The 50855-nt window shown below is 47.8% G+C and carries 50 protein-coding genes (1 of these 50 cut by a window edge); 20 read left to right on the forward strand and 30 right to left on the reverse strand.

The window, feature by feature from the left end:
• Window positions 1-1194: the 5' portion of a sodium-dependent transporter gene (locus ACT3R7_RS03125; RefSeq protein ID WP_496198808.1), read on the reverse strand. 150 nt of this gene lie to the left of the window's left edge; only the first 1194 of its 1344 coding nucleotides appear in the window; it begins with the start codon at window positions 1192-1194; its stop codon lies beyond the left edge, outside the window.
• A gap of 149 nt (window positions 1195-1343) precedes the next feature.
• On the reverse strand, window positions 1344-2168 hold the full coding sequence (locus ACT3R7_RS03130) for a DUF72 domain-containing protein (protein WP_496198809.1): 825 nt from the start codon (window positions 2166-2168) through the stop codon (window positions 1344-1346).
• A 393-nt stretch (window positions 2169-2561) separates the two neighbouring features.
• On the opposite strand from ACT3R7_RS03130, the gene ACT3R7_RS03135 reads away from it, so the two are divergent.
• The 5 genes from ACT3R7_RS03135 (at window position 2562) to ACT3R7_RS03155 (ending at window position 8696) form a co-directional block, all read left to right on the forward strand.
• On the forward strand, window positions 2562-3251 hold the full coding sequence (locus ACT3R7_RS03135) for a TnsA endonuclease N-terminal domain-containing protein (RefSeq protein WP_217990263.1): 690 nt from the start codon (window positions 2562-2564) through the stop codon (window positions 3249-3251).
• 50 nt (window positions 3252-3301) lie between these two features.
• Entirely contained in the window at window positions 3302-5137 is a 1836-nt protein-coding gene (locus tag ACT3R7_RS03140) for a TnsB C-terminal domain-containing protein (protein ID WP_192526910.1), read from the forward strand.
• Window positions 5138-5146: 9 nt separating this feature from the next.
• Window positions 5147-6037, forward strand: coding sequence for a TniB family NTP-binding protein (locus tag ACT3R7_RS03145; protein WP_176483352.1), 891 nt, complete (start codon window positions 5147-5149; stop codon window positions 6035-6037).
• A gap of 20 nt (window positions 6038-6057) precedes the next feature.
• Window positions 6058-7119 carry a TniQ family protein gene (locus ACT3R7_RS03150; RefSeq protein WP_192524527.1) on the forward strand — a complete coding sequence of 354 codons (1062 nt, stop codon included), beginning with the start codon at window positions 6058-6060 and terminating at the stop codon, window positions 7117-7119.
• A gap of 689 nt (window positions 7120-7808) precedes the next feature.
• Window positions 7809-8696 carry a hypothetical protein gene (locus tag ACT3R7_RS03155; RefSeq protein WP_096277095.1) on the forward strand — a complete coding sequence of 296 codons (888 nt, stop codon included), beginning with the start codon at window positions 7809-7811 and terminating at the stop codon, window positions 8694-8696.
• A gap of 146 nt (window positions 8697-8842) precedes the next feature.
• Here ACT3R7_RS03155 and ACT3R7_RS03160 read toward each other — a convergent pair whose 3' ends face one another.
• Complete coding sequence (locus ACT3R7_RS03160) at window positions 8843-9175, reverse strand: hypothetical protein (protein WP_496198810.1); 333 nt, start codon at window positions 9173-9175, stop codon at window positions 8843-8845.
• Here ACT3R7_RS03160 and ACT3R7_RS03165 point away from each other — a divergent pair.
• Window positions 9176-10263 (forward strand): IS3 family transposase gene (locus ACT3R7_RS03165; protein WP_443606242.1). Its coding sequence is split into 2 segments (ribosomal slippage): window positions 9176-9431 and window positions 9431-10263, totalling 1089 coding nucleotides; the frame shifts between segments, so codons are not numbered across the junction.
• Here the strand turns inward: ACT3R7_RS03165 and ACT3R7_RS03170 are convergent.
• The 12 genes from ACT3R7_RS03170 to ACT3R7_RS03225 form a co-directional block, all read right to left on the reverse strand.
• A complete protein-coding gene (locus ACT3R7_RS03170) occupies window positions 10260-10943 on the reverse strand; it encodes a hypothetical protein (RefSeq protein ID WP_496198811.1) in 684 nt (227 codons plus the stop codon). The two genes, ACT3R7_RS03165 and ACT3R7_RS03170, sit on opposite strands and share 4 nt — an antisense overlap.
• Before the next feature lie 132 nt (window positions 10944-11075).
• Window positions 11076-12038 (reverse strand): porin, encoded by a 963-nt coding sequence (locus ACT3R7_RS03175; RefSeq protein WP_086961201.1) that lies wholly within the window; start codon window positions 12036-12038, stop codon window positions 11076-11078.
• 320 nt (window positions 12039-12358) lie between these two features.
• On the reverse strand, window positions 12359-12973 hold the full coding sequence (locus ACT3R7_RS03180) for an ATP-binding cassette domain-containing protein (RefSeq protein ID WP_016239123.1): 615 nt from the start codon (window positions 12971-12973) through the stop codon (window positions 12359-12361).
• The gene (locus tag ACT3R7_RS03185) at window positions 12973-13737 is read right to left on the reverse strand and encodes an ATP-binding cassette domain-containing protein (protein ID WP_016239122.1); all 765 of its coding nucleotides are present in this window, start codon (window positions 13735-13737) and stop codon (window positions 12973-12975) included. Before ACT3R7_RS03185 ends, ACT3R7_RS03180 begins: the two co-directional genes overlap by 1 nt.
• Window positions 13730-14542, reverse strand: coding sequence for an alpha-D-ribose 1-methylphosphonate 5-phosphate C-P-lyase PhnJ (locus tag ACT3R7_RS03190; RefSeq protein ID WP_048766754.1), 813 nt, complete (start codon window positions 14540-14542; stop codon window positions 13730-13732). The genes ACT3R7_RS03185 and ACT3R7_RS03190 overlap by 8 nt, the downstream gene beginning before the upstream one ends.
• Window positions 14539-15552: a carbon-phosphorus lyase complex subunit PhnI gene (locus ACT3R7_RS03195; protein WP_016239120.1), complete on the reverse strand. Its 1014-nt coding sequence runs from the start codon at window positions 15550-15552 to the stop codon at window positions 14539-14541. Before ACT3R7_RS03195 ends, ACT3R7_RS03190 begins: the two co-directional genes overlap by 4 nt.
• Complete coding sequence (gene phnH, locus ACT3R7_RS03200) at window positions 15552-16109, reverse strand: phosphonate C-P lyase system protein PhnH (RefSeq protein ID WP_048766753.1); 558 nt, start codon at window positions 16107-16109, stop codon at window positions 15552-15554. Before phnH ends, ACT3R7_RS03195 begins: the two co-directional genes overlap by 1 nt.
• A gap of 4 nt (window positions 16110-16113) precedes the next feature.
• On the reverse strand, window positions 16114-16539 hold the full coding sequence (phnG, locus tag ACT3R7_RS03205) for a phosphonate C-P lyase system protein PhnG (protein WP_081194694.1): 426 nt from the start codon (window positions 16537-16539) through the stop codon (window positions 16114-16116).
• A gap of 12 nt (window positions 16540-16551) precedes the next feature.
• Window positions 16552-17067, reverse strand: a complete 516-nt coding sequence (locus ACT3R7_RS03210; protein ID WP_019282989.1) for a hypothetical protein — start codon at window positions 17065-17067, stop codon at window positions 16552-16554.
• Window positions 17060-17884 carry an ABC transporter ATP-binding protein gene (locus ACT3R7_RS03215; protein WP_016239116.1) on the reverse strand — a complete coding sequence of 275 codons (825 nt, stop codon included), beginning with the start codon at window positions 17882-17884 and terminating at the stop codon, window positions 17060-17062. The genes ACT3R7_RS03210 and ACT3R7_RS03215 overlap by 8 nt, the downstream gene beginning before the upstream one ends.
• A 2-nt stretch (window positions 17885-17886) precedes the next feature.
• Entirely contained in the window at window positions 17887-18945 is a 1059-nt protein-coding gene (locus ACT3R7_RS03220) for a FecCD family ABC transporter permease (protein WP_096277100.1), read from the reverse strand.
• Complete coding sequence (locus ACT3R7_RS03225) at window positions 18942-20036, reverse strand: ABC transporter substrate-binding protein (RefSeq protein WP_096277102.1); 1095 nt, start codon at window positions 20034-20036, stop codon at window positions 18942-18944. Before ACT3R7_RS03225 ends, ACT3R7_RS03220 begins: the two co-directional genes overlap by 4 nt.
• A gap of 23 nt (window positions 20037-20059) precedes the next feature.
• Between ACT3R7_RS03225 and ACT3R7_RS03230 the strand changes: the two genes are divergently transcribed.
• On the forward strand, window positions 20060-21046 hold the full coding sequence (locus ACT3R7_RS03230; RefSeq protein WP_225734538.1) for a LysR family transcriptional regulator: 987 nt from the start codon (window positions 20060-20062) through the stop codon (window positions 21044-21046).
• A gap of 291 nt (window positions 21047-21337) precedes the next feature.
• On the opposite strand, the gene ACT3R7_RS03235 is transcribed toward ACT3R7_RS03230, so the two are convergent.
• Together ACT3R7_RS03235 and ACT3R7_RS03240 are read right to left on the reverse strand one after the other, a co-directional pair.
• Complete coding sequence (locus tag ACT3R7_RS03235; protein WP_443605972.1) at window positions 21338-21763, reverse strand: hypothetical protein; 426 nt, start codon at window positions 21761-21763, stop codon at window positions 21338-21340.
• A 277-nt stretch (window positions 21764-22040) separates the two neighbouring features.
• The gene (locus tag ACT3R7_RS03240) at window positions 22041-22697 is read right to left on the reverse strand and encodes an SOS response-associated peptidase (protein ID WP_096277108.1); all 657 of its coding nucleotides are present in this window, start codon (window positions 22695-22697) and stop codon (window positions 22041-22043) included.
• Between the two features lie 427 nt (window positions 22698-23124).
• Here ACT3R7_RS03240 and ACT3R7_RS03245 point away from each other — a divergent pair, with 427 nt between their 5' ends.
• Together ACT3R7_RS03245 and ACT3R7_RS03250 are read left to right on the forward strand one after the other, a co-directional pair.
• Window positions 23125-23574 (forward strand): LexA family protein, encoded by a 450-nt coding sequence (locus ACT3R7_RS03245; protein ID WP_225734540.1) that lies wholly within the window; start codon window positions 23125-23127, stop codon window positions 23572-23574.
• Window positions 23571-24845 (forward strand): Y-family DNA polymerase, encoded by a 1275-nt coding sequence (locus ACT3R7_RS03250; protein ID WP_096277112.1) that lies wholly within the window; start codon window positions 23571-23573, stop codon window positions 24843-24845. The genes ACT3R7_RS03245 and ACT3R7_RS03250 overlap by 4 nt, the downstream gene beginning before the upstream one ends.
• A gap of 467 nt (window positions 24846-25312) precedes the next feature.
• On the opposite strand, the gene ACT3R7_RS03255 is transcribed toward ACT3R7_RS03250, so the two are convergent.
• The 3 genes from ACT3R7_RS03255 to ACT3R7_RS03265 are packed head-to-tail and all read right to left on the reverse strand — an operon-like array spanning window position 25313 to window position 27725.
• On the reverse strand, window positions 25313-25756 hold the full coding sequence (locus ACT3R7_RS03255) for a TIR domain-containing protein (RefSeq protein ID WP_096277114.1): 444 nt from the start codon (window positions 25754-25756) through the stop codon (window positions 25313-25315).
• A gap of 9 nt (window positions 25757-25765) precedes the next feature.
• A complete protein-coding gene (locus tag ACT3R7_RS03260) occupies window positions 25766-27196 on the reverse strand; it encodes an SIR2 family protein (RefSeq protein ID WP_192526915.1) in 1431 nt (476 codons plus the stop codon).
• A gap of 34 nt (window positions 27197-27230) precedes the next feature.
• Window positions 27231-27725, reverse strand: a complete 495-nt coding sequence (locus tag ACT3R7_RS03265; RefSeq protein ID WP_096277120.1) for a toll/interleukin-1 receptor domain-containing protein — start codon at window positions 27723-27725, stop codon at window positions 27231-27233.
• A gap of 295 nt (window positions 27726-28020) precedes the next feature.
• Between ACT3R7_RS03265 and ACT3R7_RS03270 the strand changes: the two genes are divergently transcribed.
• Window positions 28021-28350 (forward strand): hypothetical protein, encoded by a 330-nt coding sequence (locus ACT3R7_RS03270; RefSeq protein WP_086961195.1) that lies wholly within the window; start codon window positions 28021-28023, stop codon window positions 28348-28350.
• A gap of 313 nt (window positions 28351-28663) precedes the next feature.
• Here ACT3R7_RS03270 and ACT3R7_RS03275 read toward each other — a convergent pair whose 3' ends face one another.
• Window positions 28664-29656 (reverse strand): IS30 family transposase, encoded by a 993-nt coding sequence (locus tag ACT3R7_RS03275; protein ID WP_096277122.1) that lies wholly within the window; start codon window positions 29654-29656, stop codon window positions 28664-28666.
• Between the two features lie 231 nt (window positions 29657-29887).
• On the opposite strand from ACT3R7_RS03275, the gene ACT3R7_RS03280 reads away from it, so the two are divergent.
• A complete protein-coding gene (locus ACT3R7_RS03280; protein WP_086961193.1) occupies window positions 29888-30886 on the forward strand; it encodes a DNA-processing protein DprA in 999 nt (332 codons plus the stop codon).
• Window positions 30887-30924: 38 nt separating this feature from the next.
• Window positions 30925-32061 carry a hypothetical protein gene (locus tag ACT3R7_RS03285; RefSeq protein ID WP_192526916.1) on the forward strand — a complete coding sequence of 379 codons (1137 nt, stop codon included), beginning with the start codon at window positions 30925-30927 and terminating at the stop codon, window positions 32059-32061.
• Window positions 32062-32164: 103 nt separating this feature from the next.
• Here the strand turns inward: ACT3R7_RS03285 and ACT3R7_RS03290 are convergent, their stop codons facing one another.
• Window positions 32165-32452, reverse strand: a complete 288-nt coding sequence (locus ACT3R7_RS03290) for a hypothetical protein (protein ID WP_096277124.1) — start codon at window positions 32450-32452, stop codon at window positions 32165-32167.
• Window positions 32453-32564: 112 nt separating this feature from the next.
• Window positions 32565-34349, reverse strand: coding sequence for a hypothetical protein (locus ACT3R7_RS03295; protein WP_096277126.1), 1785 nt, complete (start codon window positions 34347-34349; stop codon window positions 32565-32567).
• Window positions 34350-34634: 285 nt separating this feature from the next.
• On the opposite strand from ACT3R7_RS03295, the gene ACT3R7_RS03300 reads away from it, so the two are divergent.
• On the forward strand, window positions 34635-34940 hold the full coding sequence (locus tag ACT3R7_RS03300; protein ID WP_496198812.1) for a hypothetical protein: 306 nt from the start codon (window positions 34635-34637) through the stop codon (window positions 34938-34940).
• A 597-nt stretch (window positions 34941-35537) separates the two neighbouring features.
• Here the strand turns inward: ACT3R7_RS03300 and ACT3R7_RS03305 are convergent.
• The 7 genes from ACT3R7_RS03305 to ACT3R7_RS03335 all read right to left on the reverse strand — a co-directional run bounded on the left by ACT3R7_RS03305 (window position 35538) and on the right by ACT3R7_RS03335 (window position 44493).
• Entirely contained in the window at window positions 35538-36554 is a 1017-nt protein-coding gene (locus tag ACT3R7_RS03305) for an IS30 family transposase (protein ID WP_496198813.1), read from the reverse strand.
• Window positions 36555-36813: 259 nt separating this feature from the next.
• A complete protein-coding gene (locus tag ACT3R7_RS03310; protein ID WP_496198814.1) occupies window positions 36814-37584 on the reverse strand; it encodes a M48 family metallopeptidase in 771 nt (256 codons plus the stop codon).
• The gene (locus ACT3R7_RS03315) at window positions 37584-40862 is read right to left on the reverse strand and encodes a type I restriction endonuclease subunit R (RefSeq protein ID WP_496198815.1); all 3279 of its coding nucleotides are present in this window, start codon (window positions 40860-40862) and stop codon (window positions 37584-37586) included. The genes ACT3R7_RS03310 and ACT3R7_RS03315 overlap by 1 nt, the downstream gene beginning before the upstream one ends.
• Window positions 40859-42094, reverse strand: coding sequence for a restriction endonuclease subunit S (locus ACT3R7_RS03320; RefSeq protein WP_496198816.1), 1236 nt, complete (start codon window positions 42092-42094; stop codon window positions 40859-40861). The genes ACT3R7_RS03315 and ACT3R7_RS03320 overlap by 4 nt, the downstream gene beginning before the upstream one ends.
• Entirely contained in the window at window positions 42084-43598 is a 1515-nt protein-coding gene (locus ACT3R7_RS03325; RefSeq protein WP_496198817.1) for a type I restriction-modification system subunit M, read from the reverse strand. Before ACT3R7_RS03325 ends, ACT3R7_RS03320 begins: the two co-directional genes overlap by 11 nt.
• A gap of 1 nt (window position 43599) precedes the next feature.
• Window positions 43600-44181 (reverse strand): restriction endonuclease subunit S, encoded by a 582-nt coding sequence (locus tag ACT3R7_RS03330; protein ID WP_496198818.1) that lies wholly within the window; start codon window positions 44179-44181, stop codon window positions 43600-43602.
• Window positions 44182-44223: 42 nt separating this feature from the next.
• Window positions 44224-44493: a hypothetical protein gene (locus ACT3R7_RS03335; RefSeq protein ID WP_496198819.1), complete on the reverse strand. Its 270-nt coding sequence runs from the start codon at window positions 44491-44493 to the stop codon at window positions 44224-44226.
• Between the two features lie 272 nt (window positions 44494-44765).
• Here ACT3R7_RS03335 and ACT3R7_RS03340 point away from each other — a divergent pair, with 272 nt between their 5' ends.
• The 7 genes from ACT3R7_RS03340 to ACT3R7_RS03370 all read left to right on the forward strand — a co-directional run bounded on the left by ACT3R7_RS03340 (window position 44766) and on the right by ACT3R7_RS03370 (window position 50804).
• Entirely contained in the window at window positions 44766-44918 is a 153-nt protein-coding gene (locus ACT3R7_RS03340) for a hypothetical protein (protein WP_496198820.1), read from the forward strand.
• A gap of 64 nt (window positions 44919-44982) precedes the next feature.
• A complete protein-coding gene (locus tag ACT3R7_RS03345; protein ID WP_496198821.1) occupies window positions 44983-45543 on the forward strand; it encodes a DinB/UmuC family translesion DNA polymerase in 561 nt (186 codons plus the stop codon).
• A gap of 399 nt (window positions 45544-45942) precedes the next feature.
• Window positions 45943-46581: a hypothetical protein gene (locus tag ACT3R7_RS03350; protein WP_496198822.1), complete on the forward strand. Its 639-nt coding sequence runs from the start codon at window positions 45943-45945 to the stop codon at window positions 46579-46581.
• Window positions 46582-46688: 107 nt separating this feature from the next.
• Window positions 46689-47048 carry a 4-fold beta flower protein gene (locus ACT3R7_RS03355; RefSeq protein WP_496198823.1) on the forward strand — a complete coding sequence of 120 codons (360 nt, stop codon included), beginning with the start codon at window positions 46689-46691 and terminating at the stop codon, window positions 47046-47048.
• 98 nt (window positions 47049-47146) lie between these two features.
• The gene (locus tag ACT3R7_RS03360) at window positions 47147-48616 is read left to right on the forward strand and encodes a hypothetical protein (protein WP_496198824.1); all 1470 of its coding nucleotides are present in this window, start codon (window positions 47147-47149) and stop codon (window positions 48614-48616) included.
• A gap of 95 nt (window positions 48617-48711) precedes the next feature.
• Window positions 48712-49479, forward strand: a complete 768-nt coding sequence (locus ACT3R7_RS03365) for a DUF1883 domain-containing protein (protein ID WP_496198825.1) — start codon at window positions 48712-48714, stop codon at window positions 49477-49479.
• A 110-nt stretch (window positions 49480-49589) separates the two neighbouring features.
• Window positions 49590-50804 (forward strand): hypothetical protein, encoded by a 1215-nt coding sequence (locus tag ACT3R7_RS03370; protein ID WP_496198826.1) that lies wholly within the window; start codon window positions 49590-49592, stop codon window positions 50802-50804.
• Window positions 50805-50855 lie beyond the last annotated feature (51 nt).

The following is a 50855-nucleotide window of genomic DNA, read 5'->3' on the forward strand; positions in this document are numbered from 1 at the left end:
GCCCAGACCCGTCAACGGCAGCAAGATTTTGCTGGTGAAGGTGTCGAGGAAGTCGAAGATATTGAGGCCGAAGAGCAGTACATCGGACCATACGTTAAACGACAGCAGCGCCGCCACGCCCAATACCCACACCGCAATACCGCTTACCAACGTTGATCCTGTACGGCTTAAGGGCGTGCGCTCTTCCAGCGTTTCAACCACCGGCTCAAGCAGCGAAATAGCCGATGTCAGCGCGGCAAATGTCAGCAGCAGGAAGAACATCAAGCCTAAAATCGTGCCGCCCGACATATTGCCGAAGGCAAGGGGGAGCGTTACGAAAATCAGCCCTGGACCTTCACTGGCGCTTAAGCCATTGGCGAATACGATCGGGAAGATCGCCAGACCCGCGAGCAGGGCGATAGCCGTATCCAGGATAATAACGGTACGGGCAGTGCTGATCAGGTTGACGTCTTCACCAAGGTAAGAGCCATACGCCATCATGATGCCCATACCCAGCGAGAGCGTGAAGAAAGCCTGGCCCATCGCCGCAAGTACAACTCCGCCATCTAGCGCGTCCCAGTCAGGGCTGAACATAAAGCTCAGCGCTTCACCGAAGTAGCCGCTCGCCACGCCGTAGCCGACCAGAATTAACAACAGCACCACCAGCGCAGGCATCAGAATACGTGACGCCGCTTCAAGCCCCTTAGTCACGCCGCGTGCTACGATACCGACGACCAGCACCATGAACGCGCTATGCCAGAGCAGTAGCGTTGTAGGACTGCCCAACAAATTAGTAAAGATAGCGCCAACCGCGTCGGCGTCCTGGCCGTTAAACGTGCCAATCACCGAGCTTAGCGTATAGTTCAGCGACCAGCCGCCGATGACGCTGTAGAAGGACAGAATCAGAAACGCGGCCAGAACGCCGCTGATACCGATAGTTGCCCAGGCCCGAGAGCGCCCGTGGCTGCTTGCCAGGTCGGCCATGGTGTTAATTGGATTCTTCTGGCCGCGACGGCCAATCATCCATTCCGCTACCAGAATCGGCAGGCCGACCAGCGTGACACACGCCAGATAGACAAGCACGAAGGCGGCACCGCCGCTTTCGCCTGTCATATAAGAGAAGCGCCAGATGTTCCCCAAGCCTACTGCCGATCCAGCGGCAGCCAGCACAAAGCCCATACGAGATGACCATTGTGCATGTGCAAGCTTTGCCATACATCACCTACTAGTTAGTTAAATTGTAATAAGCCGCTATGCGTCCCATTTACGCATGTTCGATAAGCCCAACCCCCTCGCTTATCGAAAGTATGCGCAATTTATCCGATCAGGAGGGCCCGTGCCAGTTAGGTTAAATTAATATTAGGTTAAAACAGTTGGTTTTGCGTCTCGCCGGGAAAGGCATTAAGCGGTGGCAGGCAGGTGAGTTCGTCAAGCGCATTGTAGAGCGTTCGGGCCATGTCCGGGGACTTGAGGTTGTCGGCAGTATGCACAAATAAGAAAGGGGTTTTCCCCTGACTTATCCACAGCTTTAGCTGTGCTTTCCAAGGTGCGAAGTAGCCCGTATTAATCGTTTTGTCAATATGGCCAATAAAGCGAATGACCGGAAAATTACCTGTGGAAAGCACGTGTAGCGGGAGTTTCGGCTTTTCCTGTTGGGCATGAGCAAGGCCCAAGTGGCCATTAGCCGGTGTAGAAAAGACCGGACGCACGTCCAGCATCACTCGGTTGGCACAATAAGTTATCAACAATTGGTTAAGAGCTTTTTCAGCCGCGCCTTTGTGGAAAAAGTCGGGGTGACGGACCTCGACGGCACATGGTAAATGCCCGGGCCAGCCCTTTAATAACACTTCTAGCTGAGGAAGTTCGTTAGGGCCAAAGTCACGCGGTAATTGAACCATGGTAGGACCCAACCGGTCATGAAGCGGCGTCAACGCGGTTAGAAAAGCCCACACGTCGTCGAGATTGGTCAACCGCTGATCGTGAGTAACGCTTGCCGGTAGTTTAAAGCAGAAGCGAAAGTGAGCCGGTGCCTGGCGAGCCCAGGCGGCAATCGTCTCCGTTTTCGGCGCGCCGCTATAAAACGTCGTATTGCCCTCTACGCTTGAGAACACGCTGGCATAGTCGCTAAGCAAATCACTTTTTGCGTGGCGAGCATAAAGGCTGCCCTGCCAGTCCTGGTTCGCCCACATGGAAACGAAAGTCCAGAATTTTTTCCCTGTAAATGAGTGAGTGAGTGAGTGAAACTTCGTCATTACAACATTCGAGAAGAACTCAATTAGCAATTAACAGTGATACAGCATTTATTTACGCTGTATGAATAGTACAAGACGCGGGAAAAAAATCGCAAAAAATTTTCCTGTAGTTTTATACCTGAAACCTAAAGTACTCTTTACAGGAAAAAGTTGAACAGAGGGTGGGGAGGTTCTGTCAAGATTAATGGTTAGTGTGAATTCCACTAAAAACAGCTACTAATGCTATACTGGAACAATATCTTACGTTATTTTCGACAAGTAAATACGCTACTAATTGACACCAATATAAGCGACTGGGTGTTAAAATCACAAATATATAGGCGACTGAATATGAATCGGCCTGTTAGAGTTATTGGAACTAACCGAAGGAGCCTTACTGGGCAGGTTTCTTTCTTACGAGGAAGCACTTGCAATTTTGAGTCATCATTAGAGCGCGATTTCCTGATGATCCTCGATTTTGATCCGTTGGTCGCTACGGTTTGTGAGCAGCCGCTAACCCTTAAGTATCAAGATGATGATCGAAAAAGGCGTCAGTACACGCCCGATATGCTCGTGACTTACTCGGATGAAGCGGCGCCGATTCTGTATGAGGTTAAGTATCGCGAAGATTTGAGAGAAAATTGGCACATTATGAAGCCTAAATTTCAGGCAGCTATACGCTATTGCAAGCAGCAAGGTTGGGGCTTTCGCATTGTGACTGAGCGAGAGATTAGAGGCACTGGCCTATTGAACAATGCACGATTTCTAAGGGCCTATAGGGACTTGGCAGAGGACTCGGCTACCGCTACTCACTTGGCTAGAACCCTTGCCGTGCTCGGTGAAACAACACCTGAAATTCTACTTACAGCTGCTTATGCGAATGAGGAAAAGCGTATGTGTGCGCTTAGTTGTTTATGGCAAATGATCGCTATAGGCCGTGTTCATGCTGACCTCATACGCCCATTAAACATGTCCAGCCCCATATGGATTACTAACGGAGAAGGTTTCTTATGGCTACAGAGCCCGCTTTTCTATCGGTAACTACTGGGTCTGTGATAACAGCCAATGGTCGTACCTATAGAGTTTCGCACTTGTTGGATACAGCAACCCTCCTTGCTAAAGATACCGACACTGGAGAGGTGCACCGTCTGTCTGCGCATCAGCTTCGTCCCGTAACGGATATAGAGCTTGGAGAAGGTGGTGTTGCTGAAGGAAAGGATTTATCCGAGATCGAAGACGAAGACTGGCAAGTTGCTCAGCAGCGGTTTGCAGCAATCCGTCCTCTACTTGACGATCCATTTCGTACTCGTGCAAAGGCAGAGCAGTTAGCAGAAGAAGCCGGTGTTCACGTTGCCACTTTATACCAATGGGTTAAGGACTATCACGAGGCTGGCCATATTTCAGCATTGATACCAGCCCCGCGAGGCCGCAAGCCAGGTACGAAAAAGCTCGATAAGAAAGTCGAGGCAATAATCGAAGGGGCGATCAATGACTTATATCTAAGTCGTCAACGATATAAGCCCAGTGACGTAATTATCACTGTCAAAGCTCATTGCAAACAGGCCGGTTTACTTCCTCCTCACTCCAATACAATCCGTAACCGCATAAAACAGATTTCGACACGTGAAACGATGAGACGCCGCGGGCTACGAGATAAGGCGCGTGACACCTTTGCTCCTATCAGGGGAGAGTTTCCAAATGCGGATTTCCCTCTTGCTGTTGTTCAAATAGATCATACGCCTGCTGACGTCATCTTAGTTGATGAAGAGCATCGTCTGGCGCTTGGCCGACCGTGGATAACTCTGGCTATTGATGTCTTTTCACGAATGGTGGTGGGGATTGCGGTTAGCATGGAAAAGCCCAGTGCTATCTCAGTGGGTTTGTGTGTCTCCAATGCCATGTTGCCTAAGCATGAATATCTTGCAAACCTGGGGGTGGGGCAAGAGTGGCCAGTCTGGGGGAAAATGCGTGTTCTGCATGCTGATAACGCGAAAGAATTCCGGGGGAAAATGCTGCGCCGGGCTTGTGAACAATACGGTATCGACCTGCAATTACGTCCGGTAAAGCTTCCCCACTACGGCGGACATATAGAGCGTTATATGGGTACTGCTGCAAATGAGATACACACCTTACCTGGCACCACATTTTCCAACGTTGAGCAACGGAAAGGATATGACTCAGAAAAAGAATCAGCGCTCACCCTTCGTGAGTTTGAGCAGCATTTAGTTGAATTTATTGTTGGGGTGTATCACCGTCGCAAGCATTCTGAATTGAACATGCCACCAATGCGCAAGTGGCAACTCGGTATATTAGGAGACTCAACACAGCCGGGCTTGGGGATGCCGCCTATACCAACTGACCCCACGCGTTTGAAGTTAGACTTCCTTCCTCTTTATTCACGCACTGTGCAGCGCTACGGCGTCCAGCTGGATGAAATTAATTACTACCATGAAGTGTTGAACCCTTGGATTGGTTCAAAAGACCCCGAAAATCAAACGAAGGCTCGTTCATTTACTATCCGTCGTGATCCACGCGATATCAGTAAAGTCTATTTCTACGACCCTGAAAGTGAGATCTATTACATGGTTCCTTATCGGAATCCTACTCGACCAGCGATTAGTGTGTGGGAGTTACGGGAAGCAACTCGCCGCATTCGAGAGGAAGGACTGCGGCATGTTGATGAGGATGTGATTTTTGAGACCATTCTCAAGATGCGTCATCGTGTTGAACAGGCCGTCACGAAAACGAAGCAAGCAAGACGTCAGATGGCTCGTATCAATACGACGAAGAAACTCGCCAAGAAAACGGAATCTGTTGAAACACAAGCGCCTGCTAAGAGTGTTTTTCCTGCTCCACCTCAAACAGAGGTGCAAAGTGAGATTGATATATTCGCACTGCCTATAGAACCATTCGATGACGATGCCTAGGGAATGAATATGGCCCATTTTGATCACCTCAAGCCAGAGATTGCTGAGACACTCACCTGGACGACGGAAGACCGCATTTATTTCGCTCAGCAAAACCATTGGATTTCCTATCCTAGGGCCAAAGAAATCATGACCCGGCTTGAGGATCAATTAGCACATCCCCGTGTACAGCGGATGCCCAACACGTTGCTGGTCGGAGAAAGCGGGAATGGAAAAAGTACATTAATCGACCGTTTCAGAGAAAAGCATCCTGTGAAGATTCTTCCCTCTGGAGAGCCATTAGCACCTGTCATTGTTATGGAAATGCCCTCCGAACCAAATGAGGGGCGTTTTTGGACTGAGTTACTTCTGTCATTAAAGATAGCCCACAGAGATACGGATCCCGTGCAGCGTAAGGAGAACCAAGCTATTTCGGTATTAACTTACGTACAAGCCAGGATGCTCATTATTGATGAAATCCACAATGTGCTACATGGAAGTGCAAGACAACAGAGGCATTTTCTAGGAATGCTTAAAAGATTGAGCAATAAGCTACAGCTTCCGCTTGTAGCCGTCGGTACGCGTGACTCCATTCTCGCGCTGCACACCGATACTCAACTCTCAAGTCGCTTTGAGCCGCTGGCACTACCTCGATGGCAGTTAGATGTTAGCTTCTTGCGCCTCTTGGCCAGCTTTGAACGCTTACTGCCATTAGCTGAGCCCTCTCAGCTGTCTAGTCAGGATATCGCGATAAAGCTACATAGTATGAGTGGGGGCACCATCGGCGGCGTAGCGACCGTGCTTAAAAGAGCGACCGTTAAAGCGATCCGAGATGGTAAAGAGCATATAGACGCTAAGCTTCTTGATAACATCGGCTGGGTTAAACTCTCTGATTATGGCAAGGAGGCGCTTAAACTGTGATCAGAGGAAGCTGGGCGATCATGCTATCACCAGCTAAGAATGAGCTGTTTACTTCGTGGTTGATGCGTAGCGCCTTTGCTCACGGCCTGACCCCCTATCGGTTTGCTAATTACTGGGCTCCATCTATTCCTATCTGGAGCCGTGACATTGATCGTAGTGCCAGTGATGAGCTGCTCTATACCGTGTCGCGCCACTCAGGTTTTGATGTTGCGTCAGTCGAAAGGATGACATTACGTTCAATTGAGCAGAGTTTGGTAAAAATTCATCGTCAGGGAAATGTCCCCTTTCTTCTGTCAGCGGGGATATCTAACAAGGTACGTACCCAGCACGGCCTCCAATATTGTTCCGAATGCTTCAAGGATTATGGGGCCATCTATTATCGTGACTGGCGTTTAGGGTTTATGGTTGTTTGTCCTTACCATGGCGCCATGATGAGCGATGCTTGCCCACGTTGTGATGCGCCATTGATGCCACATCTAAGTACCGTGCAAAGAATGGATCGCTGTACGGTATGTGGGGTGTCGCTTCTTTCTCGCAAGTTACCAACCTTGTGCTGTTCTCCATTAGTGTTAGCTCTTCAATCCCAGCTACTGAAATTAGCGAATGGAACTCCGACTAACTTGCTCCCACAAGCGTCCACCAGTCCGGAAGCTCTGAGTGTCATTCGGGTAATGGCAGGCGTGCTCGCTAATTCGCTACAGCATGATCGACTGAGGCATCATTACGACTTGAAACCCTTCCATCGTCCTTCAAATCAGCGTTGCTTGTATGAGCATCAGCGTGTTGCCTATAGGACTGCAATTTTGGAAACCTTGGCATATTGGCTTCTTGATTGGCCATCGTCATTCCAAGAAGGTTCAAGTGTGCTTGGTCTAACTCAGAGGACATTCATAAAATCTATAATGCCTGCTTTTTTTGCTGAGCAGTTGTCATATCTGCCTGTGGGGGTACGAAGAACGCGCAGCACGAATCAGCAGCCAAAAGGCCCTTGTCTAAATCGGTGCCGACGAACTGAGCTTGTACAGTTCCGCCAGGAAAGAGCTCGACATATATTAAGTTTTTTAGGATACCCATTTTTGTGAGTCATAAGCCCCACTTGCAGTGTGATGACTGTGGTCGATCCATGCTTAAGGCGCAAAGGCGCTACAAAGGGAGCGCTTACTGCTCGACATGTTATGCCCGTGAGTTTAAGAAGAAGACTTGCACTAAATGCGGCGAGTCAGTGCGAGCCCATAAGTATGAAGAGAACCCGGTCTGCGGTGAGTGCCTCAGGCTGCACCGTGTCTGCGCGCGCTGCGATAAGCCGCTGCCGAGAGCCGGTTATCTTATTGGTCACGCTGCGTTTTGCAAAAGCTGCGCTCCGCATGGGCGAGAGGAACATACCTGTTCCCGTTGTGGATGTCTTTCTAGCAGATATTCACGCATCACTAATGGTGAACTTTCAGAGATTATCTGCCAGGCATGCGAAAGGAAGGCCTGCGCATTTGTAACCTGCTCGGTTTGTCGGAAATATCGTCAGCTCCATCAATATGATGTTGAAGGACGAGCTGTTTGTAGAGATTGCAGCGGGCCATATCCAAAAACTCACTCATGTCCTGACTGTGGAGCAGATACTCCCGGTGGTGGCAACGCCCCTTGCCAAGACTGTTCTTTAAAACGCCGTTTAGACCGACGAATAATGCTGAACCTTGAGTTATTTGAAGCTTCTTGGTGTAGAGCGCTATTTCTTGAGTTTTGCTCTTGGGAAAGGCTTCCTAGGCAAGCGGGAAATATGACGACGCGAATAGATAGTTATGCGCGTTTTTTGGTCATACTCGAACGGAATACTTTGTCCGTCAGAGATATTGATCAGCAACACTTATTCAATTTATTTGGAGCTGAAAAGCTTCGCCGTTCTTTTCATGTGGTGAATTTCTTAGTAGAAAAACTAGGCATAGAGTGGGATAACGAAGAGAAAGAGCAAGCGATTGAAAATAAGAGGATTAATGATATTTTGCAATGTTATGAGAAGCAGCCTTGGCATCGTGAGGTCGTCGACTATGCAAAAGAATTGAGTGAGAGAGTTACTTACAAAGAGACACCAATCAAACCTTTGACTGTTAGGAACTATCTGCGAGCAGCTATAGAGCTATTGATGTCAGCCAAGGTATCTTCCATTCAGGAACTTCCCGAAGAAGCTATCGTATCTCATGCTAAGAAAAAGCCAGGGCATTGTGCTTCCTTAGCTGTTTTCAGAACCTTTGCCAAAGATAAATACGCCGTTAATCTCGTGTTACCTGAGAAAAAAAATAAAGGGATAAGCAATAAGCAACACGTTAAAAAAATTAAGGCAGTAATGGAAAAGCTTGTTTCAACACCGAACGAGCGCGAAGCTAAAGCTTTAATGCCTGCAGCAATTTCAATGCTTTATCAGTTGCCATTAAAAAAGGTACTTATGCTTCGCTGTGCACACGTTGTGCAATCCAGCCGAAAGGTGTTCATTACTGTGGATGATGAGCGCTACGAGCTCCTCGGGCCGCTGCCTCATTTAATGAAGGTAGATCAGTTGGGAATCGACCCTGAGGCTTTTATCTTTGCTGGCAGAAGCCGTATGCAGCCTATGAGCACGGGAACTGTGCGGTACCATGTAAAAAAGCTTGAAGCGCAAATAGGAATGTAAGGTGTAGAGCTTGGCCAATGTGAGCCCTATGATAATTCGCATGATAACCATTTGTTATCGCTGACAGGCTGCCACACCTTTGCCATTTTTTTATTCGCATCAAATTGGCTATTCGCTCTAGTGGTCAATACTGATGCCTGTGATTGTTAAATCCGACCTCGCGCTCCACCACCTGAGGAACCGGGACCTTCTACATATTCGAGGTTCAGATCAACTTCAATCCGAACAGGAGGAATACCATAAACCTCATCTTCCAATCTCGACTTTGCATAGTTATTAAGTGCAAATCGCTCGCACAGGTGTCCACCTTCTCGCCATTCTGATTTTGAAAGTCCAAGTACAGTGACTAATCCCAAGCCAGCATGGTAGATTTTGTAAGGCATTGAATTTTGGCTTTCCCTTGTGCCATGGTAATCCCCCCGAAAAATAATCGCGTTGATAAGTGGAATTTTGTAACCTGAAAAAACAGGAGATTTCACATGCGCAAGTCACGTTTTACTGACAGCCAGATCATGGCGATTTTGAAGCAGGCTGAGTCTGGTGTGCCTGTCCCTGAACTGTGTCGCGAGCACGGCATGAGCAGTGCCTCATTTTATAAATGGCGCTCCAGGTACGGTGGTATGGACACGTCCATGATGAAGCGCCTCAAGGAGTTGGAAGATGAGAACCAGCGCCTCAAGAAGATGTATGCCGAAGAGCGATTGAAGGCAGAGTTGCGCCAGGAAGCCCTTGAGGGAAAGTGGTAAAGCCATCTCAACGCCGCGAGATGGCAAAGAATGTCGTTGAGGCCAGTTGCTGCAGTATTCGGCTGGCTTGTCAGGTTTTTGGGATCAGTGAAACCTGTTACCGCTATCAGGCGAAGCTTGGCCATGAGAACGCCGTTATCGCTGACTGGCTGGTGCGCCTGACCCACAATCAGCGTAACTGGGGCTTTGGACTGTGTTACTTGTATCTGCGCAACGTGAAGGGCTTTGGTTGGAACCATAAGCGCATCTACCGAATTTATCGGGCATTGGAGCTGAACTTGCGCATCAAGCCAAAAAAGCGATTGGTGCGTGAAAAACCTGCGTCACTGGTTGTACCCACTGCGCTGAATACCTGCTGGTCGATGGACTTCATGCATGATCAGTTGGCCAATGGCCGAACGTACCGGTTGTTCAACGTGATCGATGATTACAATCGAGAAGGCCTGATCATCGATGCTGACTTCTCACTGCCAGCAGAGCGCGTGATACGCTCCTTAAACCAGTTGATCGAATGGCGTGGCCGACCCAAGGCCATTCGATGCGACAACGGCCCGGAATACATCAGTGGCAAACTAACCCGTTGGGCGAAGCAGAACGGTATTGAGTTGCTGCACATTCAACCTGGCAAGCCACAGCAGAATGCCTACATCGAACGCTACAACCGAACAGTCCGTTATGATTGGCTGAGTCATTATTTGTTCGACTCGATCGCTGAAGTACAGGATTTTGCCACACGCTGGCTCTGGACGTACAACCACGAGCGGCCGAATATGGCATTGGGTGGGATAACACCGAAACAGAAGGCGACCATGGCTGCCTAGCCAACTCTACTTATCGCTCCGGTTATAAATGGGGGGATTACCCCATGAATTATCGGCTCTTGCCAAAAAAGCTCCAAAAAATTTCGCTGCGGTTCAGTAAGATTAGAAATCGTTTGATTCACCATCCCCTTAAAACGATTTTTTTCGAACTCAATAAAAAGTGGACGTACTACAGGGCTCAGCTGGAAAAAAAACTCAGCAGCGGGTGCTTGATGTATTTTTGTGATCCAACCCGATTTGCTCAGCCAGCTAACTTCCTTTTCCCGGATATCCATGCGCTGCTCTGATTCAACCAATTCCCGAAGAACTCTGAGTTCTTTGGGATTGAGGTGTGGCAGGGTCATTCTCACCTTTTTTTTAAAGTTGGCCAGATCTCTCTCTTTTCTTAAACTAGCCTTTCGATCATTCTGCAAACTTAAGATCTTGAGACATCCAATTTCAAGCAACCTGACTACAAGGTATGAAACGGAGAACGCTCCAACTGTCAGGAAAAGAATTATGTAATCATCGGGAAAGCCAATATTAGAGAATAGTTTTGAGGCTGGCCTCCAGAGCAATAGAACAAGCAAAACCGTACCTAGTGCTCTAGCTGCTGATGTTACAGATGAGATCGAATCAAAGAATCTAATAGCCCATTCAGGCACAAAACCCCCTAAATTTAACGGTTTATGAGTGCGCATGCGTGCCTTTCTGGCAACAAGCACCTAACTATCTATCTGTAATGCTTCGTTAACTTAGGTGTCCAACATATCCCATTCGTCACCTAGAACCCAACGCAGCGCTGATAACTGTATTAATGGGCTCTGTGAAACTTAGAAATCGTATCGAACCCCTAAAGCCCACCAATCCTTATCAATCGCATTGATCTCCCTATCTGTACTGCTAGCATATTCTAAATATACAAACATTGGATCACTAAGCCGGTAGCTGCCACCCGCAACGTATTGGACGTCACTCAAATTCATGTCACTATTTTCCATATAGCTGACGTTCCCGTATATTTTGCCTTCTGAGTAACTAAAAACGGGTGCTATACCATAATGACGAATATCTCCCTGCTCTTCAAATAACGCACCGACACTTAGCTGTGGAGATATTTTGTAGGTTACGCTTGCCCCGAGTAGAGCATCATCATCACCTTCTGCTTCATCATAGCCAGCGGCAAAACGTACCGGGCCTGTTTCATAGGCTACATATCCCATTAGGTTAAGTGTTTCTTCTTCACCTGCATCTTCATCTTCTGGATCGAGCTTTCCAGCGACACCCAGGCTGAAGCCATCGAAACTTTGGGATTCAAAAGAGATAGAGTTTCCACGGGCGCGGGCACCACCTTTTGCCAAGGCTCGCCAATCCACAGTATTTCTTACATTGATAACCTTGGATATGTTCTGATAATAGATGGAGTCAAAGTTACCAACCTTTACGGCTCCGACGTCTTCAAATCGTAGCCCTACATATGTGTTCCTTATATCATCAATGACGTTAGGCCGTGCCTCGTCACGATCATTAGCGGTGAATCTAAACTCGGCTCTTATAAAACCCTCTAGCTTAGGATTTATCCTATGTCCAGCTTTAAAGCCAAGGCGTGAACCTTCTTCACTAATATAGTCGTTACCGTCATCGTTGTTTAACGTCAAGTGTATACGGCCATATAGGTCAAAGTAAGTTTCTCCGTCTTCATACACATTGAATGCCTGTGTGGTTCCTGAAAACCCTAAACCTGCTACTAGTGCCAATGTAGAAATGCCATGGCATTTTTTGTTGTTCAACAACATGTTTACTCCCTGATTTATCTTTTTGAGTTTGTTTTTACACTGCCGTGAGATTTTTTTTCTTTTTGGCCCTCCTCTTTTTTATTAAATGTTGTATGGCGTAGGCATTAATAAGCCGCTCACTCAGCCAAAGCGGGAGACTTTTTCATTGAATTTCCTTTGCGAGAAATTCTACTTTAAAGCACTACGGTTTGGTGGGGGGATTACCAGTGTGACTGAGGTATCGGCATGAACGAAGTTTAGGCAACCTACACTCAACGCAGATCCCAATAAAATTTTTTTCATTATGAGTACTTTTCCAGGTTAAATTAAATGTAGACGGTTTAACCGTCTAAAGAGATTGACTGATCCACCCAACTGGCACTCGTATGACTGGTGTAAATAACCAGTTTCTGAGCGGCTTTAGCCTGTAATAAAAGCGTGCTCACCTGATGACTACGCTCTGGATCCAATCCTGTACAGGGCTCATCTAAAAGTAAGATTGGAGGAGAAGAAAAATAAGCGTGAAGCAACATAAAACGCTGTAGTTCACCACCAGAGACATCACAGGCATAGCGAGAGAGTAAGCTAGGAGAGAGGTCCAGCAGTCTTAGTCCGTCGAGTACTGTCTTTGTGGGGACTAGAGCAAACCAATCCACAAGTTTTTCGCGAGGTAGTACGGTAGGATGTTGCCCTACGTACGACATTAATCGTGAGCGTAGAAATGCAAAGTGGGCGGGTGTCATTGTGCTTGGTGTGAACTGCTGATCGTGGGTTCGTATGCACAAGTGTGCCGTTCCTAAGCTTCGACTTCCCCAAATTCGTGAGAGCAAAGTCGATTTTCCTGAGCCTGACGCTCCCCAGATCTGTACGATCTGCCCTGTTTGTGCCGTTATGCGAAGTGGCCCATGATGTATGCCATTGCCTTCATACTGCAAAATCACAGTTGGTTTATTCATTAAATCATTGCCTTAACAAGAGCTTGGGCGATGAGATGCTCAGGCTCAGTAAGCAAACGATCCATAATGGATTCGCTGACGATGCGGCCTTGATCCATCACGATGGCCCGATCAGCAATGAGTCGAGCTAGACGTAAGTCATGAGTCACAAACACCATGGCAGTCTGTGTTTGGTTTCTCAAATTAGAGAGCACATCTAAAAAATCTGCTTGAGCGACTGAGTCGAGACCAGCAGTGGGTTCATCTAAAAATAAAATGCTCGGCTGATGGATCATGGCCGCAGCGATTTGTACGCGTTGGCGCATCCCTCCCGAAAAGTTCTTCACTGGCTCATGTAATCGTTCTGGACATAAACCAAGTCGCTGGCCCCATTTTTGTGCTTGTTTGAGTGCATCAACCGCACGGTTGTCACCTAAATCAAAAAGACGACGTACGATATTAGTGGCGGCACTTTGTCTCAGGTTTAGGGTTGTGCTGGCATCCTGAGCCACATAGCCACACGCCCGCCGACGTAAAAGGTTAGTTTGATAAAGACTGGTACGTAGTAAATCCTGGCCTAAAAGGGAAAGAGCCTGACAGTTGTTAGATAGCTGTCGTCCAGCAAGTATATTCAGAAGACTTGATTTTCCAGCACCTGAGGGGCCGACTAAAGCGAGAACCTCGGAAGGATAAAGCTTGAGGTGACAATCCGACAAAATACGGTGCCCAGCTATTTCAAGTGAGATAGCCTGTGCTGTCAGCACGGGATCTGGCAAGCTAAACATGAGCGCGCTCCTTGCATGCTTCGGAGTCGGAACATACCCAATGGGGGGTGTTTGACGTACCAATATTATCCAAATAATGAATAGATGAGCCGCAGATACAACATGCTGTATCGACTTTTTTCAGGCTAGCAGGCAGGTCAACAAAAGCTAAGTTTGCTAAGGGTGTATAGGCAGGCAATGCATAAATTCGTCGCTCGCGTGCGGCGCCAAAAATCTGAATAGCAGGCATCATCGCCATGCGGGGGTTATCCATAGCAGGAATAGGCGACGGTGACATTAAGACCCCATCATTAACAATCACAGGGTGGTCGTATCCTAAGCACGCCTCATCTTGTTGCAACCATGTTTCAAATAGAGCGCTTAACACGACACCGTAATCATGATGTGCGTGCCGTGTCAGTGCTTCGGCCGCATCATTAATAAATCCACGTAGAGGGTCAGGTCGAGGAACTTGGTACACCACAATTTGCTCTTCCCGCAACGGGCTTTCAGGGACTCGCTGACGCGTTTGAATGAGAGTAGCCTTTGAGCTTGTTGTCGTAATTGATATGTTTGCCGTTTTAGTAAAAAAATCCGCGATATTCAGGGCATTAACGGTATCATCCGAACCATGATCGACTACCTTTAACGTGTCATTCGGTTCTAATAAGGCAGCGGTAATAGCCATGCCTCCTACCCCCCAACCATAGGCAATGGGTAGCTCAGGAGCTGAGAAAGGTATTTGACGTCCAGGTAGACAGAGTGCTTTTAGGGTTTTACGACGTATTTCTTGTTTGGACGGTAGATCAAGGTAGGCATAATTCATATTTCCTCCTTAGCCTGAACTCGGCGTAAACGCGCTAAATCAGCATCAAAGTCAGAGTAATGAGGTAATTTCAAATGGCTGACATAGCCGGATGCAGCGACTCCGTCGGTATGCATGAGTGCATCACTGGTAGCACCCTCAATTTTAAAGTGCTGATCTACGATTGCCATGGCGACGGCTTTACGCTCGTTAGCTCCAAAAGCAATACCAAAACCCGCTTCTAAATGTGGAGATGAGCTAAAATTTGGAGCCACAGTAGTGCAGGCAGTTAACTCAACCTCACCAATGGATACGGTTAAATTGAGGTCTTCCAGCTCTACGAATATTTCAACGCTCCCTCTCATTAATTGCGCTACATAGGGATGACTCGTTGAGGCTTTACGCAAACTCTCGTAAGCTAATCCAGTTAAGTAGCCTTCTTCGCCACGAGCGAGATGAGCGAGACGCTCGCAAGGATCAGGTAAAGAAGGCAAAACAGTTCGCGTAATGTCTATCGGAGCTTTAGATATTTCGGTGCGGATAAGATCTGCGTACAGTGGCTCAGAGCTAGAGGGCGATGAGGGAGCTGTTATCACTGATTTAGGTAACTCGCACTGAGGGCGAGAGTGTTCTAAATCCATATTCAGTAAGCGGTGGGTGTAGTCGTAAGTGGCGCCTAAAATTTGCCCTCCAGCCAACTCTTTTTGCGTGGCGGAAATGTGGCGACTGTAATGCATTGTTTTTAGATCTATGTTTTGGCTTGAGCCAAAATTGGCTAATTGCGCGCGATGAGCACGTACGAGAAATACCGCTTCGGCAATGTCTCCCTGAGCTTGCTTAAAGGCAATAGCAGCAAAACGTCGATCGTATAAGCCCCCCTCACTCATGATCCGATCAAGAGCTAACGACATTTGTGCCATGATTTGATTAATTTCAATCTCGGGGATTGTGTCGTCGCCTCGGCGACTCCGTTCTACGGCTATACGGGAAGCAGCAATTGCTTGTTCACCACCCTTTACTGGTACGTACATTAAATGATCTCCAAAGTTAAGTGACGTGGTAATACAACCAGCTGCGTGTCAGCGCATAGTAGTAGGTCCACTCCACGCGGGTAATCGGCACGAAAAGCAATATGATCAATGACTACATTTTGATGTAACCCTGAAAAATATAAAGTGTGTGGTTTGTTGAGTCCTGCACCGGTGGCTCGTATAGCAAGCCCCCCGTTTGTAGGTGATATGGCGGCTATTTCCATGACAAGGGTTGCCCCACTTTCAGGCGCCTCACGGCTTCCTGCTGGAATATGTTGTAAGTGATGCCGTTGAGAACCTGCAAAAACCCATTCGGGAGTTTGGCTCAAGGTTGCGCCTGTATTCAAAATACGGCTTGTTAATTCCTTATTTTCCACCTCAATAGCTACCGTCGTTTGGCTGTCTAGAAGGCAGTCAACGATGCAATGAATAGCACGCTCTTCTAGTTGCTGTATGCGCATTGGGTAACCAAAGGCATGCAGTAGTCGCCGATAAGTACGCGTCTGCCGATGTAACTCATCGTCATGTCTGTGCTCAGATCGTAAAGGTATTTTCATGATTCTAAGTTTTTTGTGTGGTGTAGAAACGTACAGAAGTAGCAGCCGTCAGCTGCTCCCTCTCAGCCTTTTTTAGCTCTAACTGTTGGCGTATAGGGTGCAGCACCAGCTCACGTTGGTGGGAGGGGGCCGTTTGTAGAAAGGCGTCTAGATAGGCCGCTAACTCCGCTTTGCGTAGATCGGAGCCCAAATGTACTGCGTAACCTTGAATTTTCCCAATAGCGATTACGCAGCGAGTACAAGAAGCCTCACCAAACTGAAATGACACTGAGGCCTTACAAGCTTGTGTATTGAGCTGCACCAACCCCGTTTCAGGGCCAGCGAGTTTTTGTATAGGCACACCCGGATTGTAAGTAGCCCAGATATTTTCCAGATAATCTCGGTTAGCTCGGGCAAGTAGCCCGAGCCAAGTTTGACGTTCTTGACTCATGGCTATGACTTATTACGATAATACGGTAGCGTTGTAAATATCTTCTGCGGGCTGGACTAACAAGCGTTCTCCCATTTCGAGCTTCATTTCAGCCAAAATGATCTCTTCTTCTGGTGAGCGGTCTTTCTTGCGTGCTAACTGAATGAACTCGGGGCGTACGTGTCCGGGACGGATGGTGATTTCAACAGCGGTGCCACGGTACTCGAAACGGAAGTAATAACGACCACCGGGGGACTCTTCTTCTTCGAGCCCTACTGAGTTATCAACAATGTAGCGACCCTCAGTAAGACCGCGGGTAACAAACTCAATCGCATCTCTACCCCCTGGGCCTCCAAAGGCTGTGACACAGCGAATTTCACGTCGTTCAGGCAAACGACCATTATCTAGCAAGGGCCAGGCTCGCTGCATAACTTTTAGCCCGTGGGCTACACCACCCGGATAACCGGCACCGTGGTATTTTAATAACTCATCAAAGTGGACTGTAAATTCATGTCCATTTTCCAGATAGGAGATTGTATCGTTACTCATTGTATTTACCTTTGTTTAGAGGATAAGAAATGGGCATATCTTGATCCGGTTCACGTATTCCAAAAACCGGGCAGATTGTGCTTTGAAAATGTTCTCCCGTTTGCACCATTAGACGGCGTAGTCTGACGTTGTATAAACGGGATAACTCAGACTCGGTTAACAGCTCATCAGCTGGACCAAATTTAATCTGATCGTTGGTGTGCATCAGCAGTACTTTGTCTGCGAGATGCAGAGCGTGTTGCGGATGGTGAGTGGTAAAAACGACCGAATGGCTACGTACTCGGCGTAACTCGAATAAGACGTTAAGCAATAAGTCCTGATTAGCTAAATCTAAAGCTGAAGCCGGCTCATCAAGTATGAGTACCTCAGCACCAGTAGCTAAAGCACGAGCAAGCAACACTAATTGGCGCTCGCCGCCGGATAGAGAGCCATATAAACGATAAGCAAAATGCCCTCCGCCTACTTTTTCCAATGCTTCAAGAGCTAGCTTACGATCCCGCTGTGAAGGAAGGCTGAACATGGGAAGCAAGGCGGCTCGTGCCATGAGTACCACATCGAGGCAACAATGGTTTTCACTACCGTATTGGTATTGAGGTACATAGCCGATGAGGTGGGGTACCTGCCGTTGTCCTTGATCTAAACGTTGTGAGCCTAATAGAGCTTTTAGCAACGTAGTCTTACCGCGTCCGTTTGGGCCCAAAATGGCCAACGTTTCGCCCTTTTGTACGTTAAAACTTAAATCCTGAAAAATCACACGTTCACTAAAACGTACGCACGCTCCAGTTAAACTGAGATGAGAGGTAAAGACGGTTTGCATGATTAAGCCCTTTCACGTCGACGAGTGCATAGTAAGTACACAAAGACGGGGGCGCCAACTAGAGCTGTGAGTACGCCTAAAGGAATCTCTGCAGCAGTTAAACTACGAGCCAACGTATCAGTCAAAATCATGAAAGTGGCACCCAGCATAAGACTCGTGAAATAGAGCCGGCGGTGATCTTCGCCTACTAACATACGAGCAAAGTGTGGGATTACGAGTCCTACCCACCCCACTACGCCCGATGCGGTTACGCAGGCGCCGATAATGATAGAAATCAACGCGAAGACGATCATCCGGGAGCGTGCAACATGGATGCCAAACGACTTAGCTTCGTCGTCACCCATAGCGAGTACAGCAATGCGATAGCGCATTCTATTCAGTAGGTAAATGCTGGCAATGAGTATAGGAGCAGTTTGTGCAAATTTTTCCCAACTCGCCGTTGCAAAGCTTCCCATCAGCCAAAAGACGATGGCAGGTAAACTCGTTTCTGGATCCGCGGCATATTGAACTAACGAAATACCTGCTGCAAATAAAGCATCAATAACAATTCCAGCAAGCACAATAGTCATCAAAGTACGACCCGCCATATTTGAAATCAGCACTACTAAAAACAGAGCAGCAAATGCTGATACAAACGTAGCCCCCATCAGTAGCGGCCCCCCTACTCCAGCCAAAATTGCCAGTGATCCTCCTAATGCTGAACCTGAGGATAAACCTAGCACTTTAGGTGAAACGAGAGGGTTACGAAATAAGGTTTGTAAGGCTACCCCGCAGATGGCAAGCCCAGCCCCACATACTCCTGCCAATAATATGCGCGGCAAGCGTACATTCAAGATCACCAACGCATCCATATGCTGTGAGTTATCACCTCGTAAGGCTGCATATAGGATGGCTACAATCTCATCTAGCGCTACGCTGTATCGACCTACTGATAGCCCGATTAGCACAGTCGCTATAAGCAGTAGGGACAAAAGAGGCCAATGACTAGCACGCCAAGTGCTCAGGGTAACTGGCTCAACCATTTCTGAGGACGAGTGAATCGATCGCGTATATGTGTTCATTGTTTACGAAACACTTGATAACCGTGACTGTCGCCGTTCATAGCAATACGCAGAATTCGATCTATCTGCTCATCCGATAGGTCAAAGTTATAAAGTAATTTGAAGCCTTCTTTTAATTCGTGACGTAGGTCAAAAGAGAAAATATCGGGATGAGTAAGATTGGCCAGCCACATCCATGTGTAGGGGCTTTCATGGGAAGCACTATCCCAGATATATCCACCTTGAGGTGTCTTATAAACGCGTTTTTGTACGGCGGCATTTAAGCGAGAAAGTAATGGGTCGTCGTATATCGCTTCTAATCCAGCATCCGTCTCTGCTGCGGAAAGTAAGATAATATCTGGGTTCCATTCAAGAATCTGTTCCACGCTAACAGTGCTTTGTACGCCAGCTCCTTGAGCTACATTTTTAGCGCCAACCAGCTCGATGAAGGTTTGTTGATAACTTTTCTCACCAGTAGCAGTCAACTTGGATTTGGCAGAGCGCAAATGCAAAATGCTTGGTGTTGCATGAAAGCCTACTTGTTTTAAACCAGTAGTAATTTCACTTTGTACACGGTCACGCCAATCAATAAGCTTTGACAGTTTTTCAGTATTACCCGTGATATCAGCCACCATTTTCATATTGGCTCGGGCCAGCTCTTCTGTACCCGCATTGCCACCGCCTACCATTAGAGCAACGGGCAAACCTGCATTGCGAAGTGGAGCTACGATATCATCGCCGCGCTCACCCCACTGGATGACTAAATCCGGTTTAAGTTCTGCGATGGCCTCTACGTTGGGCATCCAACCACCGTTTTCCGACAAAATGTCACTGGAGATATCAACAGCTTCAGGAAACATAACGCTCATCATACCGCTCTCAAAGGCTCGTTTAGAGCCCTCATTCATACCCACTAACAGCTCGGTAGAACCATCTATTGCGATGAAGGTAGCTGCAGCTGGATTGGGCAGAGTAATGATACGTCTAGGAGGGGCTTCTAACTTAATTTCCTGTCCGGTTACATCAGTAAAGTTAAATTCTTGCGCTGACAAGTTACCTGATAACAAAGTTGTCGCTACTAGCACGGCAAAGCAACGGGGTATTGAGGTCATAACCTCTCCAATTAAGAATGAGATTGACTATCATTTTGATTAAAAATATTATAGCCAGTGTTTCATCAATTGGAATCGAAATGTTTATGACGGTGCGTGAAGTAATTTCGAACAAGCTAGCAGCAGTGTCTGTGCGTGACTTGCTTTTAGTTGAGGCCGTCGCAATGAAACGTAGTTTTCGTTATGCGGCCATAGACATGGGTATTTCGACCTCGGGCTTGTCTTATCAAGTAAAAAAAGTAGAGGAAATTCTCGGACAGCCCATTTTTGAAAGGGGGAGTAAAATAACACCCACTGCCTTTGGAAAGGAAGTTTTAGACTTAATCGCCGTAATTTTAGAAGGCGTGACTCGGCTTGAGGGGTTACGTGATGATGGCTTAGCTCTTCCCTTTGGGCAAACCTTACGTATTGGAGTGATTTCCTCACTGGCACCGGATAACTTGTTACGGATTATCCAGATTTGTGCTCACCGTTCAGGTAAAACTAAAGTCGAGTTGGTTAGTGGCAAGCATCAAGGTCTGTTACGGCGTTTACAGAACCGTGAAATTGATTTGCTAATTAGTGCAGCACAGTCGGTTCCTGAGGGGATGGCATATACAAGCTTATTCAAGGAACACTTTGTCTTACTAGTGCGAGCCGATAAACTTCAGCCTGAACTCCATCCTCTTATGCTCTGTGAGCCTGGATTACTACCACTTAGCGAGGATGATTTTGTTCCATCGCTAATTACTGAAGGCTTAAGTAAATTATTAAGCTCCGGCTTGACTCGTACATATGGCCTTGGTGTTGAGCATCGAATGGCTTTAGTTGCCGCAGGTTATGGTCATGCATTATTGCCGTATGGCTGGGTAAGAGATGTACATTTACCGGATCATTTAGCAGTGATGGAGCTTCCTCCCGCTTTATCGGCAGAGCGTGAATTAGGTTGCTTTTGGCGTCACTCATACATGATGGGGAGTCAAATTTCTCAGGCTTTTAGTGAAGCATGGATTACCTCTGCTATCAGGTAGTCGCGCCCATTATTCCTATGCTTTTGAGGCGAAATGGCTGATGCTGACATGAGTAGCCTCGCAAATAATGGTTATTAAACCCACGTGAGCATATTCAGACTAACATCAACGCCGGTAAAGGCATGGCCCTATGGGGGTATAGCGGGCGACCCATTGCACATGACATAGCCCCTTTCCACGGATAGCTCTTCATAATAACTTAAGTCACCTTTAGGGGGAGCTCTGATTATCTTTTTTGCTCGTTTGAAGCGTGTCGATTGTTATTGCCACTACCCCATATTGGTCTACTCACTATCCATGTGTGACTCCTCGCACCTCATCTAGAGCGGCATCAATAACGAGATCAGGGTCTGTAGCTATCAGATCCCGGGGCCTTAGCCCGCCAAGATAGCTGTTTATCGACTGAAACCAAAAGGCCATTCCCCATCCGTCTTTATCCTCTTTGAAGATGTCGATGATTTTCGACATGACGCGATACGGTCGGTAGCCAGCATCCTTCTCAAGCCCAAACGCTGGGTAGTAATCGGTGCCGTGGTCATTGATAGTAAAAATATCACCTTGTTGTTTCCACTGAGCAGGATGAACACTATCACCACGTGAGCGGACGCCTGGCAACTGCAATATCTCATCGACAGTTAACCAATCGCCGCTTTCCATCACGGCTCGACGCGCTCTTGCTTCCATCTCAGCTTCGCGCAAACTAGTTGGCGTGGTCATAATCTTAGGCACCCTTATTTTGGGTATGTACTCTGGTCCATTATCCTGGGGGCTATACTAATAAGTTAGCCGTCGCGGAAGTGATCGTCGTGGTACTTGAGGCTAGCCATGCATAAGCGGCCGATGATGGATAACGTCTAACCACCTTACGGTGTTCAACCTACCAGTGAGATAGCTTTGTTGGCTCCTCACTTTGAATTTGTTCTTCCTTCCTATGGCTACAACCTAGCGGATAGATAAAAGCGCTGGAAAACTATCAATCTCAAGATCAGAAACGCTAGAGAGGATTGATCAGCTCATCACCTTGTCCCTCGGAAGGTTTGTTAACAGCCGTGCTAACCGGCCAATGTTCAACTAGTCCCGCATCGATATGCCGCACCATGCTGCGGATTGTCTCTTTATCCGTCAGGTCAGTAGCAAGCCAGTGTTCAAGACTGTCGTCGTCCAAAATTAACGGCATCCTGTCATGCACATCGGCAGCACTGCCTCGAGCTGGCTCGGTGAGAATGGCACATCCTAGACCTCCATCATCCCGTTCTGCGTAGATAGCGGCGAAGTATAGGGGCTCTCGATCCCTTCGGCACAGATAATGAGGCTGCTTAGGGGGCGTGTTCTTGATCCATTCGTACCATCCGTCAGCGAGTACGAGGCACCGGTGTTTAGCAAATGCCGATTTGAAAAAGTTATTAGTCGCAACGGTTTCAACTCGCGCATTTATGGGTTGCGTGCCTTTCCCTTTGGCCCACGATGGGCGAAATCCCCACCACACCTCTTCAAGCGTGGGAGCAGAGTCCTCAGACGCCTGCCGTATGCTCGCGATCCAGGTACCCGGCGCCACATTGTAGCGCGGTCGAATGTCGCGCTCAGACATAACCGCACCGACCTTTTTGGTCAGCTCAGGTATCGGGGTGAATAAAGCAAATCGTCCGCACATAGCTGCAGGATAGACGAGAATTGGCCATCCAAGTCAGCCTACGCACCAAAATCGTGGTGCCCTCATCTAACCACCGTCAAAATAAGGTGGGCTTGCCAACACGATAAGACCAACGAATGAAGAAGAGTGCTTGCGATTCACTAGGCTGATCGCTTATTGTCAGCCCTTAATACTGTATATATTAACAGCTATATAGGGAGGCGCTTATGAGCAAGAAAACTTACCCACGGTCTATGCAACGGCCATTCAGTAGTCCCCGTACTCTTCCAGTTATCGTTGGAGGATTTCCTCTTCAACGGGATGATTTGAGAGAGGAAGGTACGCAGTTGTTGGCGGTTTGGGGGACTGAACAAGACGCGCTACTCGCACCGCTTGAAAACATTGAGGTGCATCTACCAGGCACATGGCGAGCGATGGGGAGCATGGCATGAGTATGCATTTCACCATTCTTGGACGCGTCGACACCATGGCTCGACCGCTAAGGCTGCCTTTAGCGGGTGGCGAAGTCCGCGCTGGTTTCCCGAGTCCCGCAGACGATTATGTCGAGGTCGAATTAGATCTTATTGCCCATTTGATTAAGCACCCTAGTGCAACGTTCTTTCTGCGAGCCAAAGGCACCTCCATGGAAGGCGATGGCATTAAAGATAATGCGTTGTTAATTGTCGACCGGTCTATCAATCCTCAGCCAGGCCATATCGTGATCATGAGCGTGGACGGCGAGCTGACGTGTAAAAAGCTAAGCATCATGGGCAGTCGGCCGTATTTGGTGGCCTCTAACCCAGAGTTTAAGCCCATCCCTCTCACTGGGCATGATTGTCACAATTGGGGTGTGGCCACCCATAGCATCCAACCGCTAGCACCCGGTTTCACCGTATGATTGCCTTGGTCGACTGCAATAATTTCTATGTCTCCTGCGAACGAGTCTTTGCTCCCAGGTTGGAAGGCCAAGCTGTCGGCGTTTTGTCGAATAACGACGGCTGCGTGGTCGCGCGTTCGCAAGAAATCAAAAACTTAGGTGTGGCAATGGGAATGCCTGCCCATCAGATTGATCCGCATATTCGTCGACAATGCACATTGCTCAGCTCAAATTATGCGCTTTACGGTGATATGAGCAGCCGCGTTACTGATGTTCTCTCACAGCATACGCCTCACGTGGATGTATATAGCATTGATGAGTCATTTCTATCGTTTGAGGGCTTTGAACCAGACACATTAGAAGAACGATGCCAATTAATGCGACAGCAAGTTAAGCGAGATACAGGTATTCCGGTTAGCGTTGGCTTAAGCACTAGCAAAACGCTTGCAAAAATTGCCAATCACCGCGCTAAAAAAGAAAGTGTTTTCAATGGCGTGGCCATGATGGACCCTAACAGCAGCGACACCCGGGAATTCCTGGAGCAGCTACCCGTTAATGAGATATGGGGGGTAGCAGGTCGCAGTGCAGCGCGGCTTCATACTCTAGGCATAGAGAATGCTTGGCAGCTGCGCACCGCCAGCTCTAAGCATTTGCGGCGCCATTTCAGTGTGGTCATGGAACGTCTGGTTTATGAGTTGAGGGGCGAAAACTGCATATCACTCGACGACATGAGCCAACCAAAAAAACAGATCATGGTGTCCCGCTCCTTCGGCCGGCTCACGACGAACAAAACCGATCTGCACGAAGCCCTACGCGTGCACGCATCACGTGCTGGTGAAAAGCTACGACGACAAAACGGCTTGGCGCAGGCATTGATGGTGTTTGTTCACACCAATCGCTTTCGGCAAGATCTGCCGAGCTACAGTAAACGGTTAGTAATACCGCTACCTCACCCCACCGATGATAGCCGCGAGCTCATCAAAGCTGCCATGGCAGGGCTAGAAAGAATTTTTAAAAAAGACATCTGGTACCAAAAATGCGGGATTATGCTCATTGATTTGTGCGATCACGACAATGAACAACTAGGGCTGCTCGCCGAACCGATCAGTGACGAGAAACGTGCTCGTAATGAAAAATTGATGGCCACGCTCGATAAGCTCAATCGCGAACACGGAAAAAATACCGTCCGGATTGGCATGCCTCGCAAACAGAATGCTTGGGAATTGCGTTGCGAGCACCGTACACCACGCTACACCACACGCTGGGAAGAGCTAGCAGTGGCCAAAACCTAGAAAAGAGCTGCCATCCCTGGCACTCCTACCTCTTTTCACTACCAATAATCACATCCCTGTTGTGACGCATTCGACGTGCTAAAGCGGCGATCCTGGGCGTCACACTTTCACCCTAGCCTTTATCAAGCCATTTTTATGTAAGCGATTGACCACAGCGTTTGTAAGCAATGGCTTACAACAATCCGTTATGCAATGAAACTAAAAACGATTGGCGATATGTGTGCCACTAACCCAATTGGCAGCAACTAAGCCAGTGGTACTTCAGCTTATTCTGATGGATGGCAAAGACACCTGATCCGATTCAGGATAATTCGAGCAGTTAGCACGTGACATTTTTCCGCTAAAACAAGGGTTCAAACGCAGGATCGCTTGGTGAATAGGTCCCCTGGTAGCCTGTATGATTTCAGGCGGGGCATCAGAATTCATCTTCGTTAATTAGCTCAAAGGTGTGGTCGCTTAAATATCGCTCAAGGTTTTCCAGCAGCCTTGGCGGCTTCTTCAACCCATACTCCAAGGTTTTCACGACCATTATCTGTATTCCAGCGGTAGTGCTTGTATCCTTGGATCTTCATGCCGCAGAAGTCACTTGTTTGTTTATTGAAATCTGGGATTTTACTAATATCTATAGTCAACAATCCGTTGCCCCGTTTGATACTTTTCTCTATTTCGTATTTTACCCATTTACTTTTATCAGTATTGGCACCTATAAGTACGACTGTCACAGTCGTACCGATAAGCTGGGCATCTATCCATGCTTTTACCGTGCTATCACCTGTGCGCTCTAACTTCTCGAACTCTGCTTTGTCGATGAATCCAACTTTAGGGTTGGCATTGATCACGTTACTGTTACGGACATTCATCGCTCTCAGAACGTCGTCGTACTGGAAACTAAAGAAAACCTTTCTAGCCATGGGGACACCTTAGATGAGCCGTAAGAGGAGGAGGATGACTTCTTGAGCGCGTTCAAGTGATGTAGATTTATCGCCTAGTTCACCCAACAAGGGTGTAATCTTTTTACCATTCTCGTGCTGAGATTCTTGATAAGACTTCATAACCTCATTCCACAGTAATTTCGACATCGAGCCTGTAATACCTACAGGAATTACAAAAACGCCTTTCGCTACAGCGATATCGAATTCTTCACGCATTCCGTCAGAAAGGATTAACTCGCCATTTTCCAGCTTATTGCCAAACATAAAAATAGCAACGCCTGCATGAGCGAGCATATTGCGTCGATATTCTGTCCACAGTTCCTTCAGAGGCCTTTCCCCAGTCTTGCTTTGTGGAAAGGGCCTAAGAATTAACTGGTCGTTGTCGAGACGGCCACCATTCATAACAGTTTGTTCAAGCACGCCAGTGATGATTGCGCTACCTATACCGAGGCCAAACCCTGAGATCACTCGGTACTGTTCTTTGCAAATGGCCCTGCTCAGATGATAAACGAATTGCTCTGATTCAGCCTTGCACCACGGGTTATAGTCATGAGCAGCACCAGAGATAAAGATTGTATTTCTTTTGTGGCGATGCTCGATGGCACGCAGAATGTCAGTAATTTCAGAAAACTCATCAACATAAACGGCTTTGATCCCTACACGGAGCAGCTCTCCTGTGAAAAGCTCTTCCTTACGTTGGCGATACTCGAAGTCAGCAAGGTCTTCATTCTCTCCCTTGCTAGCTCTTCTCAGGATGCAGTAGTGCTGTCGTTGATCTCGAGTAAACTGAATCCTGACGCGGCTAAGAATATATTCTAGATTAGGGTCGGTGAAGCTGAAGCCGAGAAAGAGGAAGGTTTTAGAAACCAAGTCACCGCTTAAAGCTGTAATGAACGGCTGCATATTGACGTGGTAACGCTCATAGTCATCGCGAGTCAACACCGCGTCAGCGGCATGCTCGATGTCACCATGCATCTTATAAACAATTGCATCACGTTTCGGCCGTGTCGTTGCCAATTGCTTATTGGTATGTTTGATGTCAGCTATCTTTTCGTTTTTTTCAAGCGCCGTTTCGATCAAACGATCATAATTGGTTGTCCAGTAGGTCGGAATAGGCAGCCTTGCCAGAATCGCGTGGTTTTCAGTGGGCTCCGCCGTCATTGAGAACTCAGTCACCAGTAGCTGATTGAGTTTTGCTCGGTTGGTCGCATTGACGTTTGTGTGGTATTGCGCCAACGTAACTAGATCCCATTCTTTATCGACGTCTAAATCAAGCTCATCAGCTATTGGCTTGAGCAATGACTTCCAGTCGACATAACCTGCTGCTCTTGAAAAGCCTGCACCCGCAAAAATAGCCAGATTTCCTTCTTCTAGCTCTTTTGAAAGGGTGTCAACGAGCCGTAACTGATCACGTTTCATTCTGAGCTTCCCGTCAGGTTTTTGTAAGGCATAATCAGATATTTCTCAGCCAACGACTGTGCCCTTGAAGGTCGTATAGGGCTAATGCTCCGTTTGGTGTGGTGTCGATACGGGAATAAAGCTGTAAATATTCATTGCCATGATGACGACCTGATGAGTCGACGGTAGGAACGATGACGATGTTATTGAGATTCTTCTTTCCATCAGCGTAACCAATCTCCCAAGGGCACCATCGTGATGACATGGAGTTCTCAGTAGCCAGGAAAAGGAACCAATTGGCATGCACAATGGCATTCTTGATTCGCCTTGCGGTTTCTGCATCAGGGCGTTCCGGCATCTTTTGGTCTTGCCAATCGATGTAGATATCCCACCCTTGTTCAATGAGCATTTGCTGAAGGCCTAATGCTTGCTGGTTATCTTTGTGACTATGGCTCAAGAAAGCAGTCGGTCGACCGATGCTTGGTGATGAAAAAACCCGTTGTTGCTTACGAAATGAAGCATTGCTGAGCTCATATTGGTAAATTGCCATACGTTACCATTCCCTACTATTTCTTAGTGTTTCAAGGGAAAGTGTCATTATTTTCATTCATTCGCAAGCCGTTTCTGAGCGTATTCTGATAGCGGAAGCGTTCAGCGTAATAGGCGGCGATGAAAGGCTTAGTGAATCCTGTTAGGCCTAACCGGGTGCTGTACGAAATAGCGACTACCACCCTCATTGGGGTTCCATCATGATCTAGTGGCAGCCAATGGTGTAACCGGATCATTCAATTCTTCAGATTATTGGGCCTGGGAGATAGATGATTGAATAATGTAGGAGAATCAAAATGAAAATTATTGAAAAGGTGGAAATCGATTCCGTCACCGATGTGATGTGCGATGTATGCCTATGCTCCACTCGGGTAGCGAATGTTGGGCTTGAATTTGCGACGCTCCAAGCTCATTGGGGATACGGGGCTAAGCACGATGGCGAGCGCTACGAACTACATCTCTGTGAGAGTTGCTTTTTTGGCACAGTTGCGTACCTAAAACAGGAGCGACGTATACAAAATTTATTCAGTGAGGAGGTTGGGATAGAGGCTAACGAGCCGAACAGCACATTTGGCCTAGTTGCATCAGAGGATTATTTTCGTGACGACGTCGGAAGCAAACTCTAATCATGATCTGCTCTGAAGTGGCCAATAAAGCGCTTTTAGCGCGAGGCTGTTGGACATTTTTGAGCAAGATGTGTCGTAAAAAAGAGTCAGGGCGGGCCTTGATCAAAGGCCATTGTCACTACCGGATGCGCCTTCTTGGCCTGGGTAACATGAACTAACTAGGCCGTATTGTTGTAGGCATGAAGCTGCCTTCGTCATTTAACAATATTGCTAATATCTGTCACCCATGGGGGCTTATGGGCTAGGGTCATTACTGGCATTGCCAAGAATACAAAAGTTCTAAATTGCAGTGGAATGACCTTCAGTCCTGGATTCAACTAATAAGTGCAGCACCTGCGGTTTCTAGTGCTCCTGAGTATTCACCTAAGAACACCTGGGCTGGGGTTCGGTATCCCAGCCGCTTTCTTGGTCTATCGTTTAGCTTATTGACGACACTTCGTAGCTCGGCATTGGTCACTTTGCGGAAGTCAGTACCTTTAGGAAAATACTGCCTAATCAGACCATTGGTGTTTTCATTAGTACCACGCTGGCATGAGCGGTACGGGTCGCAAAAATAGGTCTTAGCCGAGACGGCCTTGGCAACTTTCCGGTGCTCAGCGAATTCCGACCCATTATCCAAAGTGATGGTGTGCACTGCCCCTCGGCGTGGTGCCAATAACCGCGTCATTGCCTGAGCCGTTCTAGTGGCGGTGATTGTTGGCAGCCGCGCTGCCAAGAGGTAGCCACTGCGTCTTTCGACCAGGGTCACCAGTCCAGATTCTTTGTGGCCCTTAAGCACCGTGTCGCCTTCCCAATGTCCGATATGGCGCCGTTCTTCCACCTTGGCAGGGCGCTGCTCAATGCCTACTCGGTGCGGGATTTTGCCTAACCCCGCCCGCTTAGCCAATTGGCGCTGGTAGCGCCGCTGGCGTGGCAGTCGGAGCCGTTTCCATAATGTTCCACCGTGCTTCTTGTCGTCCCAGATTAACGCATAGATCCATTGATGGCTTACGCAGGCCCCGTTGGCATTGGCCATGAAGCCACTGATTTGCTGAGGGCTCCATTCGTCCATCAATTGGTCAGTGACCCAGCGAATCAGGCTGGGCAGCCGCTTCGTCACTTTCCAGGCAGTGCGTCGGCGCTGATCACTTGCCGATTGAGCCTGTTCAGGCGCATAACCACTGGTCAGACCGTTGCGCTTTATCTCGCGACTAATGGTGCTGCTATGGACACCAATGGCCTTAGCTATCTTTCGCTGGCTAATGCCGGTCTCAAGATAGGCAAAAATTTGGTATCGTTGGATCTGGGTCAGTTGTCGGTATCCCATGCTCTGCTTCACTTTGGTAGGTAAGGCAGAGAGGGTACCGGCGCTGGCCCTCCTGCCTCTACCTTGTGGTCCAAAGTGCTGCGCTTATTCTATGAATCCAGGGTACGTGCTTAATAAGAAAAAGTGACGTGAAAGGTACGACTGGCGTAGGCAGGTTCTTCTGCGCGAACCCGAATTCAAGTAGTCTCTACTATGGATAACGAAAAAAGCGGCTAACTGGGAATGTAAGGCATGGATCGTGGTGCCAATTTTTGGCGTAATGAAGTCGTAGCTTTTCTTGCGCTATCGACTATCAAAGGTGTTGGGTACTGGACGCTATTTCGTCTGATGTTGCCCGGGAAAGGGTTCAAAGACTTTCTCAAAAATTCACCGATTTCTGTTCTTGAAAAAGAGCTGAAGGTATCACTTTTGCTGGACGGTGAAAGTCCTGAAGAGTGGCAGCATAGAGTCTGGGAGGCTGGCCTTCAGCTAGCCAGGGAACTGGCCAAATATAGAGCACGGCTAGTCTTTCGGGATCAGGAGGAGTTCCCAGGCAGGCTTAAAGAAATTGAAGATGGGCCGCGCTGGCTATTTATCCAAGGGGATATTCGAACCCTTTATAATCGTCCAATTGCTGTTGTGGGCACTCGTAAGCCTTCAAAGGATGGTGAGTTCTTGGCTCGCTACGTTGTCGCAACACTTGCACATTCAGAGAGAACGGTAGTATCTGGCCTCGCTTTTGGCATCGACCAAGTTGCTCATCAGGAGTCTCTCAGGTATGGCTTGCCCACAGTGGCGGTTTTAGGAAATGGAATATTCCTTGATTACCCCAAAGGCTCTCAAGAGATCCGTGAGAAAATTTTGATGAATGGCGGGGCAGTCATAACAGAATACCTGCCACATCAATCTTATTCTGGTGAGAACTTTGTGAGGCGAAATCGAATCCAGGCAGGCCTTTCTGAGTTTGTTATTCCAGTTGAATGGAAAATAAAGAGCGGCACAGCTCACACTGTTGAATATGCTTCAAAATACCAAAGAAAAGTGGTCAATATATTCCTGCCAGGAACAGCAAAAGCCCGACCAGAAATGGTTTTTTCGGAGCGTGCACGTGGCGCAACATCGTTTGAGATACCTAGAGAAACCGAGCAGCTTATAGCGCTACTGGATTTGGATACCTCCTCATTGCAAGTGGATTCCGAGCAATCAGAAGATATCGCGACCGAACCAGTGCAACAGAATTTAGAAATTTAGGTAGTTCCTAGTCACTTTAACAATATGAAAAGAAGCCTATGTTGATAGTAACCTCTCCCAGTGCGCTGCTAATTAATGGTGACCCCGATCCCTCTATTGCACAGGTTTTGATAGAAGCAGCTCAAAATAATCATAAGGTTGGGATTGTCTCAAATAACGCCAAACCGGGTTGGTTTGATGAGTTATTTGCCGAAACCGGTGTAATATTTAAGCAAGAGCTAGGACGGCAAAATGGAGGGATTATTAAAAGAACTGCCGAAAAGCTAAAAATCGCGCCGCAAGATGTCTTAGTGCTAGTTGGATCGCAAGCTGACATTGCCATGGGTAAGAATGGTAAAGCGGTTATGGTTGCAGCCGGTTGGTCAAATGACCCAAGAGTGTCTGAGCTCGGTATTCAAGTGGATTGTGCACGTTCTCTTAAGGAAACCCTTCGATTAACTTCGGAGTGGGATGGCAAGTGGTGGTTCAATGGCCAAGGCGCTTCGTATTCTGTACATGCTCTTTCAGATCTATCTACTTTCGGAAAAGACTTTGATCAAAAACAATTTCGCGCGCATCTAACTAGTACTATAAAACAAGGGGGGCCTCGATTGAATGCCTTACTTGCAATGGTTGCGAGATCTCTGCTAACTCAGGGTGTTGACTCGTTTCCAAAGCTTTTTTGGGGAGTGTTTCCTTCGTCAGCTAGCGATAACAGTGATAGCGAGGTACTCAGCGATTTTACGCATCGCTTAAGGACAACTGTATCAAAAGTTCGTATGGCGAGAAAGGGAGAGCCCTTGTTTGTGCGTCATAAACCATCAACTAAGCGGTCGTCAGCTGGTTCAAGAACAGATCGACTTGATCCCACCGAACAGATAGAAACTATTCATTTAAACCCTAAATATCGCGGTAACCTCACCGGGCGTAATGTCATAGTGGTAGATGACTGTACTACTCATGGGGTGTCTTTCGGTGTAGCCGCCGCACTTTTGCGTAAAGCAGGCGCTAATTCTGTCACATGCATTGCACTGGGTAAGTTTGGTAGATCTCTGAGGGACTATCAGATTGATATTACCTCAGATCCATTCCAACCACTCAATCTAGCGAAAAACGCTGTTATAAAAGATAATCCTTTTTTTGTGGGGCACGAAAATAATGCTGCACAAGAAGCGCTTAAGGGCTTGTTGGGCTAGATAGGTCATTAACTTTTTTGTAAAGTAATTATAACCTTACTGTGACCTGCCACTTGAAGGTTTAAATCTAGGCAGGTCACTTACTCTTATCGAAACAAGGAAGTTACCCGCTGACCGGCGTAACTCGTGTTGCTTGTCTCGAAGCAATCATGTTCGCGGGACGCTGAATTTCACTCAGCGTAGCGTCGTCTAAAAGCCCTTCTTCGCGTACAAGATCTAGTACTCCTCGCCCGCTCTGTAGTGCCTGTTTGGCGATTCGTGTTGAGTCGATGCATCCCACATAGCTTCGCTGGATATCTGTCTCTTCTGGCACGCAGAGGCTGACCAAATCGTCGCATAGTGAATCTGGCAGGATTGTTTGAAGGTGCAAGAGGGCAATGCTGTTTAGCATGAATTGCGGCTTTCGGAAGGGCTGCTAAAGTAGCCTCTTACAAAAACCGCCCTCTGGATGACGTCTTTCGGTACGTTTCACCTAGCTTATATATTTTAAATTACTTTAGTCTTTATTCGCCTGTGAGCGTTCTTAAAGCTTTGGTGAAGCTTACATGGTTAAGTGGCTTTATAGATGAACTGCTATCTTGCTTTTTATTATATGCGTGTACCCATGTTTTCATATCTAAAACACCCGAAGAAGCTCGAATTTTACTTTCAGCTCCTTTTAAATTTCCACGGAAAAATGCTATGTGGTTTATAACTTTTTTGATAGTCGCTTGATGGTTTTCTTCTGTTATCTCAAGCAGTAACGCACAGTACCCACCCTCATTTTCTCTACATTCAATTTCAAGAAGAAATACTCTACTTCCGCTGTAGTCAAAATGATAAACTAAAACGCTTCTATGTTTTGAAAGTGTTAACGTGGTCCATTTGTCCCTTCTGTGTTTTTTTTGATACTCGTCTATAACTCTTTTGGGTAATGGCCAAGTCAGAATGTTATCTCTAAACAGACCGCCTTCTTGTGGCTGATAGCAGAAAAGATTACTTATTATTTTTTTATTGCGAAGCAGATTCAACATTTTCTTTAACTGCAAAAACCTATAAGGCATGTTTGTTTGGCCGACCTGTTCCGCAGAAACCTCCTTTGTTTCTGTATTTCCATGCGTCGGTAATCCAGAAGTGCCATACTTGAAAAATTGATTTTCAATAGGCGTTACTTTTCCTGTAAGGTATTTATAACTAACCTCTTTTTCAATTTTTTTTAATTCTGGTTTGTTTTTCCAAGCAACCCCTAAAGAGCTGATTTCATCAAGCCCAGAATTCGCTGCAGGATCTTCTTTAGAAGAAATCGCTAAATCATCATTTGGGCTGCTGTTGTTCTGACTGCCATTTGGCCAAGGCTTATCTTTATCTGAATCTATAGTGTCTTTGCCTGTCTCGCCACTATTGTCGCGACCATGGTGGATTGTCAAGTTACTAAAAGGCCACGTTGCTGAGATTATCTCCAAGCAAAGATATTTGTTAGGTTCTGATTGTATTTGAACTGCACGTACAGAAAATTTAAAATTGTTAACTAGAAAAGGAATGCCTGCATATATATAAGACTCACCAGTAGCCCTTAAGGCATTAGCATAAATAGCATTAGCTGCTTGAATGCCATGTTCAGAAATAGTGAGATTCGCTGCATTATCAGCAAACTTATCCTTAATTCTCTTTCTTAAAATTACCAACCATTCGTCATCGGAAATTGTTCCAGTTTTTTGTATATTAACAATTCTTTCCCTAGTTGTTGCCCATGGCCCCGTTGTTAATGCTAGTGCGAACTCAGAAGAGGGTGCCATGAGGGCCCTAAAAACTTCGTGGCAAGGGATTATATAGGTACTTTGTGCTTGCTGAATTACAACGCAGTAGCTGTTAGAAAAGTCTTTTCCAAGATTGTATTCTGACTGCCCTATCCAACGGTATGGGAATTCATCTTTCCACCAACTTGGCCTTTCAGGCATGATATCGTTTGCTTTAACAATTCTAGAACTGTTATCTGTTAAATCTGCATTAATATTAATAGTTTGAGCATTAGCGCGACCAATTAGGCGCCCATTTTTGTATATGGTACCTAAAACAAGCTCTGGAACTATTCCCGTATGTGCGCGTACCAGGATCTCTTCACTCAGGCTGGCAGGCTTGCAGATTTCTTGTTTGTTTGGGTTCGAGCTTACTGGACAAAGCTTGACGCCAACAGAGGGGGTTGATGTTCGTCCCTCATGCGATTGGTACCCATCTACCCACCGTATCATCCAGTGGCGACCATCGTGAGGAAATTCTTCAAAATTAGTGATTAGATTTCGACTAGCCATGCAAATATTAGCACCTATTTTTTTCTTAAGTGCAGTATGCCAGTCGTGCAGTTTTTTGTTTAGTCGTTTTTATTAATGTAATTCACAGTTAGAGAGCGCGAACCAAACCAACTGTCTGTAGGTGCAGTTTTTGTCCACGAGACATCCCAAAACAACATTGCCGAACAATGCACTGCGTTGTTTGCTAAGGCTCCAGACGGTAGCCGCATCGTCGGCGCAACTAAAGCGCTCGTAGCTGATATTAATCAGCGCGTACAGGCAGCGGTGAATCCAAGTGGGCAACGTATGGAATTTGAGCTGCAAGGTGACCGTTTCTTCCGCGAAATCCGCTGTGGCGACTCAGTGTTGTTTACGGAGAATAATTACGATTCAGGTATCCAGAATGAGTCGTTAGTTACTTTAATCTCGTCTGAGACTACAGAAAAATCTTTTGGCGTGGTGCGATTGGATATCGGAAGCGAGATTGTGTTAACTCAGGCTGTCCAGGAATCAATGGAGCTAGGATATTGCATCTCACTTCACAAAGCACAAGGATCGCAATTTCCGCGTGTGATTATTGGGCGGTCTCAAGTTCAAAGCGCAACGCTATAGTAAGGACTGGTCATAATCCGTACTGTCCCAAGACATCTTTTTTGCAGTTTTCGTAGTTATTATTTCGTGCTGCTTCTTCAGCATCATCTTTGGGCCTTGTCGGCGGCAAGTTGTAAAGGACGCAGTAGTGATGTGCATTCTGTCGAATATTCTGAATCGCGCATGACTTTACATCTTTCGAGGCCAAAGGCTGATCTTCCTTACAAATATTTTGATAGTATGCCAGCCTTTCCTCAGCACTTGCTTGCCAAAGAAACCAGGAGGGACCACCAATGCGGTCGGGATCTGGACTGCTTTTCCCACCACAGTAGCCAGTCGGGTTATAGCATCCGAAAAGGTTCCAAGAAGTTGAACATGACGCCATTCCTAAACCTAAGGCAACGACACTCGCGCAAATCAATATAATTTTAATCATAAATTCAAATCACAAGCCCAGTTTCTGAGTATTGTACGCTAATCCTCGCTGATAAAATAAAGTGGATAACGTTCAGTGCAACCCATTCTATGCCCGGATCAACGCATTAGAAACCACTGAGTTTGTGTGGCAAGAGTTCACAGGCTTTCGCGACAGGGAGGTCTCAAGTTCCAAGCACAACACTATTGTAAGGCCTGAGTGCCGGGCACTGCTTTCTTCAGCACGTCAGCGTAAACTTCTAAAGGTGTAAGAGCATTAAGCGTTTCTCTTGGCCGGGTATTCAAGGAGTCAGCAATGACGTCCAGTTCCTCTTGAGTATACACCGATAAATCGGTGCCTTTCGGTAAGTATTGGCGCAGAAGGCCGTTGGTATTCTCATTAGAGCCGCGCTGCCAAGGGCTATGCGGATCAGCAAAATAGATAGCGGTTCCCGTGCGCTGCGTAATCTCCGCATGCTTTACCATTTCGCGTCCTTGATCGTACGTCATGGACAGACGCAGAGCCCTCGGTACTTCGTTCAGTTTGTCGCTAAAGCCTACCGCCGCGGCTGTCGCGGTCGTGCCATCCAGCTTGACCAGTATGACGAGTCGGGTCGTGCGCTCCACTAACGTGCCGACGGCAGAACGATTGTTGGCCCCCATGATGAGATCGCCCTCCCAATGGCCAGGCATGAGACGATCCTCAATGTCCGGTGGGCGCATGTGAATACTCACAAGCTCTGGAATTTGTTGGCGTCTGTCATTACCTCGACGGCGGGGACGTCGCTTACCGTTTCCCTGGCGTAGGCAAGCGATGAGTTCTTTCTTAAGCGAGCCACGAGGCATCACATAAAGCGCTTTGTAGATAGTCTCATGCGAGACTTGGCGTTTTGGGTCATGGGGATACATGCGTTTCAGTGTGAGGGCGATTTGGCGTGGTGACCAGTACTTGCGCAGCAAGTAGGTCACTAGCTCGAACAACTGGCTATCCGGGTGCAGCTTTGCTGTGCGGCGGGCTCGTCGTCGGGTTAGGTTAGCTCGGAACCCAGCAAGGCTGGCGTCATACCCGTATTGAGCATTGATCGCGTGACGTGATATCTCACGCGATACGGTGCTCACAGAGCGACCAAGATGGCGAGCAATGTCGCGCAACGAGTGCTTTGCCTGCATCAACATGATGGCAGCACGTTCTTCGGGGGAAAGATGGTGATAGTGAGTCATGGCAATACCCTACCTGATAGGTTAGGTGTTGCACTTGGTCATTGAGACCGCCTTGCCTTTAGGCCTGGGAGAATAGTGAATAGAGCATGGCTTTATACCGCGATTACCCGTGCTGAGTCGGAGGTGCATATCGTTGGGTCGGCTCGTGTCTTAGCCAAGATTACTCAAAGCCCGAGCTTTTCCCATCAAAGACTGAGCTATCTAGGACAACTTTTAGCGAAGAAATGAAGAGAAACTCCTATTTTTCAATGCTTGCACTTCAAACCCCAACCAAAATCACCTCCGCCTGCCCATCCAGCTGCTCCTTAATAGACCGCCATTCCGGCATAAACCTATCCAACAGCGCGTAGAAGCGGGGGCTGTGGTTATGTTCTACCAGGTGGCACAACTCATGAAGGAGCACGTAGTCGATCGCTCGCGTGTTGGCTTTGATCAGTTGCGGGTTTAGTAGTACCGCGCCTTCGGGTGAGCAGCTGCCCCATTGGGTTTGCATTTCGATCATGCGCCAATCGGGAACTGTTTTTGCCCATGGCAACGTCTCGACCATCATATTCAGGCGGCGCTGAAACACATCCACTGCTCTGTCGCGGTACCACTGGCGCACTGCCTTTTGTATACGTTCAGTGGTCAGCTCTTTACCTTGCACCCGCAGCTGACCGCCTATGAGCTTGCAGGCGACCTTCCGCTGGCTTGGATCATTGATCACCTTGAGTACGTACCTGCGCCCTAGATAAAGCATGCTTTCGCCGCTTACCCATGCTCTTGGCTGCACATAGCGGTTGCGTTCCTCAATGTCATTCAAGTGCTTGAGTATCCATCGCGCCCGACGCTGCACTGCTGCTTTAATCTCGGGCAGCTGTGCCGATTCGGGCGCATCCACCTGCACCATGCCATTAGGATGAACATGCACCCGTATCGTGGCTTTTTTATGTTCGGGCAGATAGCACAGGTGGTAGCTGAACGTTCGCTCACCGTAGCGCGTTTGATACACGCGTGGTTGTTCGTCCTGCGTGGCATCCAAAGCGGTCATCACTTTGCTACTCCGTTACGCAGAATCTGCACCACTTCATCCAGGATCGTTTTGGCTTTATCCAAGCCTACCAGTGAGAACAGCTTTGGGAGCAAGTGTTTCCGTACATCTTGCTCGATGCCCACGGGGTTCAGTGAGTTTTCTGCCACGGCGCGATTCACCACCGTGTCGATCCCAAAGGCCTCTTCAATTAGTTGCTCGCCCTTGTCTTTTTCCAACACAACGAAGTCATCACCCAGCACGAGCTTAAACGTGCCGTAGTAGGCCTGGGCATGTTTGTTTCCGCTAAACGCCTCTAGCGGTAGGTCAGGCACTTCTCGCCCTTCAACCTTGGCTTCCAGGTCGCTAAAAAGCTTGAACTGCGCCTTGTAGTCGAACATGGATTCAGCTTTTTCGATGGCTTCCTTCAGCAACGCTGAGAACACCTTCTTGGCGTAGGGGTCGTCGCCTAGCTTCTCCTCGATGGTCTTCTTGGTACGCGTCTTGATCTTGTCGGTTTCGTTTTTGGTCTTCTCGTCGCTCCAGTTATCCGGGTTGCTCTCTACGGGGTCGATAAGCACGGGTTCATCGCCGGGGGCAACATGGACACCGGTGACATATCGATCAATAAGATCTCGGATCTGACCTTCGTAGGCTGAATAGTCGACGGTTTCCTGGGCATCCATCCGCACGGTCTTACGCAGGTCTGCAAACCACTTCAAATCGGCTTTGTATCGGCGAATATCTGCCTCGGTGAACGCCTTATCATCAAAGAAGCTTTGCGTGGAAAGCGCCGTTTTTAAACACATCCCGAAGTGGGTGACGGCCTCATAGAAATCCTCCCGCAGTGCCTGACGCACATCCACCTCTACACCGTCCTCATCGGCTTCATATTTAGGCATGAACACCTGACGATAGGGTTCAGGGTCCAGGCGGTTATCAATATGCCCGAAGAAGCTCAAAAGCCGATCGTGCAACCTTGGCAGCTTCTTGTACTCGGTGTCGACGTTGGCATACAAGCCTTCAATATCCTCAATCGCAAAGCCGCCCTGAGTCTGTTCCTCAAAGTTTTGGTAATCCTTAATGGCGGTATCCAACTCTCTGAGGATGCCTCGGTAATCGATCAGATAACCAAAGGGCTTCTGGGGATGCAGTCGGTTGACGCGAGCGATGGCCTGGATCAGGTTGTGGCCTTTCAGCTGCTTATCGATATAGAGAACGGCGTTACGAGGCTCATCAAAGCCTGTCAGGAGCTTATCAACAACGATCAGGATGTCTGGTGGGCCATCGGTGCCGAAATTCTCTATCGTGGCTTTCTCGTAGTCCTGAGGGTCGCCCGTAACGTTCTGCTTCCACCACGCTTGCACTAACGGCAGATTGGTTTCATCCACATCGGTATGGCCTTCGCGGGTATCCGGCGGCGAAATCACGATGGCACTGGTCACCATGCCTGCGCTATCAAGTTCCTGCTTGTAGCGAATCGCGCTGAGTTTGCTATCGGTAGCCAGCTGTCCCTTAAGCTCTAGTCCTGCTTTTTTGAAGTTCTCGCTGAAATGCACGCTGATATCAAACGCGTTGAGCTTGATACGATCCTGCGCGGTATAAATCTGGCCTTGCTTGGCATACTTGCGCTTGAGATCGGCCTTCTGGTCATCTGACAGTGCGGCGGTCACCTTATCAAACCAGCTATCGACCGCCTTCTGGTTCACATCGAGCAGCGGTTTACGCTCTTCGTACAGCAGCGGCGTAATGGTGCCGTCCTCTACCGCCCGCTTCATGGTGTAGGCGTGAATGATGGCCCCGAACTTCTCGGCGGTTTCGCTTTTCTCGTTCTTCAGTAGCGGCGTGCCGGTAAAGGCAATAAACGACGCATTGGGCAGGGCTTGGCGCATCCGCTGGTGGTTTTCACCCCCCTGGCTGCGGTGGCCTTCATCCACAACGACAATGATATTTTCCGATGGGTTATAGCACTCTGGTTGCTTAGCGGCGGAAGCAAATTTGTTGATGATGGTGAATATAATCCGCTCATTGCCTTGGCCTATGCGTTTGGCCAACTCCTTGCCGGAACGCGTTTTGGCAAGGGAGTCACCGCTTTTTTTACCAGCGATGTCACTGCCAAAAGCCCCACCGGTTAGGAAGGTCTTGGATAGCTGCTTTTCAAGATCCACCCGATCCGTGACGACGATGACCCGGCAACTCTTTAGCGCGTCACTAAGCAGTAGCGCGCGACATAGGTACACCATGGTGAACGACTTACCAGAGCCGGTGGTGTGCCACAGCACGCCACCCCGGCGCTCGCCGCTGGGCTTAAAGCCGGAGATGCGTTCCAACAGTGCCTTGATGCCGAAGGCCTGGGGGTAACGGGCCGCAATCTTGCCTACTTTGCGGTCGAAAAGGATGAATAACCGGAGAAACTCCAGAAACCGGTACTTATCCAGCAAGCCTACTAAAAGCCGATCTTGTTCGGTCGGCGTAACGTGTTTTGACCATAGCTGTTCAAAGTAAGCCCGAATCTTCGGGGGCTTGCCCTGGAACAGCGCGTCCTTAATTGATGGCGACAAGGGCTGGTTCTTGATGCCCTGAACATATTGATCATCGAACTCTTCATCTTGCCACGTCGACCAGAACTTGGCCGGAGTATGGGTCGTACCGTATCGGCCACCGTTACTGCTGATGGCTAGCAACAACTGAGCGAACGCGTACAGGTAAGGGATTTCATCGTTTTTCTGGTTGCGGAGGTTCTGGCTGATGCCTTCCTCCACCATGTTCTTGTTGGGGTTGCCAGAGGCGGCACGCTTAGCCTCTATCACTGCCAAAGGAATACCGTTCACGAACGCCACCACATCGGGCCTGCGGGTATGAGTACCCTGGGTGGAAAGCACCTCCATCTCTTCGGTGATGTGGAATTCGTTGTTATCTAGGTGCTCCCAATCGATCAAGTGAATCGTTGGCTGGGCCTTTTTGCCGCCCACGAACTCGGTGACTGTAATGCCCAGCGTCAACATGTCGTACACGGACTGGTTGGCGTCCATCAAGCCTTGAGCCATGGAGGGCGTCGTGATCTCTCGGATCACCTGGTCAATGGCCTGGTCAGACAGAGGGTATGATTCGCCCTTAAACGTGAACCGGCGCTGGCGTAATACGCGCTCTAATACCGGCTTCATCACCACATCCCGCTGGCTACCTCGTAGCGCCTGACACTCTGTGGCCGGCAAAAACGTCCAGCCAAGGTTGATCAGTGTCGCCAGGGCGGGAATGTGGCTGGCATGCTGTTCGTTCACTTGAGGGGTGGTGTTCATGCGGCCTCCGTGTCCACTTTCATCCGACGTTTGCCGGTCAGGAGTTGCTGCATCAGTGCTTTCTTTTCTACTTTTAACGAGGAAATCTTCTTTTCTAAAGCCGTAATCTCCTGATCTGCTTTGGACAAAGTAATGGCTATCGCCTGCTGCTCTTCTAAAGGCGGAACATTAACTTTAAAGGTTTTAATATCTGTGGTCGAAATGCTAGCTTGGTTTACTGCACTTTTTGCGTAATTTTTAGAATATTTTTTGCCTATAGGAGAATTCAATAGATGAAAGAAAAACTTGCTGCAATATCCTTTGTTTATCCTCAAAAGAAGCAGGTTCATACCGTGATAAAGAGGCTTTTCATCATTGTAGTAAGCGACTCTACCGATGTGTTCGAGACTATTGATGTGGCTATATAAGATGTCACCTCTCTTTAATATAAATCTTCGGGTATTTTCGGTATCCGGCGCCCAGCCAACTTTATTAAAATTGACTTTTCCAGTTGAAATAGTTTCGATTCGTGTAACCGGCAAACCCTCTTTATTAGTTGCATCATAAGTAACGCCATTACTCACTTTTTCGAATGCGTGTCCCAAGAGTAGCGTTTGCCACTCCCCCTCAAACCCCGGCAAGCGCTTCTTCCCGGTCAGCAACTGCTGCATCAACACTTTCTTTCGCTGCTGGCTGTTCTCAAGCAGGCGCTCGGTGGCGGCAATGGCTTGATCCCAGGTGGAAAGGATCTGGGCGATCTTTTTTTGTTCCAGTAGAGGTGGGATGAGTACAGGAATTTTCTCTAGGGAAGCTTTGTTGAGCTTGTAACGTCCTGCCCCTTGCCTAGATAAGAAGCTGAAAATATCCCGGTGCATAAAGTAATGGTAAAACCATTCACGGGAGGCAATGTCACTGCCTTCGATGATGTGAGCGTGGTTGTTCACCGTACATTTACCCTCAACCAACTGCGTCATCGGTTGAGTCCGGTATTTGAGAAAATGGTCACCATCTTCCCCAATCAAGGCATATTTTCCATCCTGTTCATAGGTGCCGATATAGCCTTGGATTTTCGTCGGGCCAAAGTAGGGATATGGGCCGGGATTTTTGGCCCGTTCTTCTTCACTTATAGGCCTGCGAAGATTGTTCCGTATCACGAAGGCTTCGCGGATGCCGCAAAACCCCCAACCATCCGGAACAAACTCGACACGAGCTTGCATTAATTCCAGTTCGGTATGGCGTCTCTCAGTTGGCATAACCCAACTCCTTCAGATAGCCGTCCATCTGGTTATTCAGTTTCGCAATTTCGGCTTCGATCTCCTTCCGCTCCGCTTGCACGGCCATCAGGTCGATCTCTTCTTCTTCTTCGAAGGTATCCACGTAGCGGGGGATGTTGAGGTTGAAATCGTTCTCCTGAATTTCTGCCAGGGTGGCCAGATACGAATACTTGTCTAGGGTGTCGCGCTGCTTGTAGGTGTCGACTACTTTGGCGATGTTTTCATCGGAGAGCTGGTTCTGGTTCTTACCGGCCTTGAACTCGCGGCTGGTGTCGATGAACAGCACCTTGTTATCGGTCTTGTCCTTACGGAACACCAGAACCGCCGCCGGGATGCCGGTACCGTAGAACAGTTTCTCGGGCAGGCCGATGACGGCATCCAGCAGGTTTTCTTCGATCAGCTTCTGGCGAATTCTGCCTTCGCTAGAGCCACGGAACAGAACGCCGTGGGGCACAACTACCGCCATGCGGCCCGTCTTGGGCTTCATCGTCTCGATCATGTGCAGAATGAAGGCGTAATCACCCTTGGTCTTGGGCGGCACTCCGCGCCGGAAGCGACTATAGGGATCGCTGTCTGCGCCCTCAAAGCCCCACTTCTCCAGTGAGAACGGCGGATTGGCTACCACGATATCGAAGTGCTTCAGGCCACCGTTTTCATCCAGCAGTTTAGGGTTGCGGATGGTGTCGCCCCATTCCAGCTTGTGGTTGTCGATGCCGTGCAGAAACATGTTCATCTTCGCCAAGGCCCAGGTGCTGCCGATGGCTTCTTGACCGAACAGCGCGAAGTTCTTGGAGCCATCGGCACTTTTACGGATCTGGTTCGTACATTTCAGCAGCAGTGATGCAGAACCACAGGCCGGATCGCAAATCTCATCGCCTTCCTTCGGCTCGACGATCTCAGCCATCAGTTCGGAGACTTCCGGCGGGGTATAGAACTCACCGGCTTTCTTACCGGAGGTGGCCGCGAAGTTCTTGATCAGGTATTCGTAGGCGTTGCCGATCACATCCAGCTTACCAATACGACTCGGGCTTAGATTGAGCTCCGGGCGGGCAAAGTCTTCCAGGATGTGGCGCAGAAGCTCGTTCTTCTGCTTCTCATCGCCCAGCTTGTTGGAGTTGAAACTGATGTCTTGGAACACATCGGCCAGCTTGACGATGTTGGCCTCTTCAATGGCGTGCAGGGCCTTGTCGATACGCTCGCCGTTGCCAGGTTCATGCCGCTGGTCATGCAGGGAGTAAAAGCCGGAATCCTTAGGCAGCACGAAGCGCTCATTCTTCATCAGCTCTTCGATTAGCTCCGGGGTATCGCCATATTCGGCCACGTAGTTGTCGTAGTGATCCTGATACACGTCCGAAAGGTACTTTACGAATAACATCGTCAGCACGTAATCTTTGTAGATGCTAGGGTCGACCGTGCCCCGGAAGGTGTCGCAGGCATTCCAGACCGCCTTATTGATCTGTTCCTGCTGAATATTGTCGTTCATATTATTTTCCATAAAGTAGTTTTTTGCTTAGCCCGTACACCATGGCTTCGCGGTTGTTAAGGAGAGCCTGTGTAAGACGTTGCTCTTCTTCAAATAGTTGGGATAAATGAAGGATCTTCTCTTGGGCGTCAAGGTCTGGAATAGGTACTTTAAGCTGTTGTAACGCTTTTTTACTCATGGAGTAGATCTTAGTACCGGCCTGCAGCTCAGAGAGCTTATGCTGCGTCTCTGGGTAATTGAGAAGCCAACATAGAAATGCTGGTGACAACCGTTCGATATCTATTGCCGACAAGATGAGCAGTTGACTGGATGGGACTATATTTTGGTCTTTGCCTAAAAAAACCGAGGCATAGTTCTCGCTCCCTTTCGCCGCAATAACCACATCACCCTGCTGTAGCACGGGCGGGCTTCCTCGCCCTGGCCATTCAATGAACGCTAACCGGGAGGGATCTACCACTGTCATACCGCGTAAATCGCTAATTTGAAGTCCTAGTAAGCCAGACGATGTATTTGGTTGTGCAGCTTTTCGGAAGGAATAACCAGTTCGGATCTCTGCAATTTCATCAAGGTAAGCAGTTTGCATGACATTATTCTCAGATTAGGCGCCGTCCATGGCGCCAAGAGTTCACGACTTGCTTCGTAAAAGATTCCTCAGATCTTGCGCCTGCTTGACATTAAACCCAGCGGCTTCCCCAGTTAGACTGGTAACTAGAAGACCGTCATCGGCGTCTATTGCACCCTTAAGGTTATCACGGACTTGAACAGCAGTTTGTTGCGTGCTGATGATCCATGTTGATTCCAATGGGCGGCAGTGCTGGTAGGTTCGGATGCGATCGTAGAGAGCCGCATAATTGCGCTCGTTACGCAAATCGTAGTCAATTTGATATACTTTCATTGCTTAATACCTCTTATCGGATTTGAGTGTGTAAGTTTTGCGGCAGGGGGCAACCTGCCGCACTTCTTTTTTGTAGATGCTCTACTGCGCAAAGAAGTAAGCAAAATTTAGCGACCTTCCTGAATTTTGTCAAAAAATAAAACAGTAGAAGCTCTACAAAAATAAAGAAACAACTTTCGACCCCAGAAAAATATCTTAATTATCAATATCTTATCAGGTAACATTTTTTTATTTATTTTTTGGGGCATGGTATGAAATAACTCAAAGGATCTGTGATTCATTATGACCAGCCGTTTGAGCCCGTTGGTGTCGAAGACTGGGAGGCGGTGCTGCTTGAAGGGCTAACGCCCGACACGGCCCATGCGGATTTGTTGGCAATACCGACCTCAGAAGAACTCGGGGAAGACCCTGACAAAAAGCGGTAAATCTCTACTCAGAGCTTGTTGATGTGGCGCCTCTAAGCCGAGTAATTATGCGTTATACGGCGACATGAGCCAGCCCAAACAACAGATTATAGTCTCCCGCTCGTTCGGGAGTCTTACCAATAGTCCCCACGATCTGCGAGAAACGCTTCGTCAGCACGCCGCCCGCGCAGGTGAAAAGCTACGCAAGCAGCACAGCGTCACCAGCGCTGTGATGGTGTTTGTGCGCACCAATGCGTTTCGACAAGATTTACCGCAGTACCGTAATCGCGTGGTGGTGACACTAGAACGACAGACAGACGACAGCCGCGAGCTGATTCATGGGGCCATCCAAGGGCTGAGACAACTTTGGCGGAAGGGCTATGCCTACCATAAAGCGGGCGTCATGCATCTCGACCTCTCCCACAAAGCTAACCGCCAACTGACACTGACGGAAACACCGCAAACGGAGGCCAATGCAAAGCGCAGCGAGCGGCTGATGGCCACTGTCGACAAGCTCAATCGAGATTTAGGACGAGGAACGATACAGCTAGGGCTGCCTCGGGCAGGAAATGCCTGGGCATTGCGCTTCGAGCACCGCACGCCGCGCTACACCACTCGCTGGGAAGAGTTGCCCTCTGTGCGGTAAGCATGCATCGCAAAGAAAGGAAAAAAAAGCGACCACCCAGAGGCTACCAAAGTGATCGCCGTTTCGTATGTCTCCGAGGGGAAGCGTTTACTAACAGGTCTCAGAGCTCACCCAACCAATATACGGGTACAAAGGGAACTATGCTAGCCGGAGAGGCCCAACCGCTATACTGATCATAAAAGTTATTCAATCACTAATTAATAACGATTATCCCCAATTATCCAAAAAAAGATAATTGGGGATAATGTGATCTTGCGCCGCCAAACAGAATACTGGCCAGCAAGGCACTTGCCTCAGTTGCAGTAATGACACGCATCAATAAATCAGCAGAAGAATGCCCAAGTTAGTCATTAAGTGCTAAGGTTTATTAGATAACAAAAGTTGCCAGTGGAAAGCAGGATGCCATCAGACCACACCCCCCAGCACGATCCGCTAGAACGCATCTTTGCGTACCGGGCGTTTGATCTGCGTGATCGCTTCCCGCAACCGCTAGAAACAGTCCGGCAAGCGCTAGAGTGCTTGCAAAGCGATAACGCCTATCTGCCCGATATGAGCGGTGAGATTGTGGCTTATCTGCGTGGCGGACGCGCAGTCCCTATTCCTGAACACCTGTTTATCCGACAGGCTGGCAATAGCGCGTCAGTGGTTCCAAAAAATGAAAATGATCGTGTCTGCAACGCTGTAAATGCGTGGCTACGAGAGACCCTTTCGCGAGAAAACGAAGACACGGTGAATGCTTCAACCATCAGACCATCCCGGCTCAATATCTTGCTCGATCAGTGTGACCCCAATGCCCCTGAACCTGACGATATACAGGCATGGCAGCACATGGGAGATGCTGGTAAAGAAAAGATCGACATACCCAGCAGAGAAGACATTTGGGAAGCAGCTGTTCAAGCAATGGGCGAAACCCAAGCAAGGCGCTGGATGAAAACAGCACACCCTCAGTTGGATGATAAAAGCCCCAATGTGTGCATCGAAGAGAGCCATATGCGGGTTTATGAGCTTGTGTCTCAGATGGCGATAGGAGCGGGGTAATGGCTGGTATCGACCCAAAGCGGCCATTCCGGCGAAAGCGGCATGCTGGTTCAGGAGTGTTATGCAGCCGTCACTAAATTCTATGCTAGGTCTTTAGGGAGAACATCATGGAACCAATCTTCGATAAGCACTGCAAGTTGGTCGCTTGGCTCAACCAGGATCGTGGCTACGTTTTCAGCACTCGCATGCAGTTTGTTGCGTTTGTTCGAGGCAACGCGCTGTTCTCTCCCAGAAGCAAACACCTTGGCTTCTTTATGAATGGCATCTTCAGAGACAAGCGTGTTGGGGCAATTGCGTTTTTGCGTGGCAGTTCTCCCGGAGCAACTCCCGCGACTCCTGCAACTCCGGCTACGCCCGCCACCCCTGCAACGCCAGCTACTCCGGCAACACCCGCCACACCGGCAACCCCTGCAACTCCAACTGGGTCATTTGGACCCACTAGCTGGGAAGATCTGGTGCATGGCTAAGAGACCTAATCATGCGGTCCAGCCGACGTCTTTGCCTCCGCTTCGCTACGGCAAATTCGCGGCTGAGCTAGGGCGCTATCTGTTAAAAGGAAGGCACTGTGCAAGATTCTGAGTTACATACACTGTTAATTTATCAAAGAACGTATTTTGAAATACTAGAGGAGTTCTTTGTCGGTGCTACTGGACAGTCTTTTGATCAATTTTGCCTTCCCTCAGAATTCTCAGAAGCAATTAGTAAGTTGGGAGAATCACTGAAGAATGACTCAAGGCGGTCATCTGCCTGTATGACATCATTTGAGAAACTGGCGACAAAACTTGGAGAATTATATTCGCAAGAAAGCATGGAGTGTTTTAAATCAGCCAAAAACATAAAATGCTGTAAGATTAACCTTGGGGGCAGTAGTAGATTCCTCGAAACACAGCTTAATGCTGTTAAGAAAACTATGCTTGTCTCTGATGTTGTGCTGATTCCTGATCCCGTAATGCCTTGGCTAGAGGTAAAGCGGGAGCACGAAAGGTTTAGATTCATTAATATCATTCAAGCAACCTTTTTTATACTTCACATTAAAAGCCTTTTATCACAAGACTTTGATATCCCGCCATTTCTTGTTTTCCCTAGTTGGGAAAAGTCGCTCGAAGAAAATGACCAGCAAACTAGGGATGACACGAATCAGCTTATAGCGGATTTTTTCTCGTATTATGTCAACAGTGAAATTATTAAAATTGAAGACGTTTTTGACTATGTAGACAGTGATGAAAGACACTTTCTTGCAGGAGTAGAGGAAAAAGGCCTATTTATATCGCCTGGTGGCGAAATTGGCGAGTCAATAGCTCATGCTTTGAGTAACTATAGGGAGGAGGCAGAGCAATGGAGAACCCCGGAATTTAATAAAATGCTTACTCAGGCGCCAGAGGGGCGGGTTGTGCTGAATGGGATAATGGAACGCATTCAACCGCAATACCACCTGCTTGAAAATTCGAATGAAATGAATAGCAATCCACTGTTGTGTGTTCCTGCTCAGGCACATTATTTTTCGCTACTAAGCAAAATGGATAATTCTAGGGTCTCTGAGTTTGCAGGCTCTGACCAAAATCTACTAACAGCTATATCGGCATTATCAAATAGTCGATTGGATTATTTGGCGAACATCAATGATGATCAGATAATTGAACTTAGAAAAAGCGACGAGAACGTTAGTTTTCGGAACGAGCTTAGAGGATTTGTTGCTGGCCTCCCTGCAATAAAGATTGATGATCTTGGTTACGCTGCTGCAGAGGTTTGCTTACACGTAGAATCACTAATATCCGCACACCAGAAAGAAGTTGAGATATTGAATGGAAAGTATCAAGCCAAGCATATGAAATCAGCTTTAATCGCAGGCGGAGGCCTGGCGGTGAGTATCGTTCCAGCTTTAGCTCCATTTTTGGGAGCAGCGCTTCCTTTCGCAATAGCAGCTGGCGGTAAATATTCCGCGGATAAATTTGAGGAATTGCATGAGAGGAAAGTATTGTCTGGTTCAATGCTGGGCGTATTTGCCTTGGCCAAGGAATCGGGTAATAAAAGATAACAAAGTGCTGCTGTCGGACAATTTCTCCGCTGCGCTTCAAAATTGCCGCTGAGCACGGTGTTATGCCCCTCTGGCCAACAAAGGAGTAGTTTTCAATGCAGTTTATTCATACTGATCTCGGCCAAAGGAAAGGAGGGGAAATAGTTGAAGTAACCCTTACCAGCGGCGCGAATGTTCGACTCATGAATAGCAGCAACTTTAGTAGTTATAAGAACGGACGTCGCCATAGATATACAGGTGGTTTAGCGAAGAAAACCCCTGTCAGGCTGCAGATCCCATCATCAGGGCACTGGCATGTGGCTGTCGATATGCAGGGGCTAAGAGGAAGCACCAAAGCATCAGTTCGTGTTTTGCCTGGAGTGTTGCCGGCAATTCAAGAACGTCCACTGAGCGAGGTTCCAGGTCTCGTCAGAGATAATGTGCCTCCGCCCACCGAAACGGGAGGGGAAACACATGACGTTTTCATTTCTCATGCGTCAGAAGATAAGGATGATTTTGTACGCCCTCTGGCGAATGCGCTAATGGGCGAGGGTTTAAATGTTTGGTTTGATGAAATGACACTCCAAATCGGTGATAGCCTTAGGCAAAAAATTGACAAGGGATTGGCAGATAGTCGTGTGGGCCTAGTAGTTTTATCCCCAGAATTTATTAACAAAGGCTGGACTAATTATGAGCTTGATGGAATTGTCACGCGCACAGTCTCCGGTGAACAGATACTTCTGCCTATCTGGCACAATATAACCAAGCAGCAGGTTATGGATTTCAGTCCATCTCTGGCTGACAAAGTAGCTCGGAGTACTGCTACCCACACGATCGAAGAGATTGCATCTGAAATAGCAGAGCTAATCAGATCAAAAGCATAACAAGGCCAGTCATAGCAACGACCACCGCATTACGGCTTCGCTTCTATTTCCTAGCAACGCGTGCTCAGCAGCATTAGGCTGCCTATCGGCAAACAAAGAATATTCTAAATATGTCAAAAAATCCTTTTGAAGACTTCATTGAGTTTTTAACCAACAAACACGGCGAAGAACCTTGGGTTACCGTCTATAAGCGAGAGCCAATTAATAATACGGATCATGATGGCGGGATGTATTGCACCCTTATTTGTAAAGAAAAAACAGAACGTGCAATGGAAAGGCCTGGCTGGGACTTGATGATCGGTAGTGGGGGGCCGGGTTTTTGTACGTCATTTTTAGATGGCGAAGAAATCACAACTTACTACACCAATTCAGACAATGATTTCTTGAGGCCAGTGCTGGTTCGTGACTTTCATGGAAGGAAAGAGGATTACATAGAAATTCTTGAAGAATTTCGCCTTTTTCATAACTTATACCATGATAATAATAGCGGTTCGTTTGTTAGCTTTGACGAAGCCGGTGACGAAGTTGAAGTGATTAAAGTGGGGCGCAGTGAAGTAAAGATTAGAAGACGATTCCTGCGTTCATTTATGGCGGCGCGCCAAATGAACCTGCTTCTATACTTTGAGCTTACTCGGCACTACGAGAAAAGCGTTAGATTTTCAGATGACAAAAATAATAGATCACTTACCTTTACGATCTATTCGGGAGATTCTTATTCAAACGGATACACATCTTTCTGTAGGATCTTAGGGAAAAAGCTGATTCGCTGCGAGCCAGTGGAAAAGTGTGGTATTTGGCCATTTGAGAAAGAAAAAGAATATCAGGACTTTATTATTGGTGGTGATATTGATGAGCCTGAAACATTTTCTTGTAATCCCGACAAATTAGCTAATTACTTTGGCGCCAATCCCGATGCGCCTCACTATCTAACACCTGTATTTTTTCGAAAAGAAGTAATGCAAAAATACTATAGCTCCTCGGACTTTCAAATTACTGATGGCTGTCTTTATAGAACAGGCGCGTGGAGATTGAGATTTGATAATAACTCGCCAAATCATGTGTCGGTATTTTTAGGTGACTTAGGTCAGGACCTACCCGGTAAGGAGCAAATTTATTGGAAAAGCTTTAATTTGGTACCCGATGAGAGAAAAATAAGCAGAACAAATTTTGAGCGAAGTTTTTTGGGTAATTTTTACGATGCGGAAAACCCTGAGCACAGATTCAAGCAAAAATTTAGAGACATCCAAGAGTATTGGAATAAAAAATACGGATGGCATCTTTTCTTGCCACTTTCTACCAAAGACGAGCATTTTTATGAATCTTGAATCGCCCCGGGTTTCGTAGACACCTCTAGGCCTTATACTAAAGGTACCTAG

This window comes from Halomonas sp. AOP43-A1-21, from assembly GCF_052376775.1.
Lineage (GTDB): Bacteria > Pseudomonadota > Gammaproteobacteria > Pseudomonadales > Halomonadaceae > Vreelandella > Vreelandella colorata.

What these genes read in the sequence shown, in the direction of transcription:
- ACT3R7_RS03130 (WP_496198809.1), bottom strand. Translation starts at nt 2,168, where the DNA reads ATGTGGGCGAACCAGGACTGGCAGGGCAGCCTTTATGCTCGCCACGCA.
- ACT3R7_RS03135 (WP_217990263.1), top strand. Translation starts at nt 2,562, where the DNA reads ATGAATCGGCCTGTTAGAGTTATTGGAACTAACCGAAGGAGCCTTACT.
- ACT3R7_RS03145 (WP_176483352.1), top strand. Translation starts at nt 5,147, where the DNA reads ATGGCCCATTTTGATCACCTCAAGCCAGAGATTGCTGAGACACTCACC.
- ACT3R7_RS03150 (WP_192524527.1), top strand. Translation starts at nt 6,058, where the DNA reads ATGCTATCACCAGCTAAGAATGAGCTGTTTACTTCGTGGTTGATGCGT.
- ACT3R7_RS03155 (WP_096277095.1), top strand. Translation starts at nt 7,809, where the DNA reads ATGACGACGCGAATAGATAGTTATGCGCGTTTTTTGGTCATACTCGAA.
- ACT3R7_RS03170 (WP_496198811.1), bottom strand. Translation starts at nt 10,943, where the DNA reads ATGCGCACTCATAAACCGTTAAATTTAGGGGGTTTTGTGCCTGAATGG.
- ACT3R7_RS03175 (WP_086961201.1), bottom strand. Translation starts at nt 12,038, where the DNA reads ATGTTGTTGAACAACAAAAAATGCCATGGCATTTCTACATTGGCACTA.
- ACT3R7_RS03180 (WP_016239123.1), bottom strand. Translation starts at nt 12,973, where the DNA reads ATGAATAAACCAACTGTGATTTTGCAGTATGAAGGCAATGGCATACAT.
- ACT3R7_RS03185 (WP_016239122.1), bottom strand. Translation starts at nt 13,737, where the DNA reads ATGTTTAGCTTGCCAGATCCCGTGCTGACAGCACAGGCTATCTCACTT.
- ACT3R7_RS03190 (WP_048766754.1), bottom strand. Translation starts at nt 14,542, where the DNA reads ATGAATTATGCCTACCTTGATCTACCGTCCAAACAAGAAATACGTCGT.
- ACT3R7_RS03195 (WP_016239120.1), bottom strand. Translation starts at nt 15,552, where the DNA reads ATGTACGTACCAGTAAAGGGTGGTGAACAAGCAATTGCTGCTTCCCGT.
- phnH (WP_048766753.1), bottom strand. Translation starts at nt 16,109, where the DNA reads ATGAAAATACCTTTACGATCTGAGCACAGACATGACGATGAGTTACAT.
- phnG (WP_081194694.1), bottom strand. Translation starts at nt 16,539, where the DNA reads ATGAGTCAAGAACGTCAAACTTGGCTCGGGCTACTTGCCCGAGCTAAC.
- ACT3R7_RS03210 (WP_019282989.1), bottom strand. Translation starts at nt 17,067, where the DNA reads ATGAGTAACGATACAATCTCCTATCTGGAAAATGGACATGAATTTACA.
- ACT3R7_RS03215 (WP_016239116.1), bottom strand. Translation starts at nt 17,884, where the DNA reads ATGCAAACCGTCTTTACCTCTCATCTCAGTTTAACTGGAGCGTGCGTA.
- ACT3R7_RS03220 (WP_096277100.1), bottom strand. Translation starts at nt 18,945, where the DNA reads ATGAACACATATACGCGATCGATTCACTCGTCCTCAGAAATGGTTGAG.
- ACT3R7_RS03225 (WP_096277102.1), bottom strand. Translation starts at nt 20,036, where the DNA reads ATGACCTCAATACCCCGTTGCTTTGCCGTGCTAGTAGCGACAACTTTG.
- ACT3R7_RS03235 (WP_443605972.1), bottom strand. Translation starts at nt 21,763, where the DNA reads ATGACCACGCCAACTAGTTTGCGCGAAGCTGAGATGGAAGCAAGAGCG.
- ACT3R7_RS03240 (WP_096277108.1), bottom strand. Translation starts at nt 22,697, where the DNA reads ATGTGCGGACGATTTGCTTTATTCACCCCGATACCTGAGCTGACCAAA.
- ACT3R7_RS03245 (WP_225734540.1), top strand. Translation starts at nt 23,125, where the DNA reads ATGAGTATGCATTTCACCATTCTTGGACGCGTCGACACCATGGCTCGA.
- ACT3R7_RS03250 (WP_096277112.1), top strand. Translation starts at nt 23,571, where the DNA reads ATGATTGCCTTGGTCGACTGCAATAATTTCTATGTCTCCTGCGAACGA.
- ACT3R7_RS03255 (WP_096277114.1), bottom strand. Translation starts at nt 25,756, where the DNA reads ATGGCTAGAAAGGTTTTCTTTAGTTTCCAGTACGACGACGTTCTGAGA.
- ACT3R7_RS03260 (WP_192526915.1), bottom strand. Translation starts at nt 27,196, where the DNA reads ATGAAACGTGATCAGTTACGGCTCGTTGACACCCTTTCAAAAGAGCTA.
- ACT3R7_RS03265 (WP_096277120.1), bottom strand. Translation starts at nt 27,725, where the DNA reads ATGGCAATTTACCAATATGAGCTCAGCAATGCTTCATTTCGTAAGCAA.
- ACT3R7_RS03270 (WP_086961195.1), top strand. Translation starts at nt 28,021, where the DNA reads ATGAAAATTATTGAAAAGGTGGAAATCGATTCCGTCACCGATGTGATG.
- ACT3R7_RS03275 (WP_096277122.1), bottom strand. Translation starts at nt 29,656, where the DNA reads ATGGGATACCGACAACTGACCCAGATCCAACGATACCAAATTTTTGCC.
- ACT3R7_RS03280 (WP_086961193.1), top strand. Translation starts at nt 29,888, where the DNA reads ATGGATCGTGGTGCCAATTTTTGGCGTAATGAAGTCGTAGCTTTTCTT.
- ACT3R7_RS03285 (WP_192526916.1), top strand. Translation starts at nt 30,925, where the DNA reads ATGTTGATAGTAACCTCTCCCAGTGCGCTGCTAATTAATGGTGACCCC.
- ACT3R7_RS03290 (WP_096277124.1), bottom strand. Translation starts at nt 32,452, where the DNA reads ATGCTAAACAGCATTGCCCTCTTGCACCTTCAAACAATCCTGCCAGAT.
- ACT3R7_RS03295 (WP_096277126.1), bottom strand. Translation starts at nt 34,349, where the DNA reads ATGGCTAGTCGAAATCTAATCACTAATTTTGAAGAATTTCCTCACGAT.
- ACT3R7_RS03300 (WP_496198812.1), top strand. Translation starts at nt 34,635, where the DNA reads ATGGAATTTGAGCTGCAAGGTGACCGTTTCTTCCGCGAAATCCGCTGT.
- ACT3R7_RS03305 (WP_496198813.1), bottom strand. Translation starts at nt 36,554, where the DNA reads ATGACTCACTATCACCATCTTTCCCCCGAAGAACGTGCTGCCATCATG.
- ACT3R7_RS03310 (WP_496198814.1), bottom strand. Translation starts at nt 37,584, where the DNA reads ATGACCGCTTTGGATGCCACGCAGGACGAACAACCACGCGTGTATCAA.
- ACT3R7_RS03315 (WP_496198815.1), bottom strand. Translation starts at nt 40,862, where the DNA reads ATGAACACCACCCCTCAAGTGAACGAACAGCATGCCAGCCACATTCCC.
- ACT3R7_RS03320 (WP_496198816.1), bottom strand. Translation starts at nt 42,094, where the DNA reads ATGCCAACTGAGAGACGCCATACCGAACTGGAATTAATGCAAGCTCGT.
- ACT3R7_RS03325 (WP_496198817.1), bottom strand. Translation starts at nt 43,598, where the DNA reads ATGAACGACAATATTCAGCAGGAACAGATCAATAAGGCGGTCTGGAAT.
- ACT3R7_RS03330 (WP_496198818.1), bottom strand. Translation starts at nt 44,181, where the DNA reads ATGCAAACTGCTTACCTTGATGAAATTGCAGAGATCCGAACTGGTTAT.
- ACT3R7_RS03335 (WP_496198819.1), bottom strand. Translation starts at nt 44,493, where the DNA reads ATGAAAGTATATCAAATTGACTACGATTTGCGTAACGAGCGCAATTAT.
- ACT3R7_RS03345 (WP_496198821.1), top strand. Translation starts at nt 44,983, where the DNA reads ATGAGCCAGCCCAAACAACAGATTATAGTCTCCCGCTCGTTCGGGAGT.
- ACT3R7_RS03350 (WP_496198822.1), top strand. Translation starts at nt 45,943, where the DNA reads ATGCCATCAGACCACACCCCCCAGCACGATCCGCTAGAACGCATCTTT.
- ACT3R7_RS03355 (WP_496198823.1), top strand. Translation starts at nt 46,689, where the DNA reads ATGGAACCAATCTTCGATAAGCACTGCAAGTTGGTCGCTTGGCTCAAC.
- ACT3R7_RS03365 (WP_496198825.1), top strand. Translation starts at nt 48,712, where the DNA reads ATGCAGTTTATTCATACTGATCTCGGCCAAAGGAAAGGAGGGGAAATA.
- ACT3R7_RS03370 (WP_496198826.1), top strand. Translation starts at nt 49,590, where the DNA reads ATGTCAAAAAATCCTTTTGAAGACTTCATTGAGTTTTTAACCAACAAA.